Here is a 57,671-nt window from a genome sequence, read left to right on the forward strand (position 1 = left end):
CGCGCGCGCATCGGCCATATCGTTCTTGTTGCCAATCACGAATGCCTTGACCGCCTTGCCCGGCATCAACCTGACCTGATGCCCCATTTCGCCCAGCCGACGCGCCCAGTGCTGGGCTCCGCCGCACGCTTCCATGCCGATGAGGCAGGGCGTGCGATTGGCGAAATGCTCCAGAAACGCGCCGCGCCGGATCTGTCGGCTGATGACCTCGCCGGTTTGCGGATCAACCCAGTGCACCTGGAAAACCTGCTTTGCAATATCCACACCGACCGGAGTAAAGTTCATTTGGGTTCTCCTTCCTCAAGTGGTTCGTTGCCCAACTTCCACTCTGGCACATCTGATGCCGTCGGTTGCGAGAACCCACCCTACCTTTGCCCGCCCCCACGGTCAGTGATCAGCAGCCCTTACGGGGGGAGGCGTCCATTCCATTTGTCACTAACGCGGAATGTGCGAGAGCACGGATTCCAGTCGCACCACTACCCGCAGCAGACTACGGCGCCCACTTAGCATTAGCGGTTTGAGCTGCTTTCTCTTGCCTACTTCTCTTTGCAGCCGGCAAAGAGAAGTAGGTGCCGCCCCGCACAGGGGCAACGCTAATAGACCACTAACAAATCAAGGAAAGGCACCAAAGCCAGAACACAGACAAAAAGCGCCGCGCAGGCAAAAAAACCTTAACCCTGAACCCCGGCTGGAAGCCTCAAATGATTCCAACCCGCCAGCCCGGCAAAAACCATCCCCGCAACACTAACCCCGACCCACCCAAAGGTCGGCCAAACCGCAGCGCCGACCCCCGACCCGACAGCACCGCCAATAAAATAAGCCACCATATAAACCGTATTCACGCGACTCCGCGCCTCAGGCTTCAACGCATAAATCCGCGATTGATTGGAAATCTGCGCAGCCTGCACACCAATATCAAGGACGATCACGCCAATCACCAACCCGGCAATACTCTTCGCCGACAAGGCAAAAACAACAAACGACACAGCCACCAGCGCGATCGACATCGTGATAATGGCTCGCGGTCCGCGTCGATCGGAAAACTTGCCGGCGAGCGGCGCGGCCATTGCCCCCGCCGCACCGACAATACCGAACAGGCCGGCCGCCTGCGGCCCGAGGTGAAACGGTGCGCCCGCCAGCAACAAGGCCAGCACCGACCAGAAGATGCTGAAAGCGGCGAACATCGCGGCACCCGTTAGCGAGGCCTCACGCAGCGCGCGATGCTCGACCACCAGATGCCACATCGAAACCAGCAGCTTGCCGTACGGCAGCGTTGAAGTCGGCTTGCTCTTCGGCAAGCGCAAGATGATCACGACGGCCAGCACCAGCAGCGCGACTACCGAAGCGAAGAATACCGTGCGCCAGCCGAAATACTCGGCGATCAGGCCCGCCGCGGTCCGCGCCAGCAGAATGCCGAGCAGCAGGCCGCTCATCACCGTGCCGACGGCTTGTCCCCGCTGCGCGGGCGGCGCGAGTTCGGCGGCGAAGGGCACAGCCTGTTGCGCGATGGTGGCGAGCACGCCGATGGCGAGGCTCGCCGCGATCAACACGGGCAAGTTCTGCGCCGCAGCCGCGATCACGAGCGTGACGCACATGCCGGCTGTCTGCAGCAGGATCAGGCGACGCCGATCGAAGCGGTCGCCGAGAGGCGCCAACAACAGCATTCCGGCCGCGTAGCCGAGCTGCGTCACGGCAGGCACCACGCCGACCCACGACGCGCTGTTCGGAAACGACTGGCGGAAATTGTCTAGCAGCGGCTGGTTGTAATAGATGTTTGCGACTGCCACGCCGGCAATCGTCGCGAGCAGAAGCAGCAAGCCGCGCAACGACCGGTCAGCGGAAGCGGGAGTGGAGGCGTCGGATGTGGACATGAGAGGGGGCGATCGATGGACCGGCCCATGCGCGGTCCTCAAGCGTGCCGATCATACCGGAGCAGGGAGGATCGTGCTGACGGCCCAACATGCGCTCCCTCGCAGACAAAATGAGATGGTCGTTCGGTTTTCGTTCGTAGAATCGGCGCGCGCAACGCGATCCATTACGTGACCGATCTCATGAACACACCCTCGATACTCGAACCTCGACGCATCAGCGGCTGGCTGCGCCTCGCCTTGATCTCCCTCGCTGCATGGGCGCTTTCAACCGCATTCGCCTTGCGCGATCCGCTCAAGCTGATGCTCGAATGGGAGCTGCTGGCGGTATTCGTGCGCCCTGAAACGCACGGCTGGTATCGCACCGTGATCGCGATGGCGGGCTGCGACGTGATCATCGGGATGTTCATCGTCACCGGCGCAGGCTGGCTGGCGCTGCTCGTGCGGTGCAAATCGGCGCGTTTTCCGTTGCAGGTGCAGGCGTGGCTGTTGGCCATCCTCGTCATGCGAACCATCGCCTACCTGCTCGGCGATCACATGACCCATGCCATTGGCATTGCCATCGCCATTCCGTTCGACGGCTTCATTCAGGCCGTCGTCGCTGCCGCGCTCGGGATACCGTATTTCAGGCTGTCCCGGCGCGTCCGGCAAACTTTTGTTGCGGTCTGAACCGGTGAGGCGAAACCCTCAATCGATCAACTCGCCTTCAGGTTCGTAAAAAGGATACGGACCATCGGCTTTATCAACATACGCATGATGCGTGACGATGCCCGTCGCCGGATCGTAGCGATGCAGTGCATACGCAGGCGGCTCCATCACGAATGCGGAGGGCGCATCCTCGCGTAGATCGAGCCCGACCTGATGCGCGGGCGCCGGCACCGCGGACGCAATCGTGCCGCCAAAACGCACGAACATCGGCCGATGCACATGGCCGCAGATCACCCGTTCCACGTTCGGATAACGCGCGATCAACGCGGCGAGCTTGTCGGCGGCAGCGGGATCGAGCCGCAATTCATCCATATGCCCGATTCCGCAGACGAACGGCGGATGATGCAACGCGACCACCGTGGGCTTGCCTTGCGCCGCATCGAGTTGCGTCTCAAGCCAGTCGAGACGTGCGTCGCATAGATTGCCGGCGCTTTCGCCCGGCACCATCGAATCGAGCGCGATCACGCGCAGCGGTCCGACATCGACCGCGTAGTGCACGAACTCGCCACCACTACGCAACTCGGCGCGATCGGGAAACGCCGCGCGCAATGCAGCCCGTTCGTCGTGATTGCCCACCATCAGGAAGTAGGGGATCTCGAGCGGCGCGAGCAGCGTTTTGAGGTGTTTGTATTGTTCCGGATCGCCCTGATCGACGAGGTCGCCGGTCATGATTACGGCGTCGGGACGCGGCTCCAGTGCATTGAGCGCGGCGACAGTGCGCGCGAGATAGGCGCCGGTATCGACGCGGCGGTAAGCCAGCGCGCCGGGCCGTTTGATATGGAGGTCGCTAATTTGAGCCAGCAGCATGGGGATGTCCTTCTTTATGGCGCGCTAGAAACGCAGCGCTGTGTCATTACGATAGCGCAATCAGCGCGTCCTGCGCGATTGAAATCCCGACCGGCGTGCCGCGCGCGAGTTCGACGCGGCCCGCGACATCGATCAGTAGCGCGTCCGGTGCGGCGCCACCGATCGTCAAACGGGTGCGCTCGCCGAGAAACGCCGTGCTTTCGATGTTGCCGCGCAATTGGGCGGTGGCCGGGTCGGCAAGATACGCGTCTTCGGGGCGGAAGAAAAATTCGTGTGCCGTGCTAGCGTGCCCGGCGCTTGACGGCAGCGGTACAGCGCCGCCGTTTGTCGCCAACAGACCATCACGCCGTTCACCAGCCAGCCGGTTGATCGTGCCGACGAACTGCGCGACCGTGCGGTTCGCCGGACGATAGTAGATGTCGCGCGGCGAGCCGATCTGCTCGATGCGCCCGGCGCTCATCACGACGATGCGGTCGCCGAGCTCCATCGCTTCGGCCTGATCGTGAGTCACGTAGACGGTCGTGATGCCCAGCTCGCGCAGCAACGTATTCATCTCGCTGCGCAAGGTGTCGCGCAAACGCGCGTCGAGCGCTGTGAGCGGTTCATCGAGCAGCAGCACGCGGGGTTGCACGGCGAGTGCGCGCGCCAATGCCACGCGCTGGCGCTGGCCGCCGGAGAGCTGATCGATGGGTTTGTCCGCGTGCGCGGTGAGACGCATCATCGCGAGCAATTCGTCGACGCGTTGCCGTGCGGTTTCAGCCGGCACGCGTTTGATCTTCAGGCCGTAGCCGATGTTGCCGCGCACGGTCAGGTTCGGAAACAGCGCGTAGCTCTGGAACACCATGCCGACCTGGCGTTTTTCGATCGGCAGGGCGGTGACGTCTTCGTCGCCGAACGCGATGCTGCCGCCGGCGTCAGGTGTCTCGAGGCCCGCGATCATGCGCAGCGTCGTGGTCTTGCCGCAACCAGACGGGCCGAGCAGCACCAGCGTCTCACCGGCGCCGATGTGCAGATCGAGCGGTTCGAGCACACGCGTGCCGCGAAACGTTTTCGCGCACTGTGTGAGCGTGATGGGAACGGAGTCGAGTTTCATGGCGTGGACGTCGGTATAGGCTTGGAACGGGAGGCAGTGTTGCGCTGTTTGCCCGCGCTGCGCTGGCCGGTCGCATCGACGCCGAGCCATTGCATCGCGACGAGCAGCGGCATCGTCATGATGAAAAACAGAATCGTGTAGGCGCTGCCGATTTCGATGCGTAACGACGCATAGGTGTCGGCGAGACCGACCGGCAGCGTTTTGGTATCGGGCGTATGCAGCATCCACGTGAGATTGAATTCGCCGATCGAGAGCGTAAGCACCGCCAACGCACCGGCGACGATCCCCGGTCGCGCATTCGGCAAGACGATCGTGACGAAGCGTTGAAAGAAGCTCGCGCCGAGGCTCGCCGCGCCTTCTTCGAGTGTGCGCAGATCGCTGCTCGCGCACACGGCCGCAACCGCGCGCACCATGAACGGCAGCGTGAACACCACGTGTCCGACGACGATAAACGCGACGCTCATGCGAAACATCGTGAAGCCGCCGTAGACCACCAGCAGCGCTAGCGCGGAAGCGAGACCGGGCAGGGCGATCGGCAGCACCAGAAATTCTTCGATGATGCGTGAGAGCCGTGTCTTGCTGCGCGCTAGTACGTAGCCGGCGGGCACGCCGGTCAGCAGTGTGATCAGCAAGGTCATCGCCGCCACTTCGAGCGAGAGAAATACCGAACTGTGATACTGCGTCCATACTTCGCCGAGCCAGCGCAGCGTGAGTCCGCTCGATACACCTTTGAAGTAGTTGACTGTGAGGCCGGCCATGATCGACATCACGACCGGCACGATCAGAAAGGCGCATAGCAACAGCGTAACGAACCACTGTCCGGCTGCGAGCCACGTGCGTGATGTGAGCAACCGGCGGCGCCGCGCGCGCGGTTTTGCGGGCTGCTTGATTGGAGCACTGATGGAGTTCATCGAAGTTTTGTCATCGGGTTTGGACACGCCACTCATGCGCTTGCCGCGACAGCCGAACCGCTCACGCTGCGAGCGAACGCCAGCACGGCCCATGTGACGATGCCGAGCACGATCGAGAGGCCCGCCGCCGTCACCATGTTCGCGTTCAGCGTGAACTCGGTGTAGATGGTCATCGGCAATACGTCGATGTCGGTGGCCAGGGTGAAGGCGGTGCCGAAGGCGCCCATTGCGGTCGCGAAACATACCGCGCCGGCTGCGATCAAGCCCGGCGACAACGCGGGCAACACGATATCGCGCGTAATACGCCATGGCGATGCGCCGAGCGAACGCGCGGCCTCTTCGAGCGAGGCATCGAGCTTGGTCGCCGATGCCATCACGGTGACGATCACGCGGGGAATCGAGAAGTACAGATAGCCGAGAAAGAGCCCGCTCATCGAGTAAGCGAACACCCAGCGATCGCCGGTGAGTTTCAGCGATAACGCACCGATCAAACCCTGACGTCCCGCCAGCATGATCACCATGAAGCCGACCACGACGCCTGGGAATGCCAACGGAAACGTCAGCAGCGCGAGCAGCGTGCGTTTGAGTGGGAACTCACGGCGCGCCAGCAGCAGACCGGCGATCACCGACAGCACTAGCGTCGTCGCCGTGACCGCTGCTGACAACATCACCGTCGCGCCGAGGCTCGACATGTAGCGCGGATTCGTCAGCATCGCACGATAGGTCGCGAATGCGTGGCCGTCGCCGCTGATCTGCGCGAGCGCGCCCATCGGCAATAGCCAGAACGCGATGAAAACCGCCAGCGCCGGCGCGATCAAAGCGATGCGCCAGCGCAGCGGGAACGTGACGTCGTTCAATGCATCACCTGTAGATAACGCTCGCCGAAGCTCGACTGCTTCTCGGCCATTTTGCCGAAGTCGACCGGTTTGGCGCGGGCATAGTCGCTTGCGGGCAGGAATTTGGCGGCGGTTTCCGGGCTCATTGCGTTTGCGCGCACCGGACGCAGATAGGCGTCGGCCCACAGTTTCTGGCCTTCGTCAGACAGCACGAAATCGAGCACCTTCTTGCCGTTCGCTTCATGCGGCGCGCCCTTCACGAGACTCATCACGTACGGTACCGAGATCGTGCCTTCCTTCGGAATCACGAATTCGACGTTGGCGTGATCCTTATACTTCGCGCGGTAGGCGTCGAAGTCGTAGTCGAGCAGGATCGGGATTTCGCCGGACATCACGCGCGCATAGGCGGTCTGCTTCGGCACGATCGGCGCGTTGGCCTTCAGCTTACGGAACCAGTCGAGGCCCGGCTCGAAGTTATCGAGCGTGCCGCCGAGCGCCTGATTTACCGCGACTGCGCCCGCATAGCCGACAAACGCGCTCGACGGGTCGAGGTAGCCGATCATGCCTTTGTACTCAGGCTTCAGAAGATCAGCCCACGAACGCGGGACCGGTTTGCCTTCCAGCGCGTCCTTGTTGACGAAAAAGCCCAGCGTACCCGAGTGGATCGTGAACCAGTAGCCTTGCGGGTCCTTCATATTGGCTGGAATGTCGTCCCAGTGCGCCGGCTTGTACGGCTGGATGACGCCTTTGTCTTTCGCCTGGAACGCCGACGAAACGCCGAGATAGACCACGTCCGCAACCGGGCTCTTCTGCTCGGCCATCAGTTGCGCAATCGATTGGCCGGAGTTCTTGTTGTCGAACGGCACGCGGATGCCGGTCTTTTGCTGGATCGCCTTGATCTGGCTCGCCCAGTCGGCCCATTCGGGCGGGCAGTTGTAGCAGATCGCGGTTTCATCGGCGTGGGCTGCTTGCGGTGCAAGGGCGGCGAGCGCGGCCGTGACGATCATGCCTGCTGACAGCGCGGTGGCCGTAGTGCGGGCGAGACGATGCCAGAGTGGCTTGATGGAAGAAGCAAAGCGTGTTGAAGAGCGGATCACTACGGGTCTCCTGGAGAGGAAGAGAGCGGGTGGTTCGGGGTTCGAATTGGATGTTTATGCAAGCGACTATGCGAACGGCCTCTAGGTCGCAGCGGACGTTTCTGTGCGGTTCGAAATCGCCGCGATGGTGGCACCTTCGCGCAAGCTGTGTGGCAAGGTCAGCTTGGGCGACGTTGCCTCATGCGTTTCGTCGGTGCCGGTTACGCGAGCTAGCAAACGCCGCCAGGCGGCGCAGCCGATCTCGCGATTTGGCGCGCAGACGCTTGCCAGCGGTGGCGACAGCAATTCGCCCATGGCGAGTCCGTCGAAGCCGAGAATCGACATGTCGTGCGGAATCTGCAGACGCGCGCGGCGCAGGCCGCGCATCACGACCATGGCGAGCAAATCGTTGCTGCAGAAGAGGGCGGTCGGGCGGTTCGGGCCGTTGGTCAGATGCGCGAGCACGGACGGCGCGAGTTCGTCCGCGTTGAAATCGACTTCGAGCGCGGGCGCAGGGGTGAGGCCGGCCTGCTGCATCGCCTGCGCGTAGCCGAGATGCCGCTGGCGGGCGCGGTCCGAAGCGGCGAGCGTGCCTGCCAGCATCAGGATGCGGCGATGGCCGTGCGCGATCAGCATGCGTACGCCATCGAACGCGGCGAGGCGGTTGTCGACCGAGACCGACGGACGCCGCATGGTGTCGTTATGCATCAGCACGTACAGCAGGCCGGAGCGGTCGAGGTCGTCGAGCAGCGGATGCGTGTCGGCATCGGCGACGGTCAGGATCAGGCCTTCCACGCGATGTTCGCGCAGCGTTTCGATGGCGTGGCGTTCGCGGTCGGCATCGTACTGGGTGGTCATCAGCATGAGCCGGTAGCCTTGCGCCGCGGCGAGTTCGTCGATGCCTTGCAGGCATTCGGCGAACACGGGGTTGGCGAGCGTCGGCAGGATCACGCCGATCAGGCGCGTGCGCTCGCCGCGCAACTGCCGGCCGAGCGGGCTGGGGCGGAAGTTAAGGGCGTCGATGGATTGACGCACCTTGTCGAGCGTGACCGGGTTCACGGTATGCGGCGCGTTGATCGCGCGCGAAACCGTGGCGATGGAGAAGCCCGCGTGGGCGGCGACGTCTTTGATCGTTGGGATCATGATTTCCGCGCGTGATGTAAACGTTTTCGTCAGCGGATTATCAGGAACGTTTGTGACTTGCGGATGACTCCAATTTTTATGCCTGGCGGGCGAGGGTGGGGATGGGGCGCGGCTGGATTGCGCCGGTTTGGTGTGCCCGCCGGGCAATGGTAGAATTCGCGTCCAGCGTGGTTCTGACCCCTGCCGGGGTGATGAAATTGGTAAACATAGCGGACTTAAAATCCGCCGCTTCACGGCTTGCCGGTTCGAGTCCGGTCCCCGGCACCAGGAAGTATTCCACTAGATTCCTGGAAATTCCTTGGACCCTTGATGCAGCAATGCTTCGAGGGTTTTTTGTTCCGGCATGTCTCGCAGGGGCAAACATGCGGAATTCAGTTGGTTGCATCGATCACCAAGGCTGACGGATACAGGTGTCGCTGCAACATATTTGGCCGTCGCTTTGACGCATGCCCGTGTTAACCGATATATGCACAATGGCAGCCACGATCAAGTGTCCCGCATGGACGACGTGAATACGTACCGCCGTCGTGACGCGGCGATACGTTCAACCTGAATCGAGGACCCCGGCATGCATGAGTCAATTCCTGCGCAGGTGGCGTTTGAAAGCCTGTCATCGACGATTCCAGACATCGACTTCACGGATTGCACCGCCACGGCGCTAGTCGTGGTCGATGTTCAGTACAGCGACGCTGCGCCCAACCGTGGCTGGGTCAAGGCATGCGAAGCGATAGAGCCCGGTTCGATGCATTACTACCTCGACAGGCTCGAGCGCACGACCATTCCTGCAATTCGCACGTTGCTCGATGCCTTTCGTCGAATGGGAAGACCGGTCATTCACCTTGCAATTGGGTCGGCGTATCGAGATATGCGCGATTGCCCGATACGGTTTCGCGAATGGTCGGGCATGCTGGAAAGGGCCAGCGGCGTCGAGAACTTATGGTGGACGGGAAATCCGGACTATGCGTTCCGCGAGGAGGTCGCCCCTCTGGATGGAGAGACTGTGATTCGCAAGACCACGCAAGGTGCGTTTAACGGTAGTGAAATACAGAACGTCCTGGATCGTATGGGGATCAAAAATCTGGTATTCACTGGCGTGGTGACGAGTTGCTGTGTCGAGACGACAGCACGGGATGCTGCCGACCGGGGTTTCGGCTGCGCGCTGGTTTCAGACGCGTGCGCCGATTGCGATCCGGTCATGCATGATGCCGCGCTGTCTAACTTCGGGCTCTACTTCGGCAAGATTGTGCCCACTGCGGATGACCTCGTCAGGACGTTGACCGAAAAGGGGCGCATGTAGCTGATAACTGGAATCGCTCACACCGACGCTAATAACCGGCGCATTCGTGGGTGGCGCGGTGTGTTTCTGGTCGTTCACCGCCGCTGTCGCAAGCAAAATGTCAGTAGACTGCGGGCATACCTGCCGGGCGGTGTTTGAAGCGCCTGTGGACCCAGTAGTACTGATCGGGAAAGCGCAGGATTTGCGTTTCAAGAAACGCGTTCATTGTGCATGCGTCAAGCGCTTCGCTGTCTGTGGGAAAGTTTTCGAGCGGATCGAAGATCGTCAGCTTATAGCCGCGAAATGCGGGCAATACCTCAGTCACAAAGGGCACCACGCGTGCACCGCCCAATTTGGCGAGGCGTGACACGGAAGTGAGCGTGCAGGCCGGCACACCGAAGAGCGGCGCGAACACCGAACCCGTTGTTCCGTGGTCCATGTCCGCCGCCAGCATCACGGGAACGCCTGAGCGCAGCAGCCGGACAACTTGTTTCGCACTTGCGCTGCGCTCAATCATAGCTGCTCCGAACCGTCCCCGTTGACGCCGTGCGAGTTCGCAGACACGCGTGTTCGACATGCGCGTGTACAGCGCGGCGACCGGCAGGCGCGACGAATACAGCATGCAACCTACTTCGATTCCGACGAAGTGAAAGCCCATGAATATTGTGGGCGGTGCGTGCGGATCGTGCAGATCGATGCGACTGTCCATCTCGACCAGTCGCTCGATCGTGCGCAAACTGCCGAACCATTGAAAGCCGCGCTCCAGATAGCTGCGCACAACATGCTGTAAATGGGCGAGCGCGAGTTCTTCGCGCTCGCGCTCGGTCTTCAGCGGAAAGCACAGGCGCAGATTGACGAGCACCACGTGCCTGCGGTGGCTCGGCAGCTTGTACAGCGCGGCGCCAAGCGCATTGCCTGCTCTTGCAACTAGCGCGTACGGCAGAACCGACAGTAGCCGCAGCAAACCGAGCAGCAACCAATAACCGAGACTTTTCATGCTTACACCTGTTGTCAATGGATACATTGATGACCACGCAGTTCGAGGTGCAACTGGACCAGCCACGCAAAGGGGCAGTCATCGGCAATCGATGCTACAAGATCGTGCTTCCCGATCAGTTGAACCTTATGCGCGAGCCTCGCTGCGTCGAACGCTTGCCGCGCACGCCAGCGCAGCGCCAGCATGATCACGGCACCGAGCAGAAAAATGCTGCCCTGGTAAGGCAATGTAGGCGTGCCGTCGTCGAGCAGGCCGAGCAGCGATGCGAAACTGACGCACGGAACGATCGCGATAGCTGTCGAAATCGAAAAGAGCACGAGGTTGGCGCGCACTGCGGTCGTAGTACCGGCTTTCATGGACACGCTCCCACAGTCAGATGAACTCGGCCTTCATGATGGACGCGCATGGCTTACCAGACACTTAATGGTGAGCTGCGCAAACTGTCATGCGTCGGCCATGCAGCTATTGAGGTGAGGGATCTGGGTAGTCCGGTAACTTGTCGGCGTCGGCGGATCTCGTCGAGAGCATGTGGCGCCTCTGCAGGTAGAGGTCGCGAGTGAACGAATAGGGATCGATCGCGGCCTGTGAAAGCAGGTCCGAGGCGCTTAGAAGATCGGCGCGTTTGCTGACAATACGAGTGCCGGTCACCGACACCTGAACGGCGACTGGCGCGGCCACGAACGGGTTGAGCAGAACGCTTACCGCGACGTCGCTGACATCCCGCACGCTGCTCGGGCCGAACAACGGCATCACCAGGTATGGCCCAATCGGTACGCCATAGTGCGCAAGCGTCAGGCCGAAGTCCTGATGGTGCTTGGGCAAACCCGCAGGCGTCGCCCAGTCGATCAGGCCGCCAATCCCCAAGGTGGAGTTGAACGCAAAGCGCACTACATCCTCGCTCGCGTCTGTCGCTTTCAGTTGCAGCAGGTCATTGGCAAAGTTGCCGATATCGCCGAGATTGGAAAAGAAATTCCGGACTGCCGTCTGTACTGGCGTCGGCGTCACCTTCTGATAGGCGGTTGCTACTGGTTTGACCGCGTATCTGTCGACCTTGTCATTGAACGAGTAGATGGTCCGGTTCATCGGTTCAAGCGGGTCGCCTGCGGTGCGCCCGGGCCCCGTTGCGCATCCCGATGAAAGAAGCACCGTGGTGGCGAGCGCCAGAGTATTCAGATCGCGCCTTTTCATCGGGGGACTCCCGGTACAAAAATGACAAAAGAGGTACTAGCCATGCAGCGCTGCGGCCGTGGCGAAGGTCAGTCGATGGGATGGTGTGACCGGAACACTTACCGGCCACTTACTGGCCGCCTGGCGATTACATTGCCGTCCCTTACCGCTAACACTGCATGAATCGTTCTGATCGAAGCAGACGGCGCGATTCGGACGGTAAATCTCCGGTAGGTCGCCCAGCTGCACGATGCGGCTGGCCATGGAGCCCTGGCGTGATGACCGATCAGGTCAAAACGATCTTTTGATACAAACAGATAGCAATGTCAGCGACAAGCAACCGTCGCAACGAAGATTGCGATATCGGTGATCGCTGGAAATGGATAAGCCTTTTCACTACTCGGTCGGTTTGTACAACAGGATTTTACATCCGGGTGTCGTGTCCTTGAAACGGATCGACATGCCGTGCATGCCCGCCACCGCCAGCACAAGGCTCAGGCCGAGCCCGCTGCCAGGCGTGTGACGGCTCGCTTCACCGCGATAAAAGCGCCGTAGCACCGCTTGCTGTTCGGCGGGCGCGATACCTGGCCCGTCGTCGGAAACGGTGATGCCTGCGCCGGTCTTGTTGCGGAACACTGTGATCCGCACATGGCCGCCGCGCGGTGCGAACTTGATGGCGTTTTCCACCAGGTTCGCCAATGCCTCGAATAACAGGTTCGGATCGCCCTGGATCTCAAGCGGCCCCGATACCGTTCGCTGCAATTCGAAGGCGATTTGCTTGTCTTCGGCAGTCGGATCGTAGAATTCGAAGACGTCGTCGGCGACAGCGGCCAGATCGACCGTTGCGAAACCCGCACGGCGCACGCCGCTTTCGATTTCCGAAATGCGCAGCAGCGCATTGAAGGTGCGCAGCAGCCCGCTGGTCTCGATGATGGTTTCATCGATCGCCGCGCGATACTCCGTTTCGGTTTTGGCGCGCCGCTGCGCACGTTCGAGTCCGCCGAGCATCCGGGTGAGCGGCGTGCGCAGATCGTGCGCGATCGCATCGCACACACCCTTGACTTCGTTCATGAGCCGTTCGATTTCGTCGAGCATGCCGTTCACGACGCCGACCAACCGATCCACGTCGTCCTGTTTCGAATGCATCGGCAAACGCCTGCTGAGATTGCCGGCGACGATTTCTTCGATCGAGGCGGTCACCGCGTCGAGCCGCCGCATCGCCGAAATGCCGATCAGGCTCGCGCCGACCAGGCCGATCACGAGCGTGATCATGGCGGTGGAAAGCAGCGCGTGCAGCAGTTCCTCGTCGAAGTGGTCGAGTTCGCGGGTGTTCTGGCATTGCAACGCGATGCGGCTATCCGGCACGCGCGCGGCAATGCATCGGCCGGGCGGGTGGCCGGGCAGCTTCGCGAGCCGCATGGAAAACGGTTGGTCGAACACGGGGATAGCCGGTTGATCTCCCGCGTAGCCGCCGGCAAGATGTTTTCCGGCAGCGTCGAACAGACCGAACGGGCGCTGGTGGCGCGGATCGAACTGGTTTTGATGTTCGAATCGCGCCACCAGTTCGTCCGGCTCTTCGCGTGTCAACTGTGCGTGCTCGCGCATCAGCCAGTCGTCGATGCGTTCCTGTTCGAAGCCGGTGATCTCGCGGTACAGGTAACCGAACAACAGTATCGCGATCACGCCGAACAGCATCAGGAACAGCGTGGCGAGGCGAAAGCCGGTGGTGCGATGCAGGTCAGTCAGGCGCATGGAGCATGTACCCCGAACCGCGCACGGTATCGATCATCGGAGCCGTCCCGTCCGGGTCGAGCTTCTTTCTCAGGCGACTGATATGCACGTCGATCACATTGGTCCGCTCGTCGAGCCGGTAATCCCACACCGCCTCGAACAGCATGGTGCGGCTCACCACCTGGCCCTCATGCTGCATCAGGTATTCGAGCAGCCGGTATTCGCGCGGCAAGAGCGACACCGGACGGCCGGCGCAGCTCACTTCGCGCTTTAGCGGGTCGAGACGCAATGGACCGACCTGATATTCCTGCACACCGGGCGCCGCTTCGCGCCGGCGCATCAGCGCGTCGAGCCGTGCGGTCAGCTCGATGAATTCGAACGGCTTGGTCAGATAGTCGTCGCCGCCGGCGCGCAAGCCGCGCACGCGTTCGTCGACCGCGGACAGGGCGCTCAGAATCAATACTGGCGTGACCACGCCGGCGCTGCGCAACGCCGCCAGCATGCCGAGCCCTTCGAGGCCACCCGGCAACATGCGATCGAGCACGATGGCGTCATAACTGTTGGCGACCGCGAGCATCAAACCGTCACGGCCCGTGCTCGCGGCCTGCACCTTGCAGCCGTGATCGGTGAGCGCTTCAACGATCTCCGCGAGGGTTTGCTCGTCGTCCTCGACGACCAATACATTCGACATGCCTTTTTCCAGAAGTGCGCGCGTGTCGAACGCACGCGAACCGCGCCGTTTACACTACGCTCGTACCTGCGATGTTCGCAGTATGCCGCGTGAAGCCGCACAGGCGTTTCGCGCCAACATGAAAAATTTTTAATGTAAGTCCTCATTGTCTGATTAGCGCATGCGAGTCCTTCTGATCGAAGACGATACGCGCGCCAGCCATTTCCTGACGCGCGGGTTGAGCGAGAGCGGTCTCATTGTCGACGCGGTGGCCGACGGTGCGACCGGGCTCGCGTACGCGCGCGAGGGCATCTACGACGTGATTGTGACTGATCGGCTTTTGCCGGCGCTCGATGGCATCGCCCTCGTGCAGCAATTGCGCGCAGGCGGCGATACCACGCCGGTGCTGATGCTGTCCGCGGTCGGCGGGCTGAACGAGCGCGTGGAGGGCATCCGCGCCGGTTGCGACGACTATCTTGTGAAGCCGTATGCCTTCGTCGAAGTGCTGGCGAGAATCGAGGCGCTCGCACGGCGCGCGGATCGCAGCAGGATGAGCGAGCGGCTCGAATGCGCGGATCTGATGCTCGACACGCGGGCGCGAACCGCGACGCGCGGCGGCCGCGATCTACGCCTGCAGCACCGCGAATTCCTGTTGCTCGAATGTCTGGCGCGACGCGAAGGGCAGGTCGTCACGCGCAGCATGCTGCTCGAGGCGGCGTGGAATTACGATTTCGAACCGCGTGGCAATATCATCGATATGCACATGCATCGCTTGCGGGCGAAGGTGGATCGCGATTTTCCGGTGGCGCTGATTCATACCGTGGTGGGTGCGGGTTATGTGCTGAACCCGGCACCTTAGCAGGTGCTTTGCGGCGACCTGGACGGCCTCGTGGATACGCGCTCCGACGGCGTGTTGCGGCGCATTAAATTTTTTTCATTATTGGGCGAAAGCGCCGACAGGACCCGCTGACTACTCTGGCGACATTCCCATGTTGCCGGAGTGTTCTCCAATGTCAGGGCTGTCCCGTCCGGCGCCTTTTTCGCGCGTCGTCAGTCCTCGTGCGCCTCATCGGGCCCTGCGTGCTGCCGCATGCGCACTCGGCGTCGCGGTTCTGGCCGGGTGCTCGCTCGTGCCGGCCTATCAGCGGCCGGTTGCGCCGCTCGCGCAGCGCTTCGACGGCGCGGCGAATGCTTCGCTCGCCGATACCGTTCCTGTAAAGAGCGGCTGGTGGCGCGAATATCACGACCCCGCGCTCGATGCGCTGGTCGATCGCAGTCTGCAAAACAACTTCACGCTGGCGTCCGCCATCGCGAGCGTAGAGCAGGCGCGCGGCAACGCCGAAAAGGCCGGGGCGCCGCAGTATCCGTCGCTGACGCTCGGCGCCACTTTCGACCGCGCTCACCAAGGCCGTGGCTCGACCACCAAAACCCAAAGCCTGTTCGCCGAAGCAAGTTACGAGGTAGATTTCTGGGGCTTCAACGCCGCCAACGCCAGCGCGGCCGACCTGCTTGCGCGCGCGTCCGAATTCGATCGCGATACGGTGGCTTTGACGCTGACCGCGTCGGTGGCGGACACGTATTTCCAGGTGCAGAGCCTGCGCCGCCGTCTGGCGATCGCACGGTCCATTTCCGACGATGCCGCGCACATTCTGCAATTGTTGCTCGCGCAACAGGAGGCGGGCGTCGCGACCGAGCTGCAGGTGCAGCAGCAGCGCAATGCGCTCGCCACCTTCCAGGCGGCGGTGCCGGCGCTGCAACAGCAACTGGACACCAACATCCATGCGCTCGCCGTGCTGGTGGGCACCGCGCCTGAGCAGTTCACGGTCAACGACACCGCGCTCGCTGGTATCGCCATTCCCCAGCCGCGTCCGAATCTGCCGGCCAGCCTGCTGGAAACGCGCCCCGATATCCGCTCGAAAGAAGCACAGTTGCAGTCGGCCAATGAGAGCGTCGGTGCGGCGCGCGCGGCCTTCCTGCCGAACATCGTGCTGACCGCCGACGGTGGGCTCAGCAGCAAGTCCCTTTCGCATTTCCTGTCGAGTCCGTTTGCGAGCCTCGCCACGTCACTGGCCGCGCCGCTGTTCGACGGCGGCGCGTTGCGCGGCCAGTTGCACGCAAGCCAGGCCGCCGAAGCCAAGGGCGTCGCCGATTACCGGCAGGCCGTGATCACTGCGCTGCAGGACGTCGAAGACTCGCTCTCGGCGGCGCAACAGCAGCAGCTCGCGGAGGCCGCCGACCAGACCGCCGCCGACGCTGCCCGCAAAGCCGCCACGCTCGCGCAAGCCCAATACGAGCTCGGTACCGTCGATTTTCTGACCGTACTCGACGCCCAACGCACGCTCTATCAAGCCGAAGACACGCTGGTGCAGGCGCGGCTCGCGCGCCTGCAAGCTTCGGTGAGCCTGTTTCGCGCGTTCGGCGGCGGCTTCGGCGTGACCGATAGCAGCACCGCTTCCACTTCTACGCCTTCCCGCTCATGAATCCTGCTGATAGTCCGAATTACGAGGCGCCTCGCGCGCGCCGTCGCGCGCCGCCCGTGGTGGCGTTCGCTGTCCTTGTGGTGATTCTTGTCGCGTGGTTATGGCCGAGGCATCCGGCCGTGAAGCCCGCAGCTGCGGTGCCGGTCAACGCCGGTCATCCGGTGAACCGGGATTTTCCGATTCGCGTGGCTGCGGTGGGTACGGTCCTCGCGCTCAATACCGTGGACGTCAAAGTGCGTGTGGATGGCCAGTTGCAGCGCGTGTCCTTCACTGAAGGGCAGGACGTGAAGGCAGGGCAGTTGCTCGCCCAACTCGACCAGGGTCCGCTCACTGCGCAATTGCATCAAGCGGAAGCGGCGCAACGCAAGGACCAGGCCTCGCTCGATAACGCGAAGCTCGATCTCGCCCGTTACTCGAAGCTCGTCGGCATTGGCGCGGCGACCACCCAGGCCGTGGACACCGCGAAGGCGCAAGTCGAAGCGCTCGCCGCTACTGTAGCGGCAGACGCAGCACTGGTGCAGAGCGATCGCCTGCAACTAAGCTTCACCACGCTATTCGCGCCTTTCACCGGCCGCGTCGGCGCGCGCGAGGCCGACATCGGCGCGATCGTGCATCCCACCGACACGACCGGTATCGTCACCGTCACGCAAATGGAGCCGATTACCGTGCTGTTCTCCGTGCCGCAGGACGTGCTCCCCGACTTGCTCGCCAATCAGGCGGGCGCACCGTTGGCGGTGAACGTCACCACTCGCTCCGGCAGCACCGCGCTTGCCGACGGTGCGCTCGTGTTCATCGACAGTACGGTCGACCCCACCACTGGTCAGATCAAACTCAAGGCCTCCTTCACCAACAAGGATCGCAAGCTATGGCCGGGCGAACTGGTGAATGCGCGCGTGCTGTTGCGCACCGATACGCAGCGGGTTGCCGTGCCGAGCCGAGCGGTGGTGAACACGCAGAATGGTACGCAGTTATACGTGATCAACGCGAATGGCACGGCGCAGATGCGTCCGGTGAAAATCGGCGTGACGGTCGACGGAATGACGGAAATTCGCAGCGGTGTCGCGCCCGCGGATCTCGTTGTATTCGATGGACAAAGCCGTTTGAACCCAGGTGTGCGTGTGGCGGCCACCACGGTGCCGGCGGTGGCCCAGGCACCGGTCAACGGAGACTCGGCGGGCAGTCAGGCTAACCAGGACAATCCGTCATGAGCCTGATGGGACGGTTCATCGAACGGCGCATTGCGACCAGTTTTCTTGCCATCGCGGTGCTGCTGGCGGGTGCGGTGGCGTACTTCATGCTGCCGGTCGCGCCCTTGCCACAAGTCGATTTCCCGACCATCCAGGTCGTGGCGAAGTTGCCAGGTGCGAGCGCCGAGACCATGGCGACTTCGGTAGCGACGCCGCTCGAACGACAACTCTCGCTGATCGCGGGTATCACGCAGATGACGTCGTCAAGCTCGCTGGGTACCACCAACATCGCCGTGCAGTTCGATCTGTCGCGCGATATCAACGGTGCGGCGCAGGACGTGCAAACGGCGATCAACGCGGCCGGTGGCACCCTGCCGAAGAATCTGCCGAACCCGCCGACCTATGAAAAGGTCAACCCGGCCGACTTCACCTTGCTGTCACTCGCGCTGACGTCGCCATCGCTCACGCTTACGCAACTCGACAGCTACGCAGAGGACTATCTGGCGCAGCAGATCTCGCAGTTGCCAGGCGTGGGTCTCGTCGATTTCCACGGCGAGCAGCGGCCCGCCGTGCGTATTCAGCTCGATCCCGACAAGCTCACCGCACGCGGCCTCACGCTGGAAGACGTGCGCTCGATCGTCGGCTTGCAGACGGTGAATGCACCCAAGGGCAGCCTGAACGGGCCGGATCGCTCGGTGATTTTCAATGCCACCGACCAGATCACGACCGCCTCGGCGTATCGCGATCTGGTGGTCGCGTACAAGAACGGCGCGCCGATTCGCCTATCCGATCTCGGCACCGTTCTGAGCGCCGCCGAAGACAACCAGCAGGCCGCATGGCTTCAGCACGAACGCGCGATCATCCTCGATATTCACAAGCAGCCTGGCTACAACGTCGTGCAGACGATCGCCAACATCAAGGCAAAGCTGCCAGCACTCGAAGCGACGCTGCCCGCCGCCGCGCATTTGAATGTAGTGGGCGATCGCACGCAAACCATCAATGCGTCGGTGCACGACGTGCAGTTCACGCTGATGCTGACGGTCGCACTCGTCGTGATGGTCATCTTCTCGTTTCTGCGCAACGTGTGGGCGACGATTATCCCGAGCCTGACGATTCCTTTGTCGCTGGTCGCTACGTTCGGCGTGATGTATCTGCTCGGCTATAGCCTAGACAATCTGTCGCTGATGGGGTTGACCATCGCGGTGGGCTTCGTGGTGGACGATGCGATTGTCGTGATCGAAAACGTGATGCGGCATGTCGAAGAAGGCGTGCCGCGCATGAAAGCCGCGCTGCTCGGCGTAATGGAAGTGCGCTTCACCATTATTTCGATGACGATCTCGCTGATCGCGGTGTTCATTCCGATCCTGTTGATGGGCGGCATTGTCGGACGCCTGTTCCGCGAATTCGCGGTGACAGTGAGCGCGGCGATCCTGATGTCGGCGTTGGTCCCGCTGACCGTCACGCCGATGCTATGCGGCTGGCTGATACGTTTGCCTGAGCCGGATGACACAGGGCGGATGCGCAAGCTCGAAGCTTGGCTCGAACGAGGCTTTGTCGCGGTGGAGCGGCGTTACGAGCGAGGTCTCGATTGGGTGTTGAATTGGCCGAAACTGATGCTTGGCGTGACGATTGCGACGATCGTCGCGACGATCGCGCTGTTTGTCGTGATCCCGAAGGGCTTCTTCCCGCAGGAAGACTCTGGGTTGATCATGGGTGTCGCGCAGGCCGCGCCAGACATCTCCCCGCGTGCGATGTCTCTGAAAATGCAGCAACTGGGCAATATCATCGAAGCCGATCCCGCGGTCGATAACGTTTACTACTGGATGGGCGCGAATCCGACCGTGAGCCAGGGCCGCGTGATGATCAACCTGAAGGCGTTCGGTCAGCGCAAGGACAGCGCCGCGCAGGTGCTCAATCGTCTGAAGCCGCAGTTAGCGAAGGTGATGGGCATTTCATTGTCGATGCAGGTCCGCCAGGATATTCAGGTAGGTGGCCGTATCAGCGCCGCGCAGTATCAGTACACGCTGCAGGACCCCGATATCAATGAACTCAATCATTGGGCGGGCGTACTAACCGATAAGCTGTCGAAGCTCCCGCAACTCGCCGACGTCACTTCGGATCAGCAAGCTGCCGCGACCAGCGCGACGCTCGTGATCGACCGCAGTACCGCCTCGCGCTTCGGCATTACCGCGCAAGCCATCGACGACACGCTGTACGACGCATTCGGCCAACGGCAGATTGCCACGCTGTTCACGCAGCTGAATCAGTACCACGTCGTCGAGGAAGTCGATCCGAGCTTCCAGTTGACCACCGATGCGCTCGCGCACCTCTATGTTCGTTCGCCGCTGACGAACGAACTGGTGCCGCTCAACACGCTGGCGAAAATCGAAAACAACGTGTCGCCGATTTCGGTGAATCACCAGGGGCTGTTCCCGGCTGTGACGATCTCGTTCAATCTGGCGCCGGGGCAATCGCTCGGCAATGCCGTGACGGCGATTCATCAGGCCGAAAGCGCGGCAGGCAAACCCGACAGCTTGACGGGGTCGTTTCAGGGCACAGCGCAGGCGTTTCAGGCCTCTCTTGCCAGTGAACCGTATCTGATCGCGGCCGCGCTCGTCGTGGTGTATCTGATCCTCGGCATCCTGTACGAAAGCGCGATTCACCCGCTCACCATTATTTCGACGCTGCCTTCGGCGGGTGTGGGCGCATTGCTCGCGCTAATGCTGTGCGGCCAGGATCTCTCCATCATGGGGATGATTGGCATCATCCTGCTGATCGGTATTGTGAAGAAGAACGCGATCATGATGATCGACTTCGCGCTCGTGGCCGAGCGTGAGCATGGCTTATCGCCACAGGAAGCGATCCGTCAGGCATGCGTGCTGCGCTTCCGGCCAATTATGATGACGACGCTTGCCGCGCTGTTCGGCGCACTGCCGCTTGCGCTTGGGTCTGGCGCGGGCGCGGAACTGCGTGTCCCGCTCGGCATCGCGATTGTCGGCGGCCTGATCGTTTCGCAGATGCTGACGCTCTTCACGACGCCGGTTGTGCACCTGTGGTTCGACCGTTTGTCGCATTGGCTGGCGGAGCGGCGCGCGAAAGGCGATATGTTCGAGCGCGAATCGATAGGTTGAGCGCGGTCGACAACGTAACTGCCAGTGCTCGACGGCTGGCGCGCTCTTCCATGCTCAGCGTGCCATCCCGGCACGCATTTCAATTCTGTTGGACCGCCGCCGATCCGGCGCGACGGTCCCTACCTTCAGGCTGAACTCCCGGGGGGCGTTAATGCACTTTGTTTGCGACCTCCTTGGCGAGCAGGCGTTGCGCCTGTTGATCGCCCTTTCCTGCTTCCTGCGCGGTTTGAACTGACGTCTCGCTTGCTTCGGCCAACAAAGCACGTGCGGCGCTGCTGATGTTGACCGTATACGACGACGCTGACGAAGCGGACGTGCTGGTGCTCGACCCCGTAGCCGACGAAGCGCTCGTGCTCGATGCCGGCGCGCTCGACGCTGAACCCGATGTCGACGCGGCGGATGAGGCCGGCGCTTGTGCGGTGCTTTGACCGACTGCCTGAATGGACATCCAAATCTCCCAGTAGAAAAACGTATGTACTGCGTTCTGTCTATCGGCCTCGATTCGGAGTGCTTGAGCAGTATATTTTTTCAAAATTTCCATCTTCTTAAGGATCTCATAAGGAGAATTAAGAAAAGGCCAAAAGAGAGTGTTGATAGAGGCGTCCCTTTCTTAAGGTTGGCATAAGGTTTCTCATCGCATTGCGAGCCGTCACCATTCAGTCATCCGCGCATGTTTCTATCTATTACGTTTAATCACCGGCTACCTCGCAAATGTCGGTATCCCTGCCTTTCTACCCCGTATGAATGTTTCAGGAGACAAACATGCCGAGCGTTCGATCTGTTCACGCAGTAAGCCGCATTTTTAGCCGCACCGCGCTCGCGTTCGCCGCTCTCTGTTTCGCGGCCGGGAGCGCCGACGCGCAAACCTCGGCGAAGCCGATTGTCACTCCGGGTTTTAGCCTGACTGTGTTCGCAGCGGGTTCCGGCGGGTTGATGAGCGCACCGGATTCACTGGCCGTGCTCGATGGTCACGTTTGGGTTGGCTATGCAAACAACGGCGCCCCCGACGGCTCGAATGGCGCGATGAGCGCGATTGTTGAATACTCGTCAGACGGCAGTGTCGTGAAGACTTACCAGGTCGCGGGACACAACGATGGCCTGAAGGTCAATCCGTACACGCGAGAGATCTGGGCGATGCAGAATGAGGATGCGAATCCAAACCTCGTCATCATCAATCCCTCAACCGGCCAGGCATCCAAACCGTATTCCTTTGGCAAGACGCTGCACGGCGGCGGTTACGACGACATCGTGTTCAAGGACGGCCAGGCCTACTTCAGCGCGTCCAATCCCACCCTTAACAGTAGCGGCAAGAATATGGGGCCCGCGATTGTCCGCGTTGTGCACCTTGATGCAAACACCTACACGATCGATGTCACTCCGGTAATGCGCGGCACATTGGACGCCAGCAACATTCCGTTTGGCACGGTGGCAACCCTCAACCTGACCGATCCGGATTCGATGACGCTAACGCCGTCGGGTGATGTGCTGCTCGATGATCAGGGAGATGGTCAGCTTGTCTTGTTGCGCTTGTCGGGCGATGAGCCGCGAGTGCAATATCTTCCGCTTCTCGGCAACGTGCAGGTTGACGACACGGTATTCGCGACTGCGCGACGGGGCTATCTGCTCGTGTCCGATACGAAGGCGAACGTGGTGTACAAGATTAGTGCCAATGTCTGGCAGCGCGACGCGGCGTTCTCCGCATCAACGGGCGTGGCCGCTACGAGTAGCACGCCGACGGTGCCGGCTTATGTAGGCCAACTTGATTTGCGTAGCGGGGCAGTCCTTCCTCTGGTGACCAATCTGGCCAGTCCGCACGGCATGGCCTTTGTACCGACAGACGACCAGCAGTAACGGCCGTGTGTTGATTGCCGGATGATGTGGTCGCCGCAAGCAATTCCGCGGCGATCGCGTTGGCCGAACGCCCGGTTGTCCGCTGGAGCGGACGCGGTCATGGAGCTAGCGCGATCCGCATGCCGACCGTATCGCTTTCTCAAGCGATTCCCAGTGCCTGCAATATCGGTAGATGCATTTCGGCAAAGCGATTCGCTTTCGCAATCAGATCGTCGCGGGTGTTCAGCGGGCTAACGGAAAAACCTTCCATGGCATGAGCCGGCGTGGGGCTCGTGTGTAAAGCAGCTTCGGCGAATTCGGCCCACTGTGCGGGTTCCCTTAAATGACGTCGCCTCGCTAACAGGAAGAGCTGCGGCACACGGGGAATCAAAACACCCGATCCGGACACCGGGCTGACGAGGAATTGTACGTCCCCGTGCTGGAGCGCCTGCTCGCAAATGGCGGCGTTCAGCCTGTCCGATGACGGACGAGCGAGCTCGATGTGCGCCTCTTCCTGTACATTCAGCAGCACCCCGGCCCCTACTAGCAACGTTACGGCCTTGACGATGAAGGGGAGCGTAATCCCGCGTCCGCGGACGCTGTTTTCGATATCGACGAGGCGTGCAGGTTGATGGCTGGCAAGCGCGTCGAGGATCGGACCATATGAGCTTTCCGGTAGCGTCGCTTCTCCCAGCGCACCGCGTATCTTCAGCAGGACCGAAGCCCTCGGCAGCGCCAGCATGACGCGATGCGCGCGCATGGCCATCTGCTGCTCATCCTCACCGAGTGTTCGGCTCCCTTTGACCCAGTAATCTCGCCGCATCGACCGATTGATGCAAAAGTCCCGTACGGTCTCACGTAAAGCGGTATCTGGAACGCCCGCCAACAAGGCGCGTTGAGCTGGGTTGAGATTGATCTCGTCAACGTGATCGCGATAGTCCGCAGAACAGCTATAAGTCAAACCGCTCGCGGCAAGCGATGATGTGACCTGCGAGAAAGTCATGGGCTGCCAGTCACGATTGAAATATTCGTGCGCGAGGTAGTGCGTGTTCTCCTTGGACAATGCGTCGACACGTTCAGCCAACTGCGGGTTGACCACTGCGTAGCCGGGCTGCGTCGCAACCACGGACTTCACGAAGTCCAACGCCGCAGCAATGTGCGTCTGGACTTGCGTTTCGGCGGGTACGCCGCCGTGTTCATTCAACCGCGCGCTCACCTGAAAATGACAGTTCATCAATTCGCGCACCGGCAACATCGTGGCCCACCCGGGCTGGGTGTTATAGCTCATATACACGACGCCGCCGTCATTGAGTTTGCGTCGAATGAAATCGGCAATAAGCGCGCGATTTTCGTCGGAAATCCAGCTCCAGATACCATGCATGCCGATGAAATCAAATTTCGGCAATTCGTCTCGCCTACAGAATTCTGCGAAGCTTTCAGCGAACAAGCTTGCCTGGGATCCGGCGCACTGTTTCAGTTGTTGGGCAAAGCTCGCATGAGACGGGTTGAAGTCAGTACCGAACCATCTTGTAGTTGACCCGGCTGCGTGGATATTCACGCTGACGCCGTGGCCGAATCCTAGCTCGCAGGCGGTACGCAGGGTCGGAGGGGCGATTCCCGACTGTAGCAACGGAAGTCTAAGACGTAGCGGATCCAGTTCGTCGCAATAGCCGTACGTGTACGCAATACCATCAATGCTGCCGGCTTCCCACTCACTCACGTTCTAGCTCTCGTTTTCTTGAAGGATCGCCGTGCTGGAACGACGGCTTCGCAACCCACTTGCAGCAGAGGCCGGGCGATATGGTCAACGTCGCAGCGTGCGGATCGCCTTGCCGTCGGATCGGCTTGATGCGAAGCCTCTCATAGCGCTGACCCCTTTGTCTATCCTCAGTCCGAAGACAGACATTCCCAAGCATTTCCCCGCTCCGACAGCAGGTCCTTCAGGTTCTCATAAGGTAGCGTCCCTTACATTCGTGCGCCGACGGCGATGCCGCACAACTGCTGGTCGGCTGATCCGGGATGAGGTTCGAGTCTTTGGTCATTCGACACACCTCGTTATCCAATCGAGATTCGTCCTTCGACATGAATAGTTCCGACTCCCAGCCCCAATCCGATGTGTGGTCCGATTGGCTGTTGCATATACGGCACGGAGATGATCCAGCGCACGAACAAGCCCTCCAGGTCGAACTCAAACACCATGTGGACCGCGTTCTGGCCGGCGCGAGGCTTGCCCCTGGCATGGCGACCGGTTGCTGTTGACCAGTGGCAGCACCCAACACACGCAAGCGCAAGGCGCTGCTCGCGCTGCTTGGCGTGGCCGTCGTCGTGTCGGCAGCGGGTTGCTAGGGTTGAACGATATCTTCTGGCTCTCGTCGATGATTTTCATTGTGATCATTCCACTGGTCTAGCTCACCAAGCCCGGCAAGGGCGGCGGTGGGGCAGCGGCGGGTGCGCACTGAGGCCCCGGTAGTCTGCCACTGGCATCCGCGATAGCGCTCCACGCAAGGGCGACGCGTTCGACGTGCTCGGTGGCTTCGACCTGGTCCGCGAGCAGAAGGAACGCAGGTGGGCCGTCACGCTGAACCGTGCAGAGCAAGCCGATCCGAGGCCATTCACGCGGAAACCGTTTGGCGCAACGCGGGATAGAGAGGGTAGAGGGGTCCGGGTGGCGGTATCTTTACCGCACGCATTCACATGCGCTCCATCTTCCGCATCCGCTTTGCCTCATACATAGCTTGATCGGCTCGATCAATGAGTGTTGTCATCTCGACGCCATCGTCGGGAAGAACAGCAGCGCCGACACTGACATCGAGGTCGAGCGCGCGCCCCTCGAACTCGAACGGCTCACGAACCTGCTCGACCATACGCATGCCCAGCCTCTCGGCATCTGCCTTGGAGTGGATACCGGGCAGGATGACGGCGAACTCGTCGCCACCCACGCGCGCCACCGTGTCCGAGCACCGCGCTGTCTTGTTCATGCGTAGCGCCGCCTCCCTGATTGCCGCGTCGCCCGCGCGATGGCCATAGCGGTCGTTGATGGGCTTCAGGTCGTTGAGGTCCAGATTGAGAATGCCGAGCGTCGCCGAAGCTCGTTGAGCTTGCTGAATCGCCTGCCGTAGTCGGTCGTAAAACAACGCGCGGTTCGGCAAGCCCGTCAGCGCATCTCGCGTAGCCAGATAATAAAGCTCGCTGGTTGCGTGCCTCGCTGCGTGAAACATCGCGGCAGCGATCAGTTCGGACATCAGTTCGAGCGCGCGAATATTTTCGTCGGTGAACGCGTTAGCCGCTGCGCCCACGACCTTCAGCACGCCCACCGTCGTATCGACATGCCTGAGTGGCGTGACGATCATCGAGCGCAGGCCCACTCGCCGACACGCCTCACGGTCGACGCGCGGATCGATTTCCGAGTCCGCACATCGCAGGATGTCGCCGGTTTCCACGCATAGACCGGATAGACTGCCGCTGCGTTTGAGCCGCAAACCCAGCAGCGAGGAAGCAATGCCCGAACTCGCGCGGTAGACCATTTCATCGCCTTCAGCAAGCTCGACCACCGCGCCATCGGCCTGCGTCAGTTGCTGAACACGCTCGGTGACAAAACTCATGACACCGCCAAGATCCAGTCCGAGCTTGGCAATCTCCGTCTGTGCCCGCACGATCGCCAGAAGCGTTTCGTTGTCGGGCACAACGTCGTTGAAGGGTGTCTGCAAGGGTCTCTCCGAGGGCAAATTGCTCAGAGACATTCTACGGGACAAATATTCCATGGCCGACCTGCGAATGGCTTATGGATGTGGATCATCCGGCCGCCGCACCCTCAGCCCAGCGGGCAACCACGTAGTAAAGCAGGCGCATCGGCGTAGGAACGAGTGCGGTCCGGGATTTCCTGACGTTATTTTCAGCAAAGCCTTACAGGCCCGCCGTGGGAACGAAACTTCATCAGGCCCAAGCAACGTAGTTGAGAGCCATTCAAGAATGCCGTCGTTTCGTCTCAACTCGATGCGCAGTTGAGCCCAGGCGTTAGCCGGCATTGCCTTGAGCGGCTTTCGAAACGCTTTCCCATTGCCGCCACGTGGCGAGCCGATCCGCGTAGGCATGTTCTGCGATCTGGAGGGCAGTGTCGCCAAGCAACAGACGCAACGGCGGGGTCTGTGCGTCGACAACCGCGAGAATCGCCTCGGCTGTGGCCTCGGCGTTACCGAGGGCGCGTGAGCCATGGGCTGCCGCTAGCTTCTCGCGCAAGCCGCTGTACGCGTCCAGCTTCGTTGCGTGATGAGCGGATGTGCCGCGCCAGTCGGTGTCGTAGCCGCCGGGTTCGATGAGCGTTACCTTGATGCCGAAGTCCGCGACTTCCTTGGCAAGCGCATCGCACAAACCTTCGACCGCCCATTTGGATGCAACGTAGACGCCTGCCGTGGGGAAAGTGATCACGCCGGCAAGACTGGATACTGCGAGCACGTGACCGCCACCTTGTGAACGTAGTAACGGCAACGCGGCCTGAATGACCCACAGCGAACCGAAGAAATTCGTCTCGAACTGCGCGCGTGCCGCCGCTTCATCTGTTTCCTCGATAGTGCCAAACAGGCCATAACCCGCATTGCTCAGCACCACGTCCAGGCGACCAAAGTGACGATGCGCTTGTTCGACCGCGGCGAACACGGCGCCGCGATTCGTGACGTCGAGTGCGAGTGGAAGAATCGCGTCGCCATACGACTCGACGAGATCATTAAGGCTCGCAATGTCCCGCACTGTGGCGGCGACACTGTCACCGCGTGCGAGAGCGGCCTCGGCCCAGACGCGGCCGAATCCGCGTGAGGTACCTGTGATGAACCAGACTTTCTTACTCATATGCATTAGTTCCGAAAGAGGCCGGATCACCAGCCTGGTTTTAACCGATACCGCTGTCATTGCTAATCTAACAGTGGTAGGTTGGTATTCTAGGCTAACAGTGTTAGTCGTCAAGGGAAATTGTGAAGGGAGTCAGGCTTGATGCCGAATGGCGGTGGCGGTGACGCCCGCGCGGACAGTTTCGGCAGGCAGTGCACGCAAGTGGGGGAGAACAACAGGATAGCGTCGGTTGGTCTGGGGAGTCGTCAGACCAGCGGGTAGGGAGGGCAGGGAGCTTTACTGCTAACCTGGCAGGCGCGCGAATTCGGCGCTGACGTCGGCTTCGTTATCGACGATCCGGAGTTGTTAGTCTATCAAGACTCGGCGATCCTGCTTTTGAACCCCCGGATCAGCAGGTCGAGACCCAATGCGAAGCGCTGGTCGAAGTTGTGATTGAAGATGTCGTCGGCCGCCTCGTATGCGTGGGGATAGCCTGTGTTCGCTAACGCCATGAACGCGGCCCGGCGCGCATCCATGTCGATGTCGTTGTCTGTGCCAAGCGCCTGTTCTTCCATCACGAATCCGAGCACGTAGTAGAGCACGCTGAACGAACCCCATGAGGACAGCCGGGTGTTTGCGCCGGCCTCGGCCAGCGTGGCCATCATCGCGTTGCCGACCCGCATGACATTTTCGGCCACGCCATAACTGCCGGCGAACACGCGCGCGCCGTCCCGATGCTTCAACATCGCGCGGCGGATTTCGACCGCGATATGGCGCAACCGCTCTTCCCACTGATGATGTCGCGGCGCCTTACGCGCGACGTTCTCCATAAGCATATCGGCCATGCCGTCCATCAGTTCCTGCTTGTTCGCAAAGTGCCAGTACAGCGAGGCTGCCTTGATATCGAGCGCCTGCGCAAGTTTGCGCATTGTTACACCCTCGATTCCAAGCTCATCGAGGAGGTCCATCGCAACCTGGATGACCTGTTCTTTCTGTATTGCCATGGGTGCCTTTTTTTGAATGTTGAGGGTATCGAGACTTGCTGCCGCTATTGAGTGTGCGTGGAGATTCGACATTCTAAGCTAACAGTGTTAGTAGCCACTGACAGTTATCGCAGGCGCGCGGTTGCAAAGAAGCAGTTGGAGGCTCGGTGAAGTAAGCAATGGCACGCATTGCACGAACCCAGGACCCGGCATACGGCGCCTACCGACGACAGTTTCAGTTTACTATCTAACACCGTTAGATTAAAGTCCGCGTATTCACTTTGAGGAATACCGTTGATATGAATACGTCGTTCGAAGTTGTGGTGGTGGGAGGCGGACCGGTCGGTCTGTGGTTGGCGTGCGAATTGCGGCTTGCAGGGCTAAGCGTCGTCGTGCTCGAAAGGCGCACGAAACGCGTCGAGCAATCACGTGCATTGACCATCCACGGTCGTACGCTGGAGGTGTTGTCGCTGCGAGGAATCGAGGACCGTTTCCTTGCCACTGGCAAGCCGATCACGGCGGGCCACTATGCGGTTCTCGATACAAGGCTTGATTTTAATATTTTCGACAGCCGCTTTCCCTACACGCTCTTTATTCCGCAGAAAGCAACCGAAGAGATCATCGAGCAGCGGGCGCTAGAACTAGGCGTTGATATCCGCAGAGGCGCTGTTGTCGAAGGCATGACAGTCGATTCAGGCTCGGTCAGCGTTCGTGGGGCGGGACCCGAAGGTGCGTTCGAGCTGACCGGCGCCTATGTCGTAGGAACCGATGGTGCTCGCAGCATTGTCAGACGAGAGGCGGGTATCGATTTCGTGGGATATCCGGCGACAGCGATGGCATTGATGGGGGACGTCGTGCTGGATGCGCCGCCCAGCGTACCCCTGTTTTCCGAATTCAATGAACGGGGCAGCGTGATGGTCGCGCCATTGGGTGACGGTCGCCACTATCGCATCGTTCTCAATGAGGCCGTGGATCGCGGCGTGACGCGCGACGACCCCGTGACGTTCGAGGAACTGACCAGCGTGACGAGGATGATCGCCGGAACGGACTTTTCAGCCCGGGACCCACTGTGGCTTTCGCGGTTCGACAACGAGACCCGGCTCGCTTCTCACTATCGCCGGGGGCGAATTTTTCTCGCCGGCGATGCAGCGCATATTCACCTGCCGGCAGGCGGGCAGGGCATGAACGTCGGCATCCAGGACGCAATGAATCTCGGCTGGAAACTGGCGGCAGTCGTTAAAGGAGAGGCACCCGAATACCTGCTCGATACCTATGAGCAGGAACGCAGGCCGGTGGGTGCCTATCTTCACGATACGACGATGGCGCAAGGCTACTTGATCACCGGCTTCTCACCTCATGGACGCGCTTTGCGAGGCGTATTCAATGACATGCTCAAGAACCCCGAGATCAACGCTTATTTTGCACGGCAGGTTTCTGGCTTCGGTGTGCGCTATCCCGAAGCGCTGCCTGGTTGTGCTGGATCGAGTTCGTCCCTGCTGGGAAACCGGATCCGCGATACTGAACTTCAGTTGAAGAATGGAGAACGGACGAATTTGTATTCGCTTCTCAGCGCGGGAAAATGGGTTCATCTCGCATTTAACGCTGGCGCGCAAGTGGCGATACCAGAATGGCTTCCGACAGACGCGGTAATTTTTGAGGAAGTGAGGGGCGTCGAGCATGCTTCGATGTTCTCTGGGTTGAAAGCGATACTGATGCGCCCGGACGGGTATGTTGCCCAGAGTGCAGAGGAACGTCACGTCGACGCTGCTTAGCACGCAATCGAGTAGCACTTATGTTCATGCCACAATACACGCGTCAACACGCCCACATGAGAGGAGTCAGGTTTGAGCAAGAGCGCCGCGGCGACCACCGAGACATGGCATATGGATGACGCCACGGCGGGCGTGTGGATTCGTGCAGCCCATCTCGGCCGGAAGATAAAGGTCGAGAAGGGCAACATGATTTATCGTCAAGGCGAGCTTGGTTTCACCTTTTACTTTCTGCTTTCCGGTCGTATCCAGGTTTCGATCTTTCAGAGTGACGGCGCCGAGTTCATGCTTGAAATGATGGGGCCGTGGTCGATGTTCGGCGAAAGCCCCGCTATGGATGGCTTCCCGCGCATCGCCACAGCTATCGCAGCCGAAGACTCGGAACTGATCGAGTTCGACATCAGGGTTATCACCGGGGCAATTCCGTCCTGTCCAGAACTTGCCATCTCACTGATGCGCATCGTTGCGCTCAAACAGCGGATTCTGGCGTCCCGCATCCAATACCTCGCGCTTCCAAAGCCGGAGATGCGAATCGGGGAGCTACTGGGACGGATGGCCGAGCTGTACGGCGAGAAGCGCGAGGACGGCACGCTGATATCCATCCCTCTGACTCATGAGCAGATCGCCGCCATGACGGGGGCGACCCGGGTCACCGTCACCCGTGCACTGAAGCGCTTGACGACGCTCGGCGCAATTGAACTCCGGCAACGTCGTATCTGGGTGCTCGACTCGTCCAAACTTCTCGGTTGATTTGGTATCACGCTATACAGACGGCAGCTTAGCTGGTCACCTAAAGTGGTCACGTTGGAATCAATTTCCCGTACTACACCAGTTGATTGAAGGACTGCCATGAGCAAAATCGAGCGCCTGCGTCTTCCTGACGACGACGCAACCTTTGGAAGCAATCGCATTTTCGACCTGTTCCAGTACTCGCCGGCCGTGACGGCTAACGGGCTGGTCTTCATCGCTGGCCAAATCGGCTTGCGTGCCGACGGGTCGATTCCGGAAGATCCGAAGGAACAGATCGACGTTGCATTCAAGCGTATCGAAGCCGTGCTCAAGCATATGGGCCTCGATTTCACGGATGTCGTCGAGCTCGTTTCCTATCACGTCGATGTCGGCTCGCAACTCTCCACGTTCCGCGAAGTAAAGGAGCAATACATTCGCTCGGACTTCCCGGCGTGGACCATTCTCGGTATCGCCGCGCTGGCTCGCCCTGAGCTTATCGTCGAGATCAAGGTGGTCGCTGCGACCCGCAAGTAAGTTCCACTTTCGCCGGCCGCGGCCTGATTGTCGAATGAGAGCGTGCTCCCTTGGGCCCGATCTACGACATATATTTTGGATTACTACTTGGTATTATGACCACTCGAGTGAAAACTAACGGATTCGCGTTCGTCGAGTTCGTCTCATCCCAGCCGATGGAACTCGTCGAACTCTTCGAGAACCTTGGCTTTCGCCTTCGCGGCAAGTCGAAGAGCGACATGCTCCTGATGACTCAAGGCGCAGCCGTGTTCATTGTTAACGGGAATCCGAACGCGTTCGAATCCCAGCATGGTGCGTCGGTGCGTGCGATTGGGATTCGCGTCAACGACGCGAAGGTAGCGCACGAGCAGGCGTTGTCCGGCGGTGCTGCTAGCGCATCCGCGGAACAGGAGGGCGAGTTTGTCCTCGATACGCCGACGATTCTCGGTATCGGAGATAGTCTCGTGTACTTCGTCGACCGCGACTTCCGCGAAATCTTCTTGCTTCCAGTCGAAGCCAGAAACACGCAGGAGGGTGATGCCAATATCCTGGCCGTCGACCATACGTCGAATATTGTGCACCCCAAGAATCTCGATTTGTGGGCCAACTTCTACCGCGACACGTTTGGGTTCGCTGAGAAGCAGTATCTCGAAGTCAAAGGCCATATGTCCGGAATGCGCGCGCGCTCAATGGTGAGCCCGTGCGGTCGTGTATCGATTCCGGTGGCTGCCGCCGCTCATGACCAACCCGGCGTGCTCAACCAGAACGATGAATTCATCCGCGACTACGGCGGCGAGGGAATTCAACACATCGCGCTGCTGACATCCAACATCGAAGACACGATTAAAAAACTCAGTGCTGCCGGCATTGAGTTCATGGCGGCGCCATCGCAGAACTATTACGACGGAATCGATGGGCGTCTTCCGGGACACGGCCTTGACATCGAGCACCTGGCTGAGCGTGGCATCCTGGTCGACGGCAAGGGTCCGCAGAAGATTCTGCTGCAGCGTTTCACGAAGCGCCAGATAGGGCCGGTTTTCTTCGAAATAATTGAACGCCGGGGAGAAGACGGATTCGGCGAAGGCAATTTCAAGGCCCTGTTCGAATCGCAGGAGAAAGATCAGCAACAACGCGGCTCACTTAATTGACCACCGCGTAGCAGAGAACCCACGGTCCCTGCTGCGGACCCTTTCACTGACCACCCTGAAGGAATGAAGCCATGACAGAACAGAACATTCGGGACCATCTCCTTTCCCGATATAACGGATGGATGACCGCAATAGCGGAGAAGAACATCGATGCGATAGCGTCAATTTACGCGAGTGACGCCGTTTATATGCAACCGGGACAGCCGCGGCATGTTGGCAAGGACGCGGTTATCGCCGTATGGCGTACCTATCTCATGCGCCCTGACTTCAAGGCGCTCTACAGCCCAACGCTGACCGTATCCGCGAGTCTCGACATCGCGTATGACGTCGGTAGCTACGTCGTCAGCTTGACGCGGGAGGGTGAGCCGGTGGAAATCCGTGGGAAGTACGTGGTGATATGGAAGATGGAGAAGGGCGATTGGGTCGTTGCCGTCGATATCGATAACACCGACCACCCGTTGTGAGTGTTGTCGCGCAGCACATGAACGAACAGGTCGTCGCCTCAGGCGACAAAAAGGGATCGGGAAAAAATCCTGGCGGGCCGCCTGCGTTTGAAGGATCCCTGCCTACGCCGTATATGTTGCGTCAATTAAATGCATGAACGCATATTATGCATACAGTAGGTACGTGTGCATGAGCATTATTCGGCTAAGCCTAATTTCCTTTCCACACTCTACCCGCCGGGTAACCCCATATATCACCAACCAAGCGGGTTAACCCCGCTTGGCGTCAAGCCAAAACGATCCTAACGTTACACACATTGATTGAACGACCGGACGGTTTATTAATGTCCGACCCGCTCAATCAGGCGGATGTGTTCCTTCAGATTACCCATCTACTTCCCGTTGCCGGGCAGCGATCCTGCTCGTCCCGACGAAAGCGAAGAACCCGACTCTCCGGCCGCGACGGCAATAAATACGACACCTATATCTGGAGATACCAACGTGAAGAGCTGGATTGAATGCAATGCCAGGCGACTCGTTGTCGCACTGGCGGTGGGAGGGTGCGTCCTCGCACTTTCGGGGTGTGGCAGTTCGGACAATGTCGCGTCGCCGGCGCCAGTCGACTATGCAGCGCTGTGCACGAAAATAAACGGCCAGCAGTTCAATGGCATTACGGTGACGGCAACTTCACGCATTGCTGCCGCAGGTGGCAACCCGGGTTATTGCAAGGTCAGCGCAACGGGAGCCGCCAGTACCACACTCGACATCGAGGTCGATCTTCCCGACAACTGGTCGAAGCGGCTGCTCCAGCAAGGTGGCGGTGGTTTCGACGGAAGCATCCCCACGGTCGAAGCAACATCCGCACAATTTCCGCTCATCAAGCCCTTGGTCCGTGGGATCGCCTATACCGCTTCGAATGGCGGAAACCGCACCGGCAATCCGGCGGATCTGCTGACGAATGCAACGGCGGAGAAGGACTACGCGTATGCATCGACGGGAATCACGGTTCATTTCGCCAAGGCAGTGATTGCCGCCTTTTACGGTTCCGCGCCGAAATATACGTACTTCAGCGGCGCGTCGAACGGTGGCCGCGAGGCCTATCTTGCCGCCCAGAATCAGTCGGGAGACTACGACGGCATCATCGCCGGCGACGAGACCATGAATATGGGAACCCAGGTAACGGCGATGCTCAATATTGCAACGCTTGCCGGTTCCGCTGCGATGCCCTCAAGTGCTCAGTGGACAGCAGCGTATTCCGCGGCAGTCGCACAATGCGGGAATGCCAACGGCGTGATCCTGAATCCTGCTGCCTGTACCTTTGATCCGTCGACCCTGCAGTGTGGTGCATCCGGTGCGCCCGCGGCAACCTGTCTTTCGGCAGCGCAGTTGCAAACCGTGCAGCGAATAGTCGCGCCATTGTCGACAAGCGGCGGCCAGTTACTGTTTTCCGGGTACAACTGGGCGGATTTCGGCTCCATGTTCGGGGTCGGTTCCTATGGCGGGCTGGGTGGCGGCTTCGCGGCGATTGCGACAGGCAATGCGAACTGGCTGCTGCCCGCAACGGTATCGGGCAGTCTGCAAGCGAACTTCAACGTCGACACCTCGTATCCGGTCATTGCCGCAGGGCTGCAAAACGTCGGAGCGGATCACAACCTGCAGGCCATCGCGCAATACCTGATGGCAGGCAAAAAACTGATTTCGTTCAACGGCGCAGCCGACCCGTTGATTTCACCACGCGACCATCTGCGTAACTGGCAAACCGTCGTGCAGCTTGCCGGGTCCGCGGGAGGCAATGCACGCTTCTATCTTGAGCCAGGAGTGGGCCACGTACTCGGTGGCAACGGTCCTGATCAGACAGACTATCTCGGCGCGATGATCGCGTGGGTCGAACAGGGTACCGCCCCAGGGCAACTGGTACTGACGAAATTCGATTCCAACGGCAATGTGACGTCGTCCCTGCCGGACTGCCCGTACCCAACCGTGCCGCACTATTCGGGCTCCGGCAGCGTGAGCGCCGCGGCCAGCTACACCTGTGCCGCAAGCTAGACACGCGTGAATACCTGCCAATAGCGAATAACGATTTCCTGCGCGTTTGCGGCAAGGACTTGCCCCTGTCTCATGGCGTCATGAACACGACTAAAGCGGATCACAATGGTCTTGATCGGCGCGCGAGGGTAATCGTCGAGATCGTCGACGGAAAGTGGAAGTTGCGCAACGACTAACCGTGCTGTGCCTGGAGTGAACTGGTGTCGAGCACGCGGCACCAGCTCAACCCATGTTGGACACAATGCCTACCTGCGAGAACAGTCAGACTGCGCTAGATGTGTGCGCACATACAACTGACGTCCTTTCCGCGAATATCTGCGAAAATCCAACCTGAACAGTCCCCACGCATCGAAGGTGTGCCGGCGTGCACGCCTTCCCGCTGCCCTCACGCGGCAGGCCGTGGCGAGGAATCTGTCAACACAGGGTATCGCAATGCAAATATTCGTCGGAAATGGACAGGCGCATGAAAGGTAGTGCAACCGGCATCGGGCGCAAACTCGAACTCCTGTATGGACTGGTTGCCTCGCGGGTATTTCACCACGCGTCGACGATGTTAAGCGGCGACGTAACCTTCGCGCGCGTCATCTCCCTGTTTCACCTCCATCACCACGATTCGCAGACCATTGCTGAACTGGCCGAGGCAACTGGCCTGAGTCATGCTGCGGCCAGTCGTATGGTCGACGGGCTGTATAGGGAAGGCGTGGTGGATCGTCAGGAGGCGGCCGAGGATCGCAGGCAGAAGTGTGTTGAATTGACGCCTGATGGCCTGAAAAGAATAGAAGCCATGCGCCAGGTAACAACCGAGGCCTATGCTGAGATGATGGCGCGAGTGCCAAAGGAATTGCGCATCAGGCTCGACGAGATCCTGATGGAACTCGAGCCGTACGTGATCCCTTCTGAGCCAGAGCCGGAAGGCCGTCCGCGTAAACCCCGATCGCGTCGCCAAAGCTGAGGAAACGCAACCATGAGCGATAAATCGTCAGGCGGATTTGGAGACCTGGTGTCAGGCGGCAGCCGCCACCACCAGATTTTTCCAATACTGAATGAAAGACAGTTTGCACTATTGGAGAGGTACGGTGAGCGCCGCAGGCTGAACACGGGCGACGTGCTGTTCTCCGAAGGTGACCGGCACATTCCCATGTTCGCGATCGTCTCAGGGACGATCGAGGCGACGAGAGGCTCCGGAGACGCTCTCCACGTGCTGGGTTCGCACGGTCCAGGCTGCTTCACCGGTGAGGTCGGAACACTTGCCGGCCGCGCCGCGGTGGCATCGGCGCGCGCCACCAGTGATTGCGAAGTCATCGTAATCGACGAGGAATCGCTGCGCGCGCTCGTCATCGCAGAAGCCGAATTAAGCGAAACGATCATGCGTGCGTTCATTCTGCGCCGGGTCGCTTTTATTCAGGACCAGAGCGGGGGTATTCTGGTCATTGGCAGTGCGGCGTCCGCGGCCACGTTCCGGCTTCGGCATTTTCTGAGCCGCAACGGTCAGCCATCGGCCTACTTCGATATCGTCGACCATCAGGAGGCGCAAGCGCTTCTCGAACGCAATGGCGCGACGGAAGCGGATATTCCGGTGGTCATCACGCGGCAAGGTCACGTTCTGAAGAGCCCGACCCACCGCGCCGTGGCCGATGCAGTTGGTCTCAGTCCCGACAAGCTGAATGGAGAACGGTTCGACGTGGTCGTGGTGGGCGCCGGACCGGCAGGTCTTGCGGCCGCGGTATACGCGGCCTCTGAAGGCTTGAAGGTCGCGGTTCTCGACACCAAGGCGCCGGGTGGCCAGGCGGGTACCAGTTCGAAGATAGAAAATTACTTCGGGTTCCCAACGGGTATCTCGGGTCAAGCGCTTGCCGGCCGCGGCCTGTCGCAATGCCGGAAATTCGGTGCCGAGGTCGGCGTACCCATTGAAGCGCTCGGCATCGATTGCCAGGACGCACCGCCTTTTCACATTCGGCTCAACTACGACGAGCACGTATATGCCCGCGCTGTTGTCGTTGCGACTGGCGCGCGTTATCGGAAACCGCCGCTGGACCGCCTTGAGAATTTCGAGGGGCGCGGCGTTTACTACAGCGCGACGTTCATGGAAGCCGCGTTTTGTGCCAACGAAGAATTGATCATCGTCGGCGGCGGAAATTCAGCCGGTCAGGCAGCCGTTTTCCTCGCGGGATTTGCTCGGCATGTCCACATCGTGATTCGCGGTGACGGACTCGCTACGAGCATGTCGAATTATCTGATCCGACGGATCGATGCGGCGTCCAACATTACCGTTCATCAGCGGACTCAGGTCGTAGAACTGTACGGCGATGAGCGGCTTGAATCGGTCAAATGGGACCGGCAAGGGCAGGTCGAACAAAAGCCGATCCGGCACGTCTTCCTGTTTCTCGGTGCGCAGCCCAGTACAGGCTGGCTCGGCGATTGTGTTGCGCTGGACAAGAACGGCTTCGTGCTCACCGGCACCGATGCACTTAAGGCGTGCCCGCCAGATCGTCCGCCTAGATTTCTGGAGACGAGCCGGCAAGGCATCTTTGCCGTTGGCGACGTTCGCAGTGGTTCGGTGAAGAGGGTCGCGGCGGCTGTCGGCGAGGGCGCCGCTGTCCTTCAGTCGCTGCATGAGTATTTGGCTCTCTATGAGTGAAGTCTGACTGCAAGTGTCGGCAAAATAGCGGCGTTCGGACCATGCAGCGCCGTAGCGATACGTACCTCATGCGGGTGCGTTACGACCAATCGTCGTAACGCACCCCGCGTCAAATCTGGACGACTTTTCGTCCATGCCGCATCAAGCGCATAGCTCGCGACAAAAGTACACAAATCCAGACAAACGGCTCGTGGACGGAAGAAATACTTCCGTCTATCATTCGCCCGTTCTTGTAAAAAACGGTAATACACAGTCGACATCAATAGTTGATTTGCCCGATCTCGTCAACAGAGAGGTCTGGATTTCCGCCTGGTAATCGCTCTGAAAATCTGGAATTTCATAGTAGATGAAATCATCGATGGAATCGTTCGCTCTCTCGCTGCCGGTACTCATGTACCACCATGTTTCAGAGTCGAATGGCTTGCTGAATATCTCACCCGAGTGTTTCGAATCGCAGATGAACTGGCTGGCACGCAACGGATATGTCACGCTCACCGCGGACGAATTCGCGCGCTTCCTGCGCGGTGCGCCCATGCCTGATAAATCGATTCTTCTGACATTCGACGACGGATACCTGGACAACTATATTCACGCGCATCCATGTCTCGAGCGCTACGGTTTCAATGCCGTTATGTTTCTCGTGACTGGTCGCATTCATGACGGTCCAGTTCGACCCGTCATCACAGCTCGCGCGGCCAGGAGCATGTCGCACGCAGAGTGCGAGCAACGCGTCCAGGCGGGCCGATCGGACGATGTCACAGTGCGTTGGAGCGAGATCGAACTCATGCGTAAGGCCGGAACTTTCGAGTTCCACAGCCATACGCACAGTCATCGCCGCTGGGACATATTGTGCAGTGATTCGGTCAGCAAGCGGCATCGCATCGCACAGGATATCGAAATATCTAAATGTATTCTGGCCAATCGCCTGGGTATGGTATCGACGCATCTGTGCTGGCCAGAAGGCTATTACGACGACGACTATATCGCGGCTGCTCGGGTCGCTGGTTTCGAATATCTATACACAACGAGGAACACTCGCCGTAATCACGCGGGTAGCGATCCATACGAGATTCATCGTATGGCGGACAACGGCAAGAGCGCGGAGTGGCTGGCGCGGAAAGTACGCCGCTATCAGCATCCGCAGTGGGGCGCCGCTTATTACTGGTTCAAACGACTTAGAGAATTCAGAAAGGGCGTGCGTCTATGAGAATTCTCTACACGATGGACGCTGCGCCACCATGCCAGACACGCTCCTGTTGATCGAAGACGACCTTCCGCTCGCAGCATTGACGGCTGAGTTTCTGCGCTCCGAAAATTTCGAGGTTGCGATAGCTCACCGCGGCGACGTGGCTGTGAAGATGATCGATGCAGTACGCCCGGACCTGCTCGTTATGGACGTCATGTTGCCGGGCATGGATGGATTCTCCCTATGCCGCGAGATTCGGTCCTCCTATTCAGGGCGGATTCTCATGATGACGGCACTGGACGAGGACGTAGAACAGTTGATGGGCTTCCATGTCGGCGCCGACGACTTTGTCGTCAAACCGATCGATCCTCTCTTGCTCGTGGCCCGCATTCGCGCCTTGTTGCGAAGGGACATTCGCCGTCCCAAACCTGGCCGGGTGTTCGACCACACGTTCGGGCATTTTCGGCTAGACCTCCATGCGCGAAGGGCCTGGCTGAACGATAAAGCTGTCGCGTTTTCGGTGGCGGAGTTCGACCTCCTGTCGATTTTCGCTCGCCATGCCGGCACGCCGCTCAACCGGGAGCAATTGCTTCAGAACCTCCGCGGCGTGGAGTACGACGGCCTCAATCGTTCGATCGATATGCGTGTGTCCCGGCTGCGGAAGAAGTTGGCGAACCTGGCTTGCCCTGTGACGATCCGCACCATCACTACGCAAGGCTACCTGTTTGCCGAGCTATCGGGCGAGGAGTAGTTCATGCGGCTTTCACTGAGACGTTGGTCGATCATTGTGATCGGCGTCGGATGGACTGGCTCGATCCTTGGCCTGTTGTGGCTGTCGGCCTCCGCTGCGGTCGGCATCAGCGAGTACAGTTTCCGCCAATTGATGACCGGACCCGGCTACCTGCTTGCGGAGCAACTTCGACCGCTGTCGACGGCGCAGCGCGAGCAGCGGTTGATACTGCTACGCCAGCACTTCCAGTATCCGATCGAGCTAGTTGCGGCCGACAGCGTTGAGCTGCCGCCGCAAGCGCGCACCATGCTCCTGCATCAGCAGGCCGCACAGAACAGTGGTGAGGAGATCGCCTACTTCTCACTCGACGACGACACGTTGATTCAGTTCGGGCCGATGTGGGGCAGCGCTGCGCTGACGGATGTACTGGGTTCTCCGGTTTTTCTTTTGACCGCCGTAACCGCAAGTGCTCCCATCCTGGGCTTTTCAGTCGTCGCCTGGCGGCGCAAGCAACGATGGTGCCGCGACTTGCAGGAGATCACTGCCTGCCTTTCTGACATGGCGCGCTCGCCGGCCATCATGCTGCCCGCCGTCGACAGGGAATGGATGCCGCTGGTGCTCGCTATGCGCAGGCATGTCGAAGACCTGTCTGCGATGAGCGAGCGTCACAAGGAGGTGTCGCAAGCGGTCTCGCACGAGTTGCGTACCCCGCTTGCGCGAATGCGCTTTGCCATGATGCTGCTCGGCAGGAGCGAGGACGTCGCAACCCGGAACCGTCTCCAGGAACGACTGCAACTGGATGTCGACCGACTCGAATCGCTTGTACGCGCGAGTCTACGTTTCGCCAGACTGACCGATGCGCCAGCGCGCGTTGCCCGCGAACCTATCGCGGTTCTGACATGGCTGCGTGAAGAGCGCATGGATGTCGACGACAAAGGTTTTGTGATCAACGTCAACGCACAACCGGAACATCTCCAGTTCACTGGCGACAGAGACCTGCTGCATCTGATTGCCCGCAATCTCCTTGAGAACGCGCTCGCGCATGGTCGCTCCCACGTCATTGTGGGTGCCCGCCTCGACGAGACGCGGCAGATGATCCTGGAGGTCGAGGACGATGGCCCCGGCATTGCCGCGGAAGACCGCGAACGCGTGTTCGAACCTTTTGTCAGGCTCGCGCCCGGTGGTGAGGAGGGCTCGGGATTCGGACTCGGACTCGCGCTGGTACGGCGCGCGGTGTATTTGCAGGGCGGCAGCATCGGCATTTCAACCAGCGCTTTGGGCGGCGCGTGCTTCCGCGTGACCCTGCCGTTGCCCGCATGATCCCGCGGCGGTTGCCCTGTTACGTGCGGTGACAACACCGCGTATGCCTGTCACTTATGCTCGTTTCAGACGTTGTGCGCTGACTGTGATGTTGATGCTGCGCTCGATCACAACTTGTCTGCAACGAACCGACTGGGAAGCTCATGCGGGACATCAAATCAAAGTTCATGATTCTTTGCGTAACAGCGTGCCTCGGCGCCTGCGGTGGCGGCGATGATGCGACAGCCAGACCCGAAGCGGCAAAGCGCAGGGTGCAGAAAGTCTTGACGGCAAAACCCTATGTCGGGGGCACGATTCTGCCCAACCACATTTCAGCGGCTGAACGTGACAGCCAGGTGCGGGCATTCTATAGAGAATGGAGAGCCAGGTATGTGGTGCAAGAATGTGGAGACGGGCGCTATTTCGTCAAGGTCAATGCGGACCACCGACCTGTTGGCGGCGATACGGCGCCGAAGACAATCACCGTATCGGAAGCCCACGGTTATGGCATGTTGATCACCGTCATGATGGCGGCACATGACAATGACGCTCGCGACATCTTCGACGGTATGGTCCGGTACTTCCGCGACCACCCCGCGGTGTCGAGCCCGCATCTGATGGCCTGGAATCAGGTAGAAGGTTGCGCCAACTCGGGCGGCACGTTCCGCGGGAAAGTCAGTGCGACCGACGGCGATCTGGACATTGCGTATGCATTGTTGCTGGCCGACCACCAATGGGGCAGCGACGGCGCGATCAACTATCGCCAGGAAGCGCGGGAAGTGATGCAAGCCATTCTGCGGTATGAAGTGCACCCCGCAGGCAAACACCTGATGATCGGTGATTGGGCCGGAACAGATGGCGACCCGGAGATCGAATACACGACACGGTCATCCGATTTCATGCAGTCGCACCTGAAGGCTTTCTTCACCGACAGCGGCGATGCAAGATGGCTGGCGGTCCGTGACCGAACCTATGTGATCGTCAGCGAGATCCAGCAACACTACAGCCCGAAAACTGCGTTGATGCCGGACTTTATCTTCCACCTGGATGGGGAGCCCAGGCCCGCGAAACCACGTTTGGTCGGGGACCCGAGAGACGGCGAGTATTCGTGGAACGCGGCTCGCTATCCGTGGCGGGTCGGGATGGATTATCTACTCTACGGCGAGCCGCGTGCGTTTAATGTACTCGGCACGTTCAACCGTTGGGCGCGATCTGCCACGGGTGGAGACCCCACGTCGTTCGCCAGTACCTACCATCTGAATGGCGTGCCCGTCGCGGCTGAGGGCAGGAACAGCCTGGCTTTTGTTTCCGCGTTAGGCGTGTCGGCGATGATTAACTCGGACAACCAGGAATGGCTGAACGCGATCTGGGAAAACCTGCGCGGCCAGAGCCTGGAGAACAACGACTACTACGGCAATACGCTCAAGCTACTGTCGATGATCGTCATGTCGGGCGCGTGGCTGCAGCCCTGATAACGGTCCTAATGCAGTGAACGGAATCGCCGTGTAGTTACCGCGTTATCAGCACTTGCAGTCTGGAAACCCGCGTACTACTGGCTCGAGCAAATCGGAAATTTTGAGGCGACCTGCTGTTATGAAGATTCTCTACACCAACTTTCACACGGGTGATGGCGGCGGTCATACGACCTATATTCTCAACCTGGCTGCAGCACTAGGCGGGCGCCATCGCGTGACGATCGCGGCACCCCGGTCAAGCCGGCTCTATCTGTACGCGAGGCAGATTCCCGGTGTCGAAGTGGTGGCGATGGGTTTTCGCAATACCCTGACATCGATGGTCGGAACCGGGTTGGCGCTGCGCCGTCTGATCGAACTGAACGGGTTCGATATCCTGCATGTCAATGGCTCCGCGGATCATCGGATCGCGATGCTAGCTACGACGGGATTGGGGAAAAGCAGCCCCTGTATCGTTTATACGAAACACAATGATCTGCCTGCGAGGAGCGTGACCACATGGCTCAAAGGCACGTTAGGGACCGATTCGGTCATTTGTGTTTCAGCGTACACACGCCGCCGGCTGGCACAAACTGTCTATGGACGCAAGGTTAATTGGGTTGTACGGCACGGTATCGATCTCGTCCGGTTCGCGCCTGTGAGTGCTGCTACCGTTAGCAGGATTCGAAGCCGCTTTTTGCCTGGGATTCCAGAGGATGCGCTGGTGGTCGGGAGCACTGCAGGCATGGATGACAACAAAGCCTGGCTGGACATGGTGACTGCGGTTGCCATGTTGCCCGATGCATTGCGCAAGCGCGTCCGCATTGTTCTCGCGGGTCAGTTACCCGATGCAACGCAGCGCTCAAGAGTGGCCGCACTGGGGATGACGAGGCAGGTGATCTACACCGGGATGCTTCGGGACGTTCGGCCTGCAGTAGCGCTTCTGGACGTGGGTTTTGTGCTTTCCCAGCGGGAAACGTTGTCATTCGCGTGCCGGGAAATGATGGCGATGGGCAAGCCGGTGATTGTCTCCGACACCGGTGGCTTGCCGGAGAATGTGACCCCTGGCGAGGATGGCTGGCTGGTCCCGCCAGGTGGACACGGCTACATCGCGCAGCTTCTCATGCTTTTGCTGTGCAATCCGCGCGAGGTCGAGCGTGCCGGCGCCGCTGCACGTGCCAAGAGCGAGGCGGAGTTTTCATTGCAGACTTTCGCGGCCCGTACTGAGGCGGTTTACGTCGAGTGCTTATCAAGAGTCTCGCCGTTGGCAGCAGAAAAAGGTCTCGCTCAACGGGTGACGCGGGGGCGCACCGCCTAGAGCGCGTCGTAATTGAGCGAGTGTGCTGAACACCCGTGACCACTGTGGCGCTCCAGAATCAAATCAACAACATTCAGCTACCTATGAATTTACCACTGTCATCCAACGGCGCAGCGTATACAACTCGGGAAACCCGTAACGGTGTCCCGCTGGCCTATATCAGCGAGAAGCTGGCGTATGCGATTGAAGATACCCATGCGGCTGGGCAGGCGCACCCAGAAATGCGCTTACGTCTTTCCCATGTGATGTATTCGCAAACTCTGGCGTTCCTGGCGCTTCACAATATGCTGGGCGCCGCCAATGACTCGGGATTGCCGGAACGCTTGCTCGATCTGGAGCGCGAGGAACTCAGGAAATGGATCAACGCTGTCGTAAGCTATGGAGATTTGCTGGGAGCGGGTGATGTCGGAACGCGCAACAGTTCTTGCTAACGCAATGGTCGCTACGGGGAAGCGGGTAGGTGGTCATGTTTGAAGCGCGATCCCTATCGATCGGCCACTACATGCTACGATTCCTCGACGATCACGATGGAGACAGCCATGTGGGACAAGATCGAACATAACGGATACGAAGTCTGGGTCCTGCCGATCCTTGCATACGGTCCCCCGGCCCCAACCACCTTGTGGCACTACTCGGCGTACATCTGTCGCCACGGTTCCGATGCCCACCTCGCCGGGCAGAGCATTCGCTTCCAGGAACTTGTCGCCACGTTCGGCAGTGAAGAAGAGGCCCGCGAGGCTGGGTATGTCGAAGGCAAGCGGCGCGTCGACATGATGGTCGAAGGCGGCCCGGTCGCCGGCAACGGCTGATCACCGCGCTAGTTGTTCACAATGGAACTCTGGATTCAACCATGCGCACGGTGCGCTGATCTCTACGGGCAGCCGGCTACCGCGGCTGCGCACGACGACCTGAGGCCTAACGGCGTCGGCACTGTGAAGGATACGCGAGCAGAAGAGCACTACACCTGCGTGCGGTGCGGCGGCGTGTTTGCCCGCATTCTTGCAGGTGCCCCCACGCGGCAGATCTGGATGCTCCTGAACGCGGGGCAGCACTGATTCTCTTGCGCAGGAGAGTCGGCTTGCGGCTAGTATCCTTCATACGAAGATTCTTCGAAGATACCGACGGAGGCCGCTATGTGGACCTGTCGAAACTGCAATGTGTCGTTCCCCTTTGATCGCGTCGAGCCGGAAGCCGACAAACAAGGTTTCTTTTTCCTCTGTCCTGCCTGTGACTACCGCAACCAACTGGTGGATTCAGGTCCTGACGCAATGGGGCGCCCTAAGCTTGTCCAGAGTGACGACGGGGTCCCGCCTCACGATCAGCCTGACTGAAGACAACGCTGCCGAACACATTCCGCAGTTAATCGCGCTCGAGGTGCGGCGCCGTCGCCGTCGCAGATGATCCGGCAAGAAAATTGGTCAATGAACCAGAAAAAGAAGCAGCGCATAATGGTGAAATCCCTTTGGCAGAATGATGGAGGCAGATATGGCTACGTTTGCTATAGACGCCATTCGCATCAATCCGACGAACGACAGGATTACCCACGTGCGTTGGGCTCCCGTCGACCCGGCGACGCGTGACTGGTTGTCCCCCACGTCGATTGTCGAGGTGGCCGAAGTCGTGGCCGCGATCCGTCGGGGGAATGCTGTTTGGTCCCTTTTTACGCTCGGCGGCATACGGTTTCTGGGGCCAAAAATCGTGTCGGTTGCTCACGCCGACGGCCACGACGGGATTGACACCGATGTCCCTGGCGAGCACGTCGAAAAGTGTATTGACGACTTGCCGCACGTTTGACCGCGCACACTCGGCCGGGCGGACCTTGGCGTAGCGGTGCTGCCGTTGCGCACGGTCGTGGTGTCCTCGAAAATCATTCGCAGAGACCGTAAATTGACGTGCAAGGCGACGCGCCTTCCTACTTGCCCTTGATGCGGAAAATATCGAACTGGCGGTCGCCGTGGCCAGGATAATTGCGCCGTTGCGCAGAGCGTCGCCATGTTTAATGTAAATTGGTCGTTCCTGAGAGCGCCTTTTAGCGAAACACCATGAAAAACGGAAAACCAAAACTAACGCGTCGTGATGCAGACGGTCTTTTCCCCGACCTGCAGCAAAGCGGCGCCCGTCTCGCTAGCCGGCCTGATAACCCGTTCGGAGAAGAAGTATCCAGAACAACCGATCGACGCGATCGTGGCGAGGCGAAGCTTTGGAAAGATAACCTCGTTACCTTGCCTGCCGCGATCGAGTTGCCGCCAGGCTACGAGTCGGTGTCGCACGTGCGCGATGCAATGGAGCGCGCCTGGCGTATGAAATGGGTCCGGGAAAGCGGCAATGAGGTTGTGGCGGAATTTCCTGAAGGCTGGACGGCCGCTCGGCCACCCAGCGGTGCAGTGGAGTTAAAGGACGCAACTGGCGTGGTCCGGGCCGTGTACGGCTGGGCAGGAGATGCTGAAGTGAGACTCCTGCCACGATATCGGGTCGAAACGCAGGAGAACAGTTCGAGCGGTCTTGGCAGTCTGCTTGTCCGTGATCGTGAGAGCGGACAGATTCTCGAGAGGTCGTCGACGTGGTCCGCGAAGACCGGGACCAACCACCCTGATTGGACACGGCTGTCGGCGTGGCTCGACAAGCAGTATCCGCTTCACCGGAATCCGCTGCGCCTGTGGACGGATTGCGAAGGCAATCGCGGTTGAATTCGGCTCAACAAAAGTCCGTCGCCGCGAGGCCATCGTCACAAGCAAACCCCATTGCCATGCAACACCTGAAATACCTGACAGGCTACCCAGCCGGGCTGCAGGAAAAAGTCAAAAAGCTGATCGCCGACGAGCAACTCGGCCCTTACCTCGCGAAGCGGTACCCTGACACGCACCAGGTGCAAACAGATCGGGCCCTGTACGAGTACTGCTCGGAGCTCAAGCGCGAACACCTTCGCAACGGCGCGCAAATCGACAAGGTCACTTACGACAGCAAGCTTGATGTTGTGCGCCACGCACTCGGCCTGCACACGAGCATCTCGCGCGTGCAGGGCGGCAAGCTAAAGGCGAAAAAAGAAATCCGCATCGCCTCGCTATTCAGGGAGGCCGCGCCGGAGTTCCTGAAAATGATTGTCGTGCACGAACTCGCTCACTTGAAGGAAAGCGACCACAACAAGGCGTTCTACCGCCTCTGCGAATTCATGCAACCGGGCTACCACCAGATTGAATTCGATCTACGCTTGTATCTCACGCACCGCGATCTGACGAAAAACCAGACTTGAGCGCCAAGCTTAAGATGCGGAATTTCGGGCGGCGCCTACGAGCGGTCGTCCGAAGCTCCGCATCAAGAGCATCAAGCAGCAACCGCTTCAACAACCTCCGACGCCGTCAACAACACCGGAATCGACTTCGAAGTCGGCGTCCCCGCGCCATCGGCAACCGAAGAGAGCGGCACCAACGGATTCGTCTCCGGATAGTAAGCGCCAAGACACCCACGCGGAATGTCGTATTCCACCAGCAGGAACCCAGCCGCGTGACGCTCGATCCCATCGGCCCACACGCTCTTGATATCCACGCGCTGGCCCGCAACGAAACCTAGCATCGCGAGATCGTCCTTGTTGGCGAACAGCACGCGCCGCTGCCCATACACGCCGCGATAACGGTCGTCGAGGCCGTAGATCGTCGTGTTGTACTGGTCGTGTGAACGCGTCGTCATCAAGGTCATCAGACGCTCGCCATGCTCGGCGCGCGCCTGATGAATCGGCGTGTCGACGTCGATCGCATGCACAAGGAACTGCGCCTTGCCGCTCGGCGTTTTCCAGATCCGCTCGCGCGACGCCACGCCCAGGTGAAAACCGCCCGGGTTCTTGAGGCGCTCGTTGTAGTTCTGGAAGCCGTCGATCACCTGCGCAATGCCGTCGCGAATCAATGCATAGTCAGCGGCCTGAGCGAGCCAATCAACTTTGTTGCTGCCGAGCGTGGCGTGCGCCATGCGCGCGACGATTGCAATCTCCGACAGCAGATTCTCCGAGGCCGGCTTGTTCATGCCATACGAGATGTGCACCATGCTCATCGAATCCTCGACGCTCACGCCTTGCGCCACGCCATTCTGCAGATCGATTTCGGTGCGTCCGAGCGTCGGCAGAATCAGCGCGTCGCGGCCATGTATCAGGTGACTGCGGTTCAGCTTGGTCGTGATGTGCACGGTCAGCTCGCACGAGCGCATCGCTTCCCACGTACGCGGCGTGTCCGGCGTCGCGATCGAGAAGTTGCCGCCGAGGCCGATGAACACCTTCACCTTGCCGTCGAGCATCGCCTGGATCGTGTTGACGACGTCGAGACCATGCTCACGCGGCGGTTCGAAATCGTAGACTTCGCCGAGCCGATCGAGAAACGCCTGAGTCGGCCGTTCTTCGATGCCGACCGTGCGGTCGCCCTGCACATTCGAGTGTCCGCGCACCGGGCACAAGCCCGCGCCGCGGCGGCCGATATTGCCGCGCATCATCATCAGGTTCGACAGGATCTGCACCGTCGGCACGGAGTTCTTGTGCTGCGTGAGGCCCATGCCCCACGTCGAAATCACCGCACGACCCTTTACGTAGATGTCGGCGAGCTTCAGCACGTCTTCGAACGGCACGCCTGATTCGGCGACGATCGTGTCCCAGCTTTCGGCACGCAAATCGTCGGCAAACGTATCGAAGCCGACCGTGTGTTCGGCGATGAACGCGACGTCGAGCACGCGTTCCAGACCCGACGCCAACGCTTCGTCGTCGAGCTCGATCACGCGTTTGGCGACGCCCTTGATCAAGGCGAAATCGCCGCCCACCTTCGGCCGGATGAACACGGAGCTGATCTTCGTGCTGCCCATCGTGATCATTTCCACCGGATGCTGCGGACTCGCAAAGCGCTCGAGGCCACGTTCCTTCAGCGGATTGATCGACACAATGGTCGCGCCGCGCTTCGCGCATTCACGCAGTTCGCCGAGCATGCGCGGATGGTTGGTTGCCGGATTCTGGCCGAAGATCAGCAGCGTATCGGCGTGTTCGAAGTCGTCGAGCGTGACCGTGCCCTTGCCGATGCCGACCGTATGCGGCAAGCCGCGGCTGGTCGCTTCGTGGCACATGTTCGAGCAATCGGGGAAATTGTTGGTGCCGTACATGCGCACGAACAACTGGTACAGGAACGCGGCTTCGTTGCTGGCGCGGCCCGAGGTGTAGAAGGCGGCGCTGTCCGGATCGTCGAGGCGCTTCAGGTGGTCGGCAATGAGGTCGAAGGCTTCGTCCCAGCCGATCGGCACGTAACGGTCGCGCATCGCGTCGTAGACAAGCGGGTCGGTCAGACGGCCATGTTGTTCAAGCTCGTAATCCGACTGCGCCATCAGTTCTTCAACCGTATGCTCCTCGAAGAACGCCGGCGTCACGCGCTTGCTGGTCGCCTCGGCCGCTACCGCCTTGACGCCGTTTTCGCAGAACTCGAAGGTCGACGCATGCTCGCGGTCCGGCCACGCGCAACCCGGGCAGTCGAAACCGTCCGGCTGGTTCTGTTTGAACAGCATGCGGTAATCGCCGCCCGTCACCTTTTCCTTGAGGAGGTTGATGGCGACGTATTTGAGCGCGCCCCAGCCAGCGGCGGGGTGGGTATACGGTTCGATGCGAGCTTCGGGTTTCTTCATGATCTGCCGCCGGATATGGCTTGAACGAGGCTTTTATGCCGATGCATGAAAGCCTACTGTGTTCCAAAAACGGCGCAGCATACAGAAAAACGGAAAGGAGAGGGATACAGTTGTGGGAAATTTGTCATAGACTGGCGTTCCGCCCATGTTTTTGTTCGAGCCTGGTCCTTGAAACTGTACGAAAAACTCGCCGACGAAATGACCGAAGCCGTGCGCCGCGGCGTGTTCGCGGCGGGCGAGCGGATTCCGTCGGTGCGGCAGGCGAGTCAGCAGCACGGCGTCAGCATCAAGACCGTGCTACATGCGTACGCGTTGCTGGAAAGCCGGGGGATAGTCGAGACCCGGCCGCAGTCGGGCTATTTCGTGCGCGACGCGGTGGCGACGTCGGCCGCGCTCGACGAGCCGCGTCTGAACCGCCAGCCGGCAGCCCAGGCGCCGCCGGTGGCCGCTGCCGTCGACGTGAGCCGCCTCGTGCTGTCGACCCTGCGCAGCATCCGCGCGCATGACGCCGTGCCGCTCGGCTCGCCGTATCCCGATCCTTCGCTGTTCCCGTGGCGGCGCATCAACCAGTACGCGAATGCGATCGCCCGGCGTCACGCGAGCTGGAATCTGATCGACGACCTGCCGCCCGGCAATCCCGAGCTGATCCGGCAGATCGCGCGGCGCTATGCCGAGAATGGCGTACCGGTCGACCCGGATGAAATCATCATCACGCTTGGCGCGACGGAGGCGATCAACCTCAGCTTGCAGGCGGTCGCCAAGCCGGGCGACACGGTCGCCGTCGAGTCGCCGACTTACTACGCGATGCTGCATGCCATCGAGCGTCTCGGCATGCGCGCCATCGAAGTGGCGACGCATCCGGTCCACGGTATCGATATCGGGGCATTGGCCCAGGTCATCGCACGGCAGAAGATCGCGGCGTGCATGGTGATGCCGAACTTCCAGAATCCGCTCGGTTTCCAGATGCCGGACGAGCGCAAGCGGCAACTGGTCGAACTGCTCGCCGCGCACGACATTCCCGCCATCGAGAACGATGTCTATCAGGAGTTGTACTTCGGCGAGGCGCGGCCGTCGACCTTGAAGAACTACGATACCAAGGGACTGGTGCTGCATTGCGCGTCGTTTTCGAAGAGCCTCACCGCGTCGTACCGGATCGGCTGGGCGATGCCGGGGCGCTACCGCGCGCAGGTCGAGAAGCTGAAGTTTCTCAACACGCTGACCACGCCTTCGGTGCCGCAAGTCGCCGTCGCCGATTACCTGAAACAGGACGGCTACGACCGGCATTTGCGGCACGTGCGCAAGGTCTACCGGCAACAGGCGAGCATCATGATGGCGATGGTGCAGCGGTTTTTTCCGGCGGGCACGCGCGTGTCGACGCCGCAAGGCGGGTACGTGCTGTGGGTGGAGTTGCCCGAACGTGTCGATTCGATGCGGCTCTATCAGGCGGCGCTCGCGCGCAGCATCACGATCGGGCCAGGCATGATGTTTTCGATGCGCGACGATTTTCGCCACTTCATGCGGCTCAATTACAGCTATCCGTGGACGGCGCAGACCGAGGCGGCTTTGAAGACGCTGGGAGAACTGGTGGCGCAGATGGCCTGATCGGCCTTCAGAAAAGCGAGGAGACATTCACGATGGAAGACGATGAACTCGATCCGGTGCTGGTCGCCGTGCTGGCGCAGTTGTGGCGCGCGCATCGGGAAACGCCTGGCGGCGCGTGGTCGCTCGCCAAGCTGTCCAAACAGGCGGACGTGCCGATGAGCGGCCTGCGACGGCAGTTGACGGCGTTGGTAGACGGCGGCCTGGTGGACACCACGTTTAACGAGGAAGGCACGGGAACGGCGCGCCTGAGCGAGATCGGCCAGGGCTTGTGCGCGGACCTGTTCGGTGAGGGCGATTCGCCTGACGATGACGAGGCTGACCCGCCGCCACGCGTTCATTGAGTGTTCTGGCTACCAAAATACAGATTCCGTTATGGGCGGGATAACGGGAAATAATTTTTCCGCGGAAATTGACCTTCGAATATGGCCCCCTATGCTGGAGCCTTGCCCGGGACAGTCCCGGGCACTGTGGCAGGCACCTGGAAACCATCTTCGGAGAATTCATGAAAGCAAAGCTGGCGCGAGTGCTGCATCACTCATTGCGCATCAAAACCGTTCGCACTGTTCTTGCTGCGGCGTTCGGCGCGTCCCTCGCGCTCGGCGCCGGGGCGGCAGCCGCCGCGACTGCGCAGCCGCTCGGCATCGCCTTCGTCTACCTCGGCAATCCGGGCGACGCCGGCTGGACCTACGCGCACGAACAGGGCGTGAAAGAGGTCGAGGCGAAATTCGGCGACAAGATCAAGGTGACGCGCGTTGAGAACGTGCCGGAGTCGGCGGATTCGGAGCGCGTGTTTCGCGATCTGGCGGCGAAGGGCAACAAGATCGTGGTTGGCTCGAGCTTCGGCTTCCAGGATTTCGAACTGAAGGTCGCCAAAGATTTCCCGGACGCCGTGTTCGAACATGCGACGGGCTACAAGAAGGCCGCCAACTTCGCCACCTATGACGTGCGGACCTACCAGAGCGCCTATCTGGCCGGACTGGTCGCAGGTTATACGACGAAGTCCAACACGCTCGGCTTTGTCGGCTCGGTGCCGGTGCCGGAGGTGGTGCGCAACATCAACGCGTTCACGATGGGTGCGCGCTCGGTCAATCCGAATGCACGCGTGAAGGTCGTGTGGATCAATAGCTGGTTCGACCCGGGCCTCGAAAAACAGGCCGCCGAGACGCTGATCGGCCAGGGCGCCGACGTGCTGATCCAGAACACCGATTCGACGGCGACGATGCAGACCGCCGAGCAGAAGAAAGTGCATGCATTCGGCTGGGACTCCGACATGAAGAAGTTCGGGCCGAACGCGCAGTTGGGCGCATGCGTGAGCAACTGGGGCGTGTACTACACGCATCTGGTGCAGCAGGTGATGGCGGGTTCGTGGAACAACTCTCCCGTGTGGTGGGGGCTGAAAGAGAAGGCGATCGATCTGGCCAACATCAACACGAATGCGGTGTCGCCGACTGCGCAAAAGGCGTTGAGCCAGAAGCGTGACGACATCATCTCCGGCAAGTTCAATCCGTTTGCCGGTCCGATCGCGGATCAGTCCGGCACGGTGAAAGTCGCCGCGGGTAAGTCGTTGAGCGATGCGGAGTTGCTGCGTTTGAACTGGTTCGTGCAAGGCGTCGACGGTTCGCTGCCGAAGTAATGCATTGATTGGTTTGCCTAACTATTATTAAAAGATTAAAGGAGATCGCCCGTGAGTCTTACCGTCCCGACCGACGCCGGCGCCGCTGGAGTGGCGCCGGCCTATCCGCCGCAGGGTTTAACGCCGACGCACGAGCAGGTCGTGCGGCATCTGCGACATTCGAGCCGGGTAGCCGAACGGGCGACGCTGCTGGGGCACCATCCGTTCGGCGCGGTGCTGGTCGGCCCGGATCAGGAGACCGTGTTGATGGAGCAGGGCAATGTCGATACGGTGAATCACGCCGAGTCGGTGCTGGCGCGCGTGGCGGCGTTGAACTTCACGCCGGAGTACTTGTGGAGTTGTACGCTGTACACGTCGGTTGAGCCTTGCTGCATGTGTGCCGGCACGATGTACTGGGCCAATATCGGCCGCGTCGTGTTTGGCATGACCGAGAAGCGCCTGCTGGAGGCGACCGGCGATCATGCCGAGAATCCGACCATGACCGTGGATTGCCGGTATGTGTTCGATCACTGCCAGAAGCCCGTCGAGGTGATCGGGCCGGTGGCCGAAGTGGAGACTGAGGTGCTGGAAGTTCAGCGGAAGTTCTGGAGCGGCAGGTAGTGCTATTGCACGTCCGCTGGCGCGAGCATCGCCAGTCCGCAGAACCAGTCGCCGCCGTGCGGCTGATATTTCCACTTACCGTTGTTCTCCTTGATCACAGTGGAGCACTGGTCATTCACGACGATTCCCGGATCTGCCGCGGTGCATCGAAGCATCGCGGTTTCGGTTTGCTGTAGCGCAGGCATCACCACCTTACGCTGAGTGTTCGGTTCAGTCGGCCCATCCGGGTTTCCCGTTTGGATGCTTTCGATTAGCCGTTGCAGTTCCTCGATCCGGGTCTCGTACCACGTCCCCAGACACGCCGCATCGCGGCAATTCGCTTCCCGCCACGCCCACTTGCTGTCGCTGTCCGTGAGGAACGCGCGACGGTTGACGACCCGTCGCCGCGCTTTCCAGTACAGTTGCCCAAGCGTGTCATCGAGCTTCGAGAGCGCAGGGTCGTTGCAGATCATCCGTTCGGTGAGCGAGCGTCCCCTCGTGCAGTCGAAACTGGTAGCGTGAGCGGGCAGATACGTGAGCATCAATGCGGCGACAAAGATTGGGCGGAAAATTTTCATGGTGCTCCCGGCAGTGCATGGGTTTTTCATGCAATGGATGATCGGCCGAGTCGTCGGACTACAGAGGCCCGAAAACAGCATGAGTTCGGGTGGGTGATTACCAAATCTTGCTTTGCTCGGGGCGCACTGGAACGGCTAGGGCAATTCCATAAGCATTTGCCGGCTGGTTTCAGGCATGCGCATTGCAGATGTGGATAAGTACGGGACGTAAAAACGGGAGAAAAAATGAAACAACACCTCGTTCGATGCATGTATGCGGCGTTCAGCTTGCTGGCGCTGCCAGCAGTGGCGTCCGCGCAGTCGCAGGCTTATACGAATGGCACGGTCAACGTGCGCGCCGGGCCGGCTTCGGATTACCCGGTCGTGACGCAATTGCCGGGCGGTGTCCCGGTAAGCGTGATGGGTTGCATCAGCAACTACCAATGGTGTGACGTCGCGGCTGAGAATCTGCGCGGTTGGGTCTACGCAGCGCGACTCAGCTATCCCTATCAGGGCAGCAATGTGCCGGTGATGAGCTACGGCACGGTGATCGGCTTGCCGATCGTGACGTTCTCGATCGGCACCTACTGGGGCAATTATTATCGGGGCCGGCCGTGGTACGGGCAGCAATCGCGCTGGGCGCATCATTCACCGCCACCACCCCCGAGACCAGGTGCAGGACGGCCACCAGGTTGGCGTCCGCCCGGAGGTCCGCCGCCCGGAAGCGCGGGTGGTCGGCCGCCAGGCGGTCGGCCACCGGATAACGCAGGCGGACGTCCACCGGGTGGCCAGCAGGGCAATGGAGGCGGACGCCCACCGGGCGGGCAGCAGGGCAATGGAGGTGGACGCCCACCGGGCGGCCAGCAACCGGGCAATGCAGGCGGACGTCCACCGGGCGGGCAGCAGGGCAATGCAGGCGGACGCCCGGCAGGCGGGCAGCAGCCGGGCAATGCAGGCGGCCGTCCACAGGGAGGTCAGCAAGGCGGTGGGAATAACCGCCCTCAAGGTGGGTCTCAACGGGGCGGTGATCGGCCGCCCGGAAGCGGAAACAACTGAGGCAAGGTGGACCAGTCCGTCCGGTCCACCCATTCCCTTCAGTAGGCTGCGTTCATAAACGCCGAGCTGACCGCTCGCAAGGTTTCCTGCGAGCGTGGGTCGCTCAGCCGTGTATGCAGTACCACTTTCGAATTCGGCAGCGTCGGCAAGCCGAGTTGTTCGCCGACCTCCACCGCTCCCGCCGGCGCCACGCGCTGCGCCAGCGCGGCCACGGCGAGCCCTGCGCTAACGGCAGCGCCGACAGCCATCACGCCGCCACCAACGAACACCTCGGTCCACGCAATCCCGGCCGCATCGAGCGCGTCCGTGGCAATCGCGCGAATCCCGCATGGCGCGGCGAGCGTCGCCAGCTTCAGCGGCTGCCCCTCGCGATGCTGCCAGCCAGGCGCCGCGAACCAGCCGAGCCGTTCCTCAGCCAGCAGTTGCCCATCACGGCGATCGCCTTCGCGACGGCCGATCGCCGCGTCGACTTCACCGCGCTCGAACCATGCAAGGACGTCGCGTGACGCGGCAATGCGCACTTCGATGACGAGGAGCGGATCGTAAGCCGCGAGCCGCCCCAGCAGCGCCGGCAGATTCGGCCCTGCCACGTGGTCGCTGATGCCGAGCTTGAGCCGGCGCTCCGGCGCGTCGGCGGTCTCTGCCAGCGCTCGTTCATGAGCGAGCAGCAATTGCCGGGCGGCGCCGATGAAAGCGTCACCCCGCGGCGAGAGTCTCACCGCGCGCGGGGTGCGCTCCAGCAGGCGGTAACCCAGACGCGCTTCGAGCCGTTTGAGCTTGAGGCTCATCGCGGCTTGTGACGTATCCATGACTTCGGCGGCGCGCGTGAAGCTGCCGAGATCCGCGACCAGCACGAAGGCCTGGATCGCATCCAGATCGAGAGGACGGGCGAGGGTGTTCATATCGAAACTTTATCGCAGATATAAATCACCATATCTTGATGTAATGATTGCGCCGGCGCAAGCTCACCTTCAGTCGAAACCACAAGGAGTTCGCCATGCTTGCCAAACAGTATTCGCACCGTCTGCCGTCCACCTATGACATGGGGGTCATCCGCGAGCGCGCGACGCGGCGCGGCCCGCTGTGGGACGCGACCGAGGGGCTGGGATTCAAGGCTTTCGTCGTCCGCGAACGGGGCCGCTACGGCGCTACCGCGAACGTGTATTCCGCGGTGTATCTGTGGCTCGATGCTGAGCAGACCGCCGACTTTTTCATGGGTTCACGCTTTCAGAACGTGATCGACGACTTTGGCCGTCCCGACGTCGAAAGCTGGTTGCCGCTTGATGCCCGCAAGGGGCCGGCGCAACGGGCGCTCGCGTTGTATCGCGAGGAACAGCTGATCGGCGAGCAGGACAACCGCGCCGAGTTGCGCGCCGCACTGATCGAGCAGAACCGTCGCATCGCGGAGCAGGACGACACGGTCGCCGTGGTCTCCGCACTCGATGTCGCCAACTGGAAGCTGATCCGTTTCACGCTGTCGTCGTCGCCGCCGGTTGCCACGGCGGGGCGCACGGTCTACGAGGTGCTGCACCTCGCGCGGCCCGGCGTCGCGAGCCTGAAGTGAGCGCTAGCGGGGCGTCCAACGGCAGAGCGGCTGAGACCGGTCCGGCAGCGGTTCCGGCGGCCCCCGCTCAACCCGTGCGGTTAGCGCCGCTCGATATCCGCGTGGCGCTGGCCGCGCATCTGGCAGGGCTGGCGCTGACAATGGCCGCGATCGCCGGCTTCACCGTGCTCGCCGTGTTAACGGGGCAGTCGCTTCATTGGCTGACCGACTAGCCGGTCACACGCTTAGCACGCTATGCATCGTAATTAAAGTGCGCTAGCCTCGCGTAAACCCCGGTGTGCCGCTTACACTAACTTGCCGATGTGGGGTTAGGGGGCGCACATATGACACGCGAAGCGACATCAGATAGCACGATGGGAGCAACGCCTGAGGGCACCCGCTACGGGCCGGACCGGGCCGAGGGGGTGTTGGCGTCGGAGCGTACGGTGTTGCGGCTGATTACGCGCAACACACCGCTGCCGGAATTGCTCGACGAAGTATGCCGCCGCGCGGAAGCGCTGCTAGGCGATGGTGCGACCTGTTCGATCCTCCTACTGGACGCGGACGGCGTACGCGCGCGCGTGGGCGGCGCGCCTTCTCTGCCGGCGGACTTCAGCGCCGCGATCGACGGTGTCCCGATCGGCCCGCGAGCCGGGTCCTGCGGCACCGCGATGTACGAGCGGCGCATGGTCGCCGTCGAAGATATCGAAACCGATCCGCTGTGGGCCGATTTCCGGCACCTCGCGTTGCCGCTCGGTTTGCGCGCGTGCTGGTCGGTGCCGTTTGAAAACGATGCCGGCGCGGTGCTGGGTGCGTTCGCGGTCTATCACCGCACGTCGCGCCGGCCGACCCCCGAAGAAGCGGCGATGCTCCACGACATCAGCCACAGTGTCGGTCTCGCTGTTCATCAGGACGCGATGGCGCAACGCCTCGCGCACAGCGAGGAGCATCACCGGCTGGTCGTCAACCATCTCAACGAAGGCATCATCGTGCAGTCGCGCGAAGGCGTGGTGCTGGCCTGCAATCCGAGTGCGCAACGCATTCTGCGGGCGAGCGCCGACCTGGTCGGCCGCGAC

At 60.6% G+C, this 57,671-nt stretch carries 53 protein-coding genes, 1 tRNA gene and 2 pseudogenes (1 of these 56 running past the window's edge); 36 read left to right on the forward strand and 20 right to left on the reverse strand.

All coding sequences use genetic code 11. The annotated features are described in order from the left end of the window. The coding region (locus M0D68_RS05955) for a transposase (protein WP_308187569.1) at window positions 1-285 on the reverse strand (285 nt) is incomplete at its 3' end. A gap of 386 nt (window positions 286-671) precedes the next feature. Next, entirely contained in the window at window positions 672-1,871 is a 1,200-nt protein-coding gene (locus M0D68_RS05960; RefSeq protein WP_256455310.1) for an MFS transporter, read from the reverse strand. Between the two features lie 180 nt (window positions 1,872-2,051). Here M0D68_RS05960 and M0D68_RS05965 point away from each other — a divergent pair, with 180 nt between their 5' ends. Then, window positions 2,052-2,537: a DUF2569 domain-containing protein gene (locus tag M0D68_RS05965; protein ID WP_266223988.1), complete on the forward strand. Its 486-nt coding sequence runs from the start codon at window positions 2,052-2,054 to the stop codon at window positions 2,535-2,537. An 18-nt stretch (window positions 2,538-2,555) separates the two neighbouring features. Here M0D68_RS05965 and M0D68_RS05970 read toward each other — a convergent pair whose 3' ends face one another. The 6 genes from M0D68_RS05970 to M0D68_RS05995 form a co-directional block, all read right to left on the reverse strand. After that, window positions 2,556-3,383, reverse strand: a complete 828-nt coding sequence (locus M0D68_RS05970; protein WP_200651132.1) for a phosphodiesterase — start codon at window positions 3,381-3,383, stop codon at window positions 2,556-2,558. A gap of 46 nt (window positions 3,384-3,429) precedes the next feature. Continuing rightward, a complete protein-coding gene (locus tag M0D68_RS05975; protein ID WP_266223989.1) occupies window positions 3,430-4,476 on the reverse strand; it encodes an ABC transporter ATP-binding protein in 1,047 nt (348 codons plus the stop codon). Then, on the reverse strand, window positions 4,473-5,387 hold the full coding sequence (locus M0D68_RS05980) for an ABC transporter permease (protein ID WP_200651134.1): 915 nt from the start codon (window positions 5,385-5,387) through the stop codon (window positions 4,473-4,475). The genes M0D68_RS05975 and M0D68_RS05980 overlap by 4 nt, the downstream gene beginning before the upstream one ends. Window positions 5,388-5,419: 32 nt before the next feature. Next, window positions 5,420-6,244, reverse strand: a complete 825-nt coding sequence (locus M0D68_RS05985; protein WP_093647257.1) for an ABC transporter permease — start codon at window positions 6,242-6,244, stop codon at window positions 5,420-5,422. Next, on the reverse strand, window positions 6,241-7,320 hold the full coding sequence (locus M0D68_RS05990) for an ABC transporter substrate-binding protein (protein ID WP_093647255.1): 1,080 nt from the start codon (window positions 7,318-7,320) through the stop codon (window positions 6,241-6,243). The genes M0D68_RS05985 and M0D68_RS05990 overlap by 4 nt, the downstream gene beginning before the upstream one ends. An 81-nt stretch (window positions 7,321-7,401) precedes the next feature. Further along, on the reverse strand, window positions 7,402-8,442 hold the full coding sequence (locus M0D68_RS05995) for a LacI family DNA-binding transcriptional regulator (RefSeq protein WP_266223990.1): 1,041 nt from the start codon (window positions 8,440-8,442) through the stop codon (window positions 7,402-7,404). 182 nt (window positions 8,443-8,624) lie between these two features. Here M0D68_RS05995 and M0D68_RS06000 point away from each other — a divergent pair. Further along, window positions 8,625-8,709 (forward strand) — tRNA-Leu (locus tag M0D68_RS06000). A gap of 301 nt (window positions 8,710-9,010) precedes the next feature. Next, window positions 9,011-9,739, forward strand: a complete 729-nt coding sequence (locus tag M0D68_RS06005) for a cysteine hydrolase family protein (protein WP_266210855.1) — start codon at window positions 9,011-9,013, stop codon at window positions 9,737-9,739. Between the two features lie 100 nt (window positions 9,740-9,839). Here the strand turns inward: M0D68_RS06005 and M0D68_RS06010 are convergent, their stop codons facing one another. The 5 genes and pseudogenes from M0D68_RS06010 to M0D68_RS06030 form a co-directional block, all read right to left on the reverse strand. After that, a complete protein-coding gene (locus tag M0D68_RS06010; RefSeq protein WP_211708359.1) occupies window positions 9,840-10,715 on the reverse strand; it encodes a lipid A biosynthesis lauroyl acyltransferase in 876 nt (291 codons plus the stop codon). Window positions 10,716-10,729: 14 nt separating this feature from the next. Continuing rightward, window positions 10,730-11,071, reverse strand: a complete 342-nt coding sequence (locus M0D68_RS06015) for a hypothetical protein (protein ID WP_266223991.1) — start codon at window positions 11,069-11,071, stop codon at window positions 10,730-10,732. A gap of 175 nt (window positions 11,072-11,246) precedes the next feature. After that, a pseudogene (locus M0D68_RS06020) lies at window positions 11,247-11,903 on the reverse strand (VacJ family lipoprotein); the annotation flags it as partial. Between the two features lie 375 nt (window positions 11,904-12,278). Beyond that, the gene (locus tag M0D68_RS06025) at window positions 12,279-13,634 is read right to left on the reverse strand and encodes a HAMP domain-containing sensor histidine kinase (protein ID WP_266223992.1); all 1,356 of its coding nucleotides are present in this window, start codon (window positions 13,632-13,634) and stop codon (window positions 12,279-12,281) included. Next, window positions 13,621-14,304, reverse strand: a complete 684-nt coding sequence (locus M0D68_RS06030; protein WP_093633662.1) for a response regulator transcription factor — start codon at window positions 14,302-14,304, stop codon at window positions 13,621-13,623. The genes M0D68_RS06025 and M0D68_RS06030 overlap by 14 nt, the downstream gene beginning before the upstream one ends. A gap of 160 nt (window positions 14,305-14,464) precedes the next feature. Between M0D68_RS06030 and M0D68_RS06035 the strand changes: the two genes are divergently transcribed. From M0D68_RS06035 to M0D68_RS06060, 6 genes are all read left to right on the forward strand, one after another. After that, window positions 14,465-15,142 carry a response regulator transcription factor gene (locus M0D68_RS06035; protein WP_211701093.1) on the forward strand — a complete coding sequence of 226 codons (678 nt, stop codon included), beginning with the start codon at window positions 14,465-14,467 and terminating at the stop codon, window positions 15,140-15,142. Between the two features lie 151 nt (window positions 15,143-15,293). Continuing rightward, the gene (locus tag M0D68_RS06040; protein ID WP_167378332.1) at window positions 15,294-16,763 is read left to right on the forward strand and encodes an efflux transporter outer membrane subunit; all 1,470 of its coding nucleotides are present in this window, start codon (window positions 15,294-15,296) and stop codon (window positions 16,761-16,763) included. Beyond that, the gene (locus M0D68_RS06045) at window positions 16,760-17,971 is read left to right on the forward strand and encodes an efflux RND transporter periplasmic adaptor subunit (protein WP_266223993.1); all 1,212 of its coding nucleotides are present in this window, start codon (window positions 16,760-16,762) and stop codon (window positions 17,969-17,971) included. Before M0D68_RS06040 ends, M0D68_RS06045 begins: the two co-directional genes overlap by 4 nt. Next, window positions 17,968-21,081, forward strand: coding sequence for an efflux RND transporter permease subunit (locus M0D68_RS06050; RefSeq protein ID WP_266223994.1), 3,114 nt, complete (start codon window positions 17,968-17,970; stop codon window positions 21,079-21,081). The genes M0D68_RS06045 and M0D68_RS06050 overlap by 4 nt, the downstream gene beginning before the upstream one ends. 278 nt (window positions 21,082-21,359) lie before the next feature. Beyond that, window positions 21,360-21,509: a hypothetical protein gene (locus M0D68_RS06055; RefSeq protein ID WP_167378331.1), complete on the forward strand. Its 150-nt coding sequence runs from the start codon at window positions 21,360-21,362 to the stop codon at window positions 21,507-21,509. Window positions 21,510-21,843: 334 nt separating this feature from the next. Beyond that, a complete protein-coding gene (locus M0D68_RS06060; protein WP_266223995.1) occupies window positions 21,844-22,932 on the forward strand; it encodes a hypothetical protein in 1,089 nt (362 codons plus the stop codon). Window positions 22,933-23,071: 139 nt separating this feature from the next. Here M0D68_RS06060 and M0D68_RS06065 read toward each other — a convergent pair whose 3' ends face one another. From M0D68_RS06065 to M0D68_RS06080, 4 genes are all read right to left on the reverse strand, one after another. Continuing rightward, on the reverse strand, window positions 23,072-24,631 hold the full coding sequence (locus M0D68_RS06065; RefSeq protein ID WP_266223996.1) for a class I SAM-dependent methyltransferase: 1,560 nt from the start codon (window positions 24,629-24,631) through the stop codon (window positions 23,072-23,074). A gap of 970 nt (window positions 24,632-25,601) precedes the next feature. Further along, the gene (locus M0D68_RS06070; protein WP_234487127.1) at window positions 25,602-26,618 is read right to left on the reverse strand and encodes a sensor domain-containing diguanylate cyclase; all 1,017 of its coding nucleotides are present in this window, start codon (window positions 26,616-26,618) and stop codon (window positions 25,602-25,604) included. Between the two features lie 307 nt (window positions 26,619-26,925). Continuing rightward, window positions 26,926-27,753: an SDR family oxidoreductase gene (locus M0D68_RS06075; RefSeq protein WP_200622304.1), complete on the reverse strand. Its 828-nt coding sequence runs from the start codon at window positions 27,751-27,753 to the stop codon at window positions 26,926-26,928. A 353-nt stretch (window positions 27,754-28,106) separates the two neighbouring features. Beyond that, window positions 28,107-28,736 (reverse strand): TetR/AcrR family transcriptional regulator C-terminal domain-containing protein, encoded by a 630-nt coding sequence (locus M0D68_RS06080; RefSeq protein WP_093633616.1) that lies wholly within the window; start codon window positions 28,734-28,736, stop codon window positions 28,107-28,109. A 278-nt stretch (window positions 28,737-29,014) separates the two neighbouring features. Here M0D68_RS06080 and M0D68_RS06085 point away from each other — a divergent pair, with 278 nt between their 5' ends. The 19 genes and pseudogenes from M0D68_RS06085 to M0D68_RS06175 all read left to right on the forward strand — a co-directional run bounded on the left by M0D68_RS06085 (window position 29,015) and on the right by M0D68_RS06175 (window position 47,235). Continuing rightward, on the forward strand, window positions 29,015-30,487 hold the full coding sequence (locus tag M0D68_RS06085; RefSeq protein WP_266223997.1) for an FAD-dependent monooxygenase: 1,473 nt from the start codon (window positions 29,015-29,017) through the stop codon (window positions 30,485-30,487). 72 nt (window positions 30,488-30,559) lie between these two features. After that, complete coding sequence (locus M0D68_RS06090) at window positions 30,560-31,234, forward strand: Crp/Fnr family transcriptional regulator (RefSeq protein WP_143131660.1); 675 nt, start codon at window positions 30,560-30,562, stop codon at window positions 31,232-31,234. Window positions 31,235-31,333: 99 nt separating this feature from the next. After that, window positions 31,334-31,747, forward strand: coding sequence for a RidA family protein (locus tag M0D68_RS06095; RefSeq protein WP_093633613.1), 414 nt, complete (start codon window positions 31,334-31,336; stop codon window positions 31,745-31,747). A gap of 50 nt (window positions 31,748-31,797) precedes the next feature. Continuing rightward, window positions 31,798-32,874, forward strand: coding sequence for a 4-hydroxyphenylpyruvate dioxygenase (gene hppD / locus M0D68_RS06100; protein ID WP_266223998.1), 1,077 nt, complete (start codon window positions 31,798-31,800; stop codon window positions 32,872-32,874). 71 nt (window positions 32,875-32,945) lie between these two features. Beyond that, entirely contained in the window at window positions 32,946-33,338 is a 393-nt protein-coding gene (locus M0D68_RS06105; RefSeq protein ID WP_211701101.1) for a DUF4440 domain-containing protein, read from the forward strand. 480 nt (window positions 33,339-33,818) lie between these two features. Beyond that, entirely contained in the window at window positions 33,819-35,363 is a 1,545-nt protein-coding gene (locus M0D68_RS06110; protein ID WP_266223999.1) for a tannase/feruloyl esterase family alpha/beta hydrolase, read from the forward strand. 53 nt (window positions 35,364-35,416) lie between these two features. Further along, window positions 35,417-35,539 (forward strand): annotated as a pseudogene (locus M0D68_RS06115) (branched-chain amino acid ABC transporter substrate-binding protein); the annotation flags it as partial. Window positions 35,540-35,826: 287 nt separating this feature from the next. Beyond that, window positions 35,827-36,315 (forward strand): MarR family winged helix-turn-helix transcriptional regulator, encoded by a 489-nt coding sequence (locus M0D68_RS06120; RefSeq protein WP_167378328.1) that lies wholly within the window; start codon window positions 35,827-35,829, stop codon window positions 36,313-36,315. Window positions 36,316-36,327: 12 nt separating this feature from the next. Then, entirely contained in the window at window positions 36,328-38,001 is a 1,674-nt protein-coding gene (locus tag M0D68_RS06125; protein ID WP_093633608.1) for an FAD-dependent oxidoreductase, read from the forward strand. Between the two features lie 346 nt (window positions 38,002-38,347). Then, a complete protein-coding gene (locus M0D68_RS06130; RefSeq protein WP_266224000.1) occupies window positions 38,348-39,208 on the forward strand; it encodes a polysaccharide deacetylase family protein in 861 nt (286 codons plus the stop codon). Between the two features lie 31 nt (window positions 39,209-39,239). After that, entirely contained in the window at window positions 39,240-39,938 is a 699-nt protein-coding gene (locus M0D68_RS06135; RefSeq protein WP_211701105.1) for a response regulator, read from the forward strand. A gap of 3 nt (window positions 39,939-39,941) precedes the next feature. Then, window positions 39,942-41,237 (forward strand): sensor histidine kinase KdpD, encoded by a 1,296-nt coding sequence (locus tag M0D68_RS06140; protein ID WP_266224001.1) that lies wholly within the window; start codon window positions 39,942-39,944, stop codon window positions 41,235-41,237. A gap of 143 nt (window positions 41,238-41,380) precedes the next feature. Further along, window positions 41,381-42,688 carry a glycosyl hydrolase family 8 gene (locus M0D68_RS06145; RefSeq protein ID WP_266224002.1) on the forward strand — a complete coding sequence of 436 codons (1,308 nt, stop codon included), beginning with the start codon at window positions 41,381-41,383 and terminating at the stop codon, window positions 42,686-42,688. Window positions 42,689-42,809: 121 nt separating this feature from the next. Next, the gene (locus M0D68_RS06150) at window positions 42,810-43,985 is read left to right on the forward strand and encodes a glycosyltransferase (protein WP_266224003.1); all 1,176 of its coding nucleotides are present in this window, start codon (window positions 42,810-42,812) and stop codon (window positions 43,983-43,985) included. Window positions 43,986-44,020: 35 nt separating this feature from the next. Continuing rightward, a complete protein-coding gene (locus M0D68_RS06155; protein WP_211706203.1) occupies window positions 44,021-44,416 on the forward strand; it encodes a hypothetical protein in 396 nt (131 codons plus the stop codon). A gap of 108 nt (window positions 44,417-44,524) precedes the next feature. Beyond that, the gene (locus tag M0D68_RS06160; RefSeq protein WP_093633602.1) at window positions 44,525-44,794 is read left to right on the forward strand and encodes a hypothetical protein; all 270 of its coding nucleotides are present in this window, start codon (window positions 44,525-44,527) and stop codon (window positions 44,792-44,794) included. Window positions 44,795-45,470: 676 nt separating this feature from the next. Next, the gene (locus M0D68_RS06165; protein ID WP_054039802.1) at window positions 45,471-45,779 is read left to right on the forward strand and encodes a hypothetical protein; all 309 of its coding nucleotides are present in this window, start codon (window positions 45,471-45,473) and stop codon (window positions 45,777-45,779) included. 248 nt (window positions 45,780-46,027) lie between these two features. Next, window positions 46,028-46,672: a hypothetical protein gene (locus M0D68_RS06170; protein WP_266224004.1), complete on the forward strand. Its 645-nt coding sequence runs from the start codon at window positions 46,028-46,030 to the stop codon at window positions 46,670-46,672. A gap of 59 nt (window positions 46,673-46,731) precedes the next feature. Beyond that, window positions 46,732-47,235: a M48 family metallopeptidase gene (locus tag M0D68_RS06175; protein ID WP_200617779.1), complete on the forward strand. Its 504-nt coding sequence runs from the start codon at window positions 46,732-46,734 to the stop codon at window positions 47,233-47,235. Between the two features lie 71 nt (window positions 47,236-47,306). Here M0D68_RS06175 and M0D68_RS06180 read toward each other — a convergent pair whose 3' ends face one another. Further along, on the reverse strand, window positions 47,307-49,625 hold the full coding sequence (locus tag M0D68_RS06180) for an FdhF/YdeP family oxidoreductase (protein ID WP_266224005.1): 2,319 nt from the start codon (window positions 49,623-49,625) through the stop codon (window positions 47,307-47,309). A 168-nt stretch (window positions 49,626-49,793) separates the two neighbouring features. Here M0D68_RS06180 and M0D68_RS06185 point away from each other — a divergent pair, with 168 nt between their 5' ends. The 4 genes from M0D68_RS06185 to M0D68_RS06200 all read left to right on the forward strand — a co-directional run bounded on the left by M0D68_RS06185 (window position 49,794) and on the right by M0D68_RS06200 (window position 53,460). After that, window positions 49,794-51,227: a PLP-dependent aminotransferase family protein gene (locus M0D68_RS06185; protein ID WP_266224006.1), complete on the forward strand. Its 1,434-nt coding sequence runs from the start codon at window positions 49,794-49,796 to the stop codon at window positions 51,225-51,227. Between the two features lie 32 nt (window positions 51,228-51,259). Then, on the forward strand, window positions 51,260-51,568 hold the full coding sequence (locus M0D68_RS06190) for a helix-turn-helix transcriptional regulator (RefSeq protein ID WP_200573913.1): 309 nt from the start codon (window positions 51,260-51,262) through the stop codon (window positions 51,566-51,568). Between the two features lie 161 nt (window positions 51,569-51,729). Continuing rightward, window positions 51,730-52,860, forward strand: a complete 1,131-nt coding sequence (locus M0D68_RS06195) for a BMP family ABC transporter substrate-binding protein (protein ID WP_266210890.1) — start codon at window positions 51,730-51,732, stop codon at window positions 52,858-52,860. Window positions 52,861-52,911: 51 nt separating this feature from the next. After that, entirely contained in the window at window positions 52,912-53,460 is a 549-nt protein-coding gene (locus M0D68_RS06200) for a nucleoside deaminase (protein ID WP_266224007.1), read from the forward strand. Between the two features lie 2 nt (window positions 53,461-53,462). Here the strand turns inward: M0D68_RS06200 and M0D68_RS06205 are convergent, their stop codons facing one another. Further along, window positions 53,463-54,017: a lysozyme inhibitor LprI family protein gene (locus M0D68_RS06205; protein WP_211701113.1), complete on the reverse strand. Its 555-nt coding sequence runs from the start codon at window positions 54,015-54,017 to the stop codon at window positions 53,463-53,465. 225 nt (window positions 54,018-54,242) lie between these two features. Between M0D68_RS06205 and M0D68_RS06210 the strand changes: the two genes are divergently transcribed. Then, on the forward strand, window positions 54,243-55,052 hold the full coding sequence (locus tag M0D68_RS06210) for an SH3 domain-containing protein (RefSeq protein ID WP_266224008.1): 810 nt from the start codon (window positions 54,243-54,245) through the stop codon (window positions 55,050-55,052). A 38-nt stretch (window positions 55,053-55,090) separates the two neighbouring features. Here the strand turns inward: M0D68_RS06210 and M0D68_RS06215 are convergent, their stop codons facing one another. Further along, window positions 55,091-55,954 carry a LysR family transcriptional regulator gene (locus tag M0D68_RS06215; RefSeq protein ID WP_200617794.1) on the reverse strand — a complete coding sequence of 288 codons (864 nt, stop codon included), beginning with the start codon at window positions 55,952-55,954 and terminating at the stop codon, window positions 55,091-55,093. A gap of 95 nt (window positions 55,955-56,049) precedes the next feature. On the opposite strand from M0D68_RS06215, the gene M0D68_RS06220 reads away from it, so the two are divergent. The 3 genes from M0D68_RS06220 to M0D68_RS06230 form a co-directional block, all read left to right on the forward strand. Then, window positions 56,050-56,616 (forward strand): DUF4865 family protein, encoded by a 567-nt coding sequence (locus M0D68_RS06220; protein ID WP_266210892.1) that lies wholly within the window; start codon window positions 56,050-56,052, stop codon window positions 56,614-56,616. Continuing rightward, on the forward strand, window positions 56,613-56,828 hold the full coding sequence (locus tag M0D68_RS06225; protein WP_266210893.1) for a hypothetical protein: 216 nt from the start codon (window positions 56,613-56,615) through the stop codon (window positions 56,826-56,828). The genes M0D68_RS06220 and M0D68_RS06225 overlap by 4 nt, the downstream gene beginning before the upstream one ends. A 111-nt stretch (window positions 56,829-56,939) precedes the next feature. Further along, window positions 56,940-57,671, forward strand: the 5' portion of a protein-coding gene (locus tag M0D68_RS06230) for a bifunctional diguanylate cyclase/phosphodiesterase (RefSeq protein ID WP_266224009.1). Its footprint extends 1,578 nt past the window's final position; the window shows 732 of its 2,310 coding nt (coding positions 1-732); the start codon lies at window positions 56,940-56,942; its stop codon lies off the right edge, out of view.

Origin of the sequence: Paraburkholderia sp. SEWSISQ10-3 4, from assembly GCF_030464785.1 — a bacterium.
GTDB lineage: Bacteria > Pseudomonadota > Gammaproteobacteria > Burkholderiales > Burkholderiaceae > Paraburkholderia > Paraburkholderia aspalathi.

Bases quoted from the DNA above. Each gene is read 5' to 3' on its own strand.
- M0D68_RS05960 (WP_256455310.1), bottom strand. From the start codon at position 1,871: ATGTCCACATCCGACGCCTCCACTCCCGCTTCCGCTGACCGGTCGTTG.
- M0D68_RS05965 (WP_266223988.1), top strand. From the start codon at position 2,052: ATGAACACACCCTCGATACTCGAACCTCGACGCATCAGCGGCTGGCTG.
- M0D68_RS05970 (WP_200651132.1), bottom strand. From the start codon at position 3,383: ATGCTGCTGGCTCAAATTAGCGACCTCCATATCAAACGGCCCGGCGCG.
- M0D68_RS05975 (WP_266223989.1), bottom strand. From the start codon at position 4,476: ATGAAACTCGACTCCGTTCCCATCACGCTCACACAGTGCGCGAAAACG.
- M0D68_RS05980 (WP_200651134.1), bottom strand. From the start codon at position 5,387: ATGAACTCCATCAGTGCTCCAATCAAGCAGCCCGCAAAACCGCGCGCG.
- M0D68_RS05995 (WP_266223990.1), bottom strand. From the start codon at position 8,442: ATGATCCCAACGATCAAAGACGTCGCCGCCCACGCGGGCTTCTCCATC.
- M0D68_RS06005 (WP_266210855.1), top strand. From the start codon at position 9,011: ATGCATGAGTCAATTCCTGCGCAGGTGGCGTTTGAAAGCCTGTCATCG.
- M0D68_RS06010 (WP_211708359.1), bottom strand. From the start codon at position 10,715: ATGAAAAGTCTCGGTTATTGGTTGCTGCTCGGTTTGCTGCGGCTACTG.
- M0D68_RS06015 (WP_266223991.1), bottom strand. From the start codon at position 11,071: ATGAAAGCCGGTACTACGACCGCAGTGCGCGCCAACCTCGTGCTCTTT.
- M0D68_RS06025 (WP_266223992.1), bottom strand. From the start codon at position 13,634: ATGCGCCTGACTGACCTGCATCGCACCACCGGCTTTCGCCTCGCCACG.
- M0D68_RS06030 (WP_093633662.1), bottom strand. From the start codon at position 14,304: ATGTCGAATGTATTGGTCGTCGAGGACGACGAGCAAACCCTCGCGGAG.
- M0D68_RS06035 (WP_211701093.1), top strand. From the start codon at position 14,465: ATGCGAGTCCTTCTGATCGAAGACGATACGCGCGCCAGCCATTTCCTG.
- M0D68_RS06040 (WP_167378332.1), top strand. From the start codon at position 15,294: ATGTCAGGGCTGTCCCGTCCGGCGCCTTTTTCGCGCGTCGTCAGTCCT.
- M0D68_RS06045 (WP_266223993.1), top strand. From the start codon at position 16,760: ATGAATCCTGCTGATAGTCCGAATTACGAGGCGCCTCGCGCGCGCCGT.
- M0D68_RS06050 (WP_266223994.1), top strand. From the start codon at position 17,968: ATGAGCCTGATGGGACGGTTCATCGAACGGCGCATTGCGACCAGTTTT.
- M0D68_RS06055 (WP_167378331.1), top strand. From the start codon at position 21,360: ATGTTGACCGTATACGACGACGCTGACGAAGCGGACGTGCTGGTGCTC.
- M0D68_RS06060 (WP_266223995.1), top strand. From the start codon at position 21,844: ATGCCGAGCGTTCGATCTGTTCACGCAGTAAGCCGCATTTTTAGCCGC.
- M0D68_RS06075 (WP_200622304.1), bottom strand. From the start codon at position 27,753: ATGAGTAAGAAAGTCTGGTTCATCACAGGTACCTCACGCGGATTCGGC.
- M0D68_RS06080 (WP_093633616.1), bottom strand. From the start codon at position 28,736: ATGGCAATACAGAAAGAACAGGTCATCCAGGTTGCGATGGACCTCCTC.
- M0D68_RS06085 (WP_266223997.1), top strand. From the start codon at position 29,015: ATGAATACGTCGTTCGAAGTTGTGGTGGTGGGAGGCGGACCGGTCGGT.
- M0D68_RS06095 (WP_093633613.1), top strand. From the start codon at position 31,334: ATGAGCAAAATCGAGCGCCTGCGTCTTCCTGACGACGACGCAACCTTT.
- M0D68_RS06105 (WP_211701101.1), top strand. From the start codon at position 32,946: ATGACAGAACAGAACATTCGGGACCATCTCCTTTCCCGATATAACGGA.
- M0D68_RS06120 (WP_167378328.1), top strand. From the start codon at position 35,827: ATGAAAGGTAGTGCAACCGGCATCGGGCGCAAACTCGAACTCCTGTAT.
- M0D68_RS06125 (WP_093633608.1), top strand. From the start codon at position 36,328: ATGAGCGATAAATCGTCAGGCGGATTTGGAGACCTGGTGTCAGGCGGC.
- M0D68_RS06130 (WP_266224000.1), top strand. From the start codon at position 38,348: ATGAAATCATCGATGGAATCGTTCGCTCTCTCGCTGCCGGTACTCATG.
- M0D68_RS06135 (WP_211701105.1), top strand. From the start codon at position 39,240: ATGCCAGACACGCTCCTGTTGATCGAAGACGACCTTCCGCTCGCAGCA.
- M0D68_RS06140 (WP_266224001.1), top strand. From the start codon at position 39,942: ATGCGGCTTTCACTGAGACGTTGGTCGATCATTGTGATCGGCGTCGGA.
- M0D68_RS06145 (WP_266224002.1), top strand. From the start codon at position 41,381: ATGCGGGACATCAAATCAAAGTTCATGATTCTTTGCGTAACAGCGTGC.
- M0D68_RS06150 (WP_266224003.1), top strand. From the start codon at position 42,810: ATGAAGATTCTCTACACCAACTTTCACACGGGTGATGGCGGCGGTCAT.
- M0D68_RS06160 (WP_093633602.1), top strand. From the start codon at position 44,525: ATGTGGGACAAGATCGAACATAACGGATACGAAGTCTGGGTCCTGCCG.
- M0D68_RS06165 (WP_054039802.1), top strand. From the start codon at position 45,471: ATGGCTACGTTTGCTATAGACGCCATTCGCATCAATCCGACGAACGAC.
- M0D68_RS06170 (WP_266224004.1), top strand. From the start codon at position 46,028: ATGAAAAACGGAAAACCAAAACTAACGCGTCGTGATGCAGACGGTCTT.
- M0D68_RS06175 (WP_200617779.1), top strand. From the start codon at position 46,732: ATGCAACACCTGAAATACCTGACAGGCTACCCAGCCGGGCTGCAGGAA.
- M0D68_RS06180 (WP_266224005.1), bottom strand. From the start codon at position 49,625: ATGAAGAAACCCGAAGCTCGCATCGAACCGTATACCCACCCCGCCGCT.
- M0D68_RS06190 (WP_200573913.1), top strand. From the start codon at position 51,260: ATGGAAGACGATGAACTCGATCCGGTGCTGGTCGCCGTGCTGGCGCAG.
- M0D68_RS06195 (WP_266210890.1), top strand. From the start codon at position 51,730: ATGAAAGCAAAGCTGGCGCGAGTGCTGCATCACTCATTGCGCATCAAA.
- M0D68_RS06205 (WP_211701113.1), bottom strand. From the start codon at position 54,017: ATGAAAATTTTCCGCCCAATCTTTGTCGCCGCATTGATGCTCACGTAT.
- M0D68_RS06210 (WP_266224008.1), top strand. From the start codon at position 54,243: ATGAAACAACACCTCGTTCGATGCATGTATGCGGCGTTCAGCTTGCTG.
- M0D68_RS06215 (WP_200617794.1), bottom strand. From the start codon at position 55,954: ATGAACACCCTCGCCCGTCCTCTCGATCTGGATGCGATCCAGGCCTTC.
- M0D68_RS06220 (WP_266210892.1), top strand. From the start codon at position 56,050: ATGCTTGCCAAACAGTATTCGCACCGTCTGCCGTCCACCTATGACATG.